Source organism: Pseudanabaena sp. FACHB-2040 (assembly GCF_014696715.1).
Classification (GTDB): Bacteria; Cyanobacteriota; Cyanobacteriia; order Phormidesmidales; family Phormidesmidaceae; genus JACVSF01.
Genome location: NZ_JACJQO010000013.1, coordinates 1 through 56,892, shown reverse-complemented (window position 1 = coordinate 56,892; position 56,892 = coordinate 1). Strand labels below are relative to the sequence as shown.

Below are 56,892 nucleotides of genomic sequence, written 5' to 3'. Positions count from 1 at the left end.
TGTCTCGGACCAGGAAGAGGAACTGACCCTGGAGCAGCAGGCCATTGATGAGTTGAAAGGCAGAATTGAGCAGGCCAACGAATTTGACCGCCTGCAGCTAGAAACAGAACTGGCGGATGAACAGGATCGCCACCGCATGCTCAACGAAACCTTGGTTGGTCAGCGACGCAACCTGCTAGAGCGGGAAGAGGTTTTGAGCCAGCACCAAGCTATCTTAAGGCGGCGGCAAGGTCTAGCGACAGACGAGTCGCCTGTTAACTCTGTAGACCTAGAACCTCTGCTAAACACCATTGATGAACAGCGACAGCACACGACTACGCTCATGCAATCGCTAGAAGCAGAGCTGAAACAGATCCAGGAGCGGATGAGCCAGCTCAAGCAGGAAATTGAGCAGCAGACCTCTGAACAACAGCAGCAGCGCTCTGAGATTCAGCAGTTTGAGTTTGACCTACAGCAGCAGCGGGATGAGGCTTCTACCTTGGCTGGGAGAGCCCAGCTCTACGAAGAGCTCCTTGGATCTACGCAAGAAAGTCTGAACCAGTTCAGACAATCCTTGGAAGAGATCGCTAACTCTGTGGCTCAGTTTCAAGAGGCTAGCGACTATCAGCTTCAGGCGATTACCGAAATGCGGCAGACGGTTCTCAGCGTGGCCGATAACCCTGCCCAGGCAATGGCTTCCTAATTGGATTTACCTACTATTATCTTCTGCTGGTTGCTAAATGGGATTACAGCAGAGCCTAGGTTACCAAAAACCGTTAAATTGCTAGCATTATGGGTTCCGTTGCCCACATAGGCGATTCATCTGCGGTAGAGTCAACTACCTATCACTATATGGATTTGATATCACCATGATCTGGGTGAATGAACAAATTGACCCTTCTGGGCTAATTTACTCCTGTATTGCCTGTCGTGACGAAGATCACGCTAAGGCCTGCCACGAATCTTTTGAGGCCAATCTGACGATTGAGCAAAAAGCAGCTGGTTGGATAGCCCAAATGCGAACAGTTGCCTCTTGGGAGGAAGTTCCGGTGAACGCGCTCAAGCTAGACTAAGGGTTCTAGCTATGCTTTGTGCCAACGCCATCGCCGATCTAACAGTGTCTGATTTAACACTCTGAGGGGTTCTGAGGTTTCTCCTGAGAATAGGACAAAATCCATTGATCCCCAGGTTTGCTGAGTTTGCTCAGCTAGATCTACCAGGAACGGATCACCTAAAAAGATCCGCCAGGGCAATCGCAGCGTAATCAGTGGTAAACCGTTGTGACCAGCATCTGGTAAAAAGCTCCATTCACATTGATCCAGCGTTGTTTGGAGCCCCCTGCTCAGAGACGCTCGGAAGTCTTGAAGCTGCTGACGCTTCTGGGAAAGTTCTTGCAAGAGATGACGATCTGCCGATGTCATGGACCTTTGCGGGTAGAAGGACTAGGTGATGGGTCCTATTCAAAGTGTAGTCTTGGTTATTGAAACCAGACCTGAAGATTTTCTATGAATACGCCGACAGAACCCTTCATTAAACTTGATCAGTTTCTTAAACTCATGCAGATTGCTCCTTCAGGCGGGCAGGCAAAACTGCTGATTCAGGATGGCTATATCCAGGTCAATGGCTTGGTTGAAACTCGACGTGGACGCAAGCTGTTTACGGGTGACAAGGTTACTTTTGAAGACATTCAGCTTGAGGTTAACCTATCTGACCTTACCAATTTGGCATAACGACAACAATCTGGTCGAACAATGCCCCACGCCCCCATTTGGAATCTGGACTTCTCTTGGAACGAACTCTAGCTATGGACTTGTTTAACTATAGGCAAGCCAAGGAACATTTGCAGGAACGTTAGAATTTAAACAAATATGTATTTGCTGAGGGCAGTCTTATGGCGTCAAAAGTTGAAATCTACACCTGGAGCCGATGTCCTTTCTGTATTCGGGCTAAGGGCTTATTAGATCGCAAGGGCGTAGATTACACGGAACACTGTATTGATGGGGATGAAGTGGCTCGCTCAGAAATGTCTGAGCGGGCAAACGGTCGTCGCAGCTTGCCGCAGGTCTTTATTAACGACCAGCATGTTGGTGGCTGTGATGATCTGCACGATCTCGAAGCTGCAGGGCGGCTAGATTCTATGCTGGCAGTCAGCTCAATCTAGATTTTTACGCCAAAGGGATGGACAAGTAAGTTGTCCATCCCTTTAAGTTCAGGCAGGTTTAAGAGACTTTGGCAGCTTCGGGACTGGCGACTTTGTCGGCCGAGTGATTGCCATTGCCGTTTTGATGACCGTTGCTTTTAGCGTTGCGGGGCTGGATCAAGCCATAGCCACCGTGGTTGCGTTCGTAGATAACGTTGATTTCTCCGCTATCGGAGTTAAGGAACATGTAGAAGTCGTGATCGACAAGTTCTAGCTGTTCTAAGGCTTCTTCTACCGTCATGGGAGGCATTGCGAAGTATTTGGATCGCACGACCTCTGAGGGCAGCTCGGGCTCTCGGCTCTCTAAAACAGCGGATACATCCGAGGCTGCGATTTGACGGATAAAAGCATCGTTGGGCTTGGCTGCAGGATGTTTTTTGTCCTGGCGCTTTTCTTTGTATTTGCGCAGCTGACGGCTAATTTTATCGGCGACTAAGTCAATACTGGCGTATAGGTTCTCGCTGCTTTCTTCAGCTCGCACGACAGCGCCATCGACATATAGGGTGACTTCAGCCGATTGCTTGGGACTTATCCGGGGATTGCGAGCGACGGACAGGTGCACATCGACTTCATTAGTCAGGTGTTTAAAGTGGCTGACTGCTTTGGAAATCTTTTGCTCCACATAGTCGTGAATGGCATCTGTGACCTCGATGTTTTTACCCTGGATAACGAGCTTCATACAGCGCCTCCTTCAAAATGTCGGCTTATGTTTTCACCCTAGCACCTTGTATTTTGTACGACAGTCTCCGTTAAGATCCTTTGCATCCGTTAGTAATTCTTGATTTCGAAAAGGCTGTTAAATAAGGATTTCAGTAGATTCTCAGTGGCTTTTAATAGGTCTTAGAAGAGGTTTGCAGTGATGGTCCGAAGAGAGATTTGCGATGTTCAGAGACCGATTCCGGGCGATCGCATCTGCACCCTCTACAACCTGGGCCTAGTTCCTTATGAAACGGCTTGGAGATGGCAGCAATCGCTGGTGCAACATAAGAAAGCAGGCCTGTCTTCGGATGTTTTAATGCTCCTAGAGCATCCACCGGTTTATACCTTAGGCCAGGGAGCAGACCCGAGTTTAATTAAATTTGACCCTGACCAGGAGGGACATTCGCTTTACCGGATTGAGCGGGGTGGAGAAGTCACATACCACTGCCCTGGACAGCTGGTAGGCTATCCGGTTCTGGACTTAAAGAGGTTTCAGCTCGACCTGCACTGGTATCTGAGGCAGCTTGAGGAGGTAGTGATTCAGACCTTGAGCCAATGGGGACTAGTTGGCACCCGAGTTGCGGGTTTGACGGGTGTGTGGATTGACGGCTATAAGGTGGCGGCGATTGGAATTAAGGTCAGCCGCTGGATTACGATGCACGGGTTTGCTCTAAACGTATGCTCTGACTTGGCTGGATTTCAGCGGATTGTGCCCTGCGGTATTGTTGATAAGCCGGTTGGCAGCCTTCATCAGTTTTGCCCAGGGATTGATGTTGAGCAGGTGCGCCCGGTTGTCGCGACAGCCTTTGCTCAGGTCTTCGGAGTGAGCCTGCAGGAGCCAATGGTAGATCTGGCTACCCTGTTAAGGTAAGCGGCGGCGCTGCAGTGCTCTGACTTGGCTGATGAAACGTCTAGCGGCCTGGTAACCCGGTACTTGGCCTCGGAAATAATACTAAAGCTATACAGCGCCACAGCAAAGCAGTCGCTACACTAAAAAAGCTGTCAAGATTTGTGAAAATTCGGCCTGTGATGGAGTACCGCTCGCCGGGGAGTTAAAGATCACTCATGGAACCATCTGGCATTCCTCAAGGAGGCTATGACACTTATGTGCAGGGCCTGCTGCAGTTTAGTAGGGCCTCGGAGCAGAAGCAGATTTCACGGCCGAGTAAGCCGACCCAGCCCTTGGTTGAGCAGAAGAGGCAAAAGGCTCAGGAGGGTGAGGAAGTCCTGACATTGCCACTGAGCTTTTCGCTGACCCATGCCGGTCCGCTATCGCCGTTGCGATCGCGCGACATTCAGGCATTGGTCGATATCTTTGCCCACGACCAGCTCACCGAAATCGAAGCAGATATCCATCAGTACTTACGCCGCCTCTACCCTGAACCCTGCTGGGACGACGAGCCTTACGAGTTTTTACAGGACTTTATTTAGAGCTTGGGTCGCTCAGTCCAGACAAGACTCCTTTAGAGGAGTCCTATCTGGACTGAATCAATCAGAACGGGATGTCATCGTAGTCAGGTTCTGCCTCGCCGCCCGATGTTGTGCTTGTACTAAAGCTGCCAGGGGCAGAAGTTGTGGACGCTCGAGAAGGCGCTGGAGCCGGGGCTGGGGTCTGAGCAGTTAGGGCCGGAGACGGTGGGCTAGGAGGCATAGACAGTTCTCCTAGGGCACTCAGGCGATGAATGCGCTGCACCGTCATTTCTGCCCGCTTCTCCTTAAACCCTTCGGGTCGATCGACGGTGTTCATGCCTAGCCGGCCTTCTAGCAGTACCCGATCACCCTCGTGGTAGTTTTCCTGAATTTCTTGAGCCAGGTTGCCCCAGCCAATCACCTTGAGCTGAGAGGGCGTATCTTCTGGTCGGGGACCGGGAAACTGCACCACAAACTCAGCTATGGGGGTCTGGTTGTCTGAGGTGTAGCGCAGTTGGGGGGATTGAATAATGTCCGCCATCAAAATGCAGCTATTCATGCCATAGCCTCCTTCATGCCCTGTTCCTTTTCGATAAACGTTTGTATTCGCGTTTGATACTCTCGCAGTTTTTCGTCCATCCAGGCGCGGTTTTCGCTGTTAACAAAGATGTGCACCAGCGGCTCTCCTGCATCGGGCAAGATCAGCACCCAATCACCGGGCGTGTCACCCAGCACCTTCACGCCATCGATCAGCTCTAGATTTTCCGGTGGATGGCTCTCGACCAGATACCGCATCAGCGCTCCTTTGACGATCCAGGGACAGCGCAGGGTCTGATGCCGGTGGGAAACCCGAGGCAGCTCTGACCAGAGTTGTCCGAGCGATCGCTCCTGAATTGTCAAGATTTCAATCAGCTTGGCGATGCAAAACATCGCGTCGAAGCCAGGATGGAGATGCGGAAAAATAAATCCCATATCACCGCTGCCCCCCAGCACCACATTGAAATTTGCCTGACAGGCTTCCATTAAAGCAGTTGGATTGGCCTTCGTGCGAATCACCTGTCCGCCATGACGTCGGGCAATGTGCTCAACGGCTCCGGTCGCGTGAATAGGCACAACAACAGTGCCCCGAGGCTGGGTGGTCAAAATCAGGTGGGTCATAAGCGCGGTGAGCGTTTCCCCCCGAATAGCCGTTCCGACTTCATCGACTAAAACCAGCTGTTCGCCATTGGCTGAAACCTGCGCCCCAAAGGTGGCCCGCAGCGCCTGCACGACCTGCCCCAATTGTCCTAGCATGATGTCCCGTTCAGCAGCAGCCGGGGCCGTCTGCCGCAGACTGGCATTGAGCACCACGGCATCACAGCCGAACTTAGTCAGCAGCTCAGGCAGCACTGCTCCAGAGACCGCATAGGCATAGTCAATGACGACTTTGGACTTACTGTGGCGCACGGCCCCGATATTGAGATGGTGCTCAAAGGCCGTGGCATAGGTATCGACCAGTCGCGTGGGGTAAGACACGGTACCAATTTCATTGATGGGAGAGCGGCGAAAATCTTCCTTAAAGTAAGCCCCTTCGATTTTCTTCTCCTTGCTCTTAGGAATATCAATGCCGTACTCGTCAAAAAACTCAACCAGAATGTGGTCGGGTCGATCGGGGTGGAGACGAACGTGGATGCCGCCTGATACTTTTAGGTTAGCCAAAACTGTGCGGGCTACCGGAATAGCAGTTGCTTCTAAGTTACGGACATTGACGCCAACTGACATCAGTCCAGCAATCAGAGATCGGGTGACCATGCGGGAGATGCTGCGCTGGTCGCGAGAAACTGTAACGTGGGCTCCGGGTTTTAGCGTAGAGCCATAAGCTGCCCCGAGCTTGACGGCAAATTCGGGGGTGATATCGACGTTGGCTAAGCCGGTAACTCCCCGCTGGCCAAACAGGTTGCGCTGGGCCGTGTTGCCCCATATCAAATTGATGTTGAGCGTGGCTCCTGACTCAACGTGTTTGTTGGGCCAAACGCGTACGCCAGGATTAATTTGGGCTTCTTCCCCAATGTTGGAAAGCGGCCCGACAACGGCTCCCTCCAAAATGTGGGAGCGTCTGTCTACCCGTACGCCTCGTGAGATGGTGCAGGCCCGCAGGTGGACCTCATCGCCAATGATGCTGCCATTCCAGAGAATGGGGCGCTTGAGATCGGCATCGCTGCCAATGGTGACGTTATCGCCAATCACGGTGCCGGGCTCTAGATTGGCCCGAGCTCCGATGCGGCAGTTGCTGCCGATTAAAACGGGAGGATGAAGGGTCGCAGTGGAGTCAATAAAGGTATTTTGCCCAATCCAAATGCCTGCAGACTTTTCGGAATACGGCAGATCCAGATGAACTTTGCCGTAGAGGGCATCGTACTGAGCCTCACGATAGGCCTCTAGATGACCCACGTCGCACCAGTAGCCCTCGGCAACATAGCCAAACATGGGTTCGCCCTTTTCCAGCAGTAGGGGAAAGAGATCCTTGGAAAAGTCAGATTCCTGGTTTTCGGGCAGGTAGTCTAGTACCTCAGGTTCCAGAATGTAGGTGCCGGTATTGACCGTATCGGAGAAGATCTCGCTGGTAGAAGGCTTTTCTAGAAAGCGGGTAATGCGATCTGCCCCGTCGGTGATGACAACGCCAAACTCGATCGGGTTTGGCACTCGAGTTAGCACCAGGGTAGCTTTGGATCCTTTTTCCCGGTGGAACCGCAGGGCTGCCTCCAGATCAAAGTCGGTAACCGCGTCTCCGCTGATGACGAAGAAGGTGTCGTCTAGCAGTTCGGCAATGTTTTTGACGCAGCCAGCGGTACCTAGGGGCTGATCTTCCTCGACCGCATAGGTCATTTGAACGCCGAAGTCCTGACCGTCCTGAAAATGGTCCCGCATGATGTCGGGCAGGTAGTGCAGGGTGGCAATGATTTCTGAAATGCCGTTGCGCTTGAGGAGATTGACAATGTGCTCTGCGATTGGCCGGTTTAAGATAGGAACCATGGGCTTGGGCAAATCACAGGTGAGTGGGCGTAGCCGAGTTCCTGAACCTCCGGCCATCAGAACCGCTCTCATAAATCCTCCTTCCTGCTGCTAGTTAGATGCAAATCCCTTGGCGGCCTCAGCCTTGTAAAGTCTTAGGATGCAGGAGTAAGGGGTAAACCCCTCTCCACAGTCCACGATCTTTGGCTTAGGCTGTCTTCACGACGTTTCAGGTCTTGATGTTTAGGATAGCGCCCGAATCCTGGCAAACGCCGTTCACTCTTCTACAGTCACTGCACCCCCTGCGACTTTAGAATTGAGGCTTGCTCTTTAACGCAGTGCTGCCGGGAGCCTAGGCAAAGCCAGCAGAGCTGAAGTGCAAAGGCTAGTATTTGAGAAGGTAGACTTTTGTGGGTTAATCAGGAGACCTGATATGGAACCTTTAGTTGCTCTGGTAGTGCTGACGCTTTACGGGGGTGGGGCGTGGAAGTTTTGGAAGGGCTTTCACCGCACCAACTTTAGCCAGGGGAAGCTGCAGCTGACTCTGCTCTGGCCGCTGTTTCTGATGGTGAATAGATCCTATCGGCAAAATTTCAATCGTGCGCTTAAGGGCTAGTCGGAGTTTGGGAGCAGCCTAAGGCTGACCCCTGCCCTATTGGCTTCTCTATAACTGACTTCTCTGTGTCCTTAGTTCCTATGGCTACCCCTTGAAAATCGGCAATTCTCCTTTACCAGAGCAAATCCAGACTGTAGCCCGACGCTACGACCGCGAGCTTTCGGGGGCAGCCTTTGATCTGCCGCCAGAAGTGGAAGAGATGCCGATTTTTCGGGAGTGGACTTCGGGCCAGCTGACCTCTCGCATTGCCGCTCCTTTTTGGGAGTTGGCTCGGCCTCGCCGGGGGCAGCGCTGCCTGGACATTGGCTGTGGGGTAAGTTTTTTGATTTATCCCTGGCGGGAATGGGAGGCGCTGTTTTACGGGCAGGAGATCAGTGAGATCGCACAAAAAGCCCTAATCTCCCGAGGGCCTCAGCTCAACTCAAAACTCTTCAAGAGCTGTCAGCTGGCCCCTGCCCACCAGCTAGAATACGAGGCTAACTTTTTTGATCTGGTAGTTGCGACCGGGGTGAGCTGCTACTATGCACCGGATTACTGGGAAACCGTGATGGCCCAGGTCAAGCGGGTGCTGAAGCCGGAGGGTGTTTTTGTCTTTGACGTGATTGACCCTGACCAGCCATCGGCAGAAAACTGGGCCATTTTAGAAACTTACTTGGGGGCTGAGGTACAGTTAGAGCCGCTGGAAACCTGGCCTCGCCTGATCAAAAGCAGCGGTGCGCGGATTGTGTCTCAAAAAGACTATGACCCGTTCCATCTCTATAAGGTGAAGTGGTGATGGGGTAACGGGGTGGGCGAATCTGCTCCTCGGGTTTGGTTGATTGGTGGCACTGGGGAAAGTGCTGAACTGGCCCGATCTTTGGTGGCGCTGCACCTTCCCTGCACGGTAACGGTAACGACCCCGTCAGCCCGCGGGCTCTACCCGGTGGCGGCGACCTTGCGAGTTTGGGTAGGCCAGCTGACGGCAGCGACCCTGCCAGCTTTTCTACAGCAGGAAAATGTTGCAGCAATTTTAGATGCGTCCCATCCGTTTGCAGTGGAGATTTCGGGGCTTGCGATCGCAACCGCCCAAACCCTGCAGCTGCCCTATCTCCGCTTTGAGCGCAGTGAGCTGCAGGCAGCGGCTGCCGCCCCTGAGGTCGCCTTTGACAGCCTAGACTCTCTGTTGAACAGCGCTTACTTAGAGGGGCAGCGGGTGCTGCTGACTCTGGGCTACCGCTGGCTACCCGCCTTTCAAGCGTGGCAAACCCGATCAACGCTGTTCGCCCGAATTTTGCCCTCTGTGCCTGCGCTCAATGGGGCACTGGCGGCGGGTTTTACCCCCGATCGCCTGATAGCTCTGCGTCCGCCGGTCAGCGAAGCTCTGGAACGGGCGCTGTGGCAGCAGTGGCAAATTACCTGTGTGGTGACCAAAGCCTCAGGTGCAGCGGGCGGAGAAGCGATCAAGCGCCAGGTTGCTCAAAGCCTCGGTGTGCCGCTGGTGGTTTTGCAGCGGCCCCCAATCAGCTACCCTCAGCAGACCCAGTCACTTGCGATCGCGCTAGAATTTTGCCGTCAACTGGGTGTAATTGCCCCTCTTGCTTCAGAACAAATCCGCTAAAATAACCGCAAGTCGCTCCCGGCTTCCCCGCCCACTGGGGCAAGAAAGCCTTGAGTGGAAACGTGGTGGTGGAGTTTTCTGGTTAAAAGCTGCTTTTTTAGAAAAAATGGGGAGAAATTTCAGCAAGCCAATGTTTCTCTATTGGTTCTTCCTTTAAGCTGTTTCCTTCGCAAGCGTGAGTTGAGCGTGAACCAAAGGTCGTTCAACGGCAGCTGTTGATATCTTCCTTGGGCCAGAGATAGGTTACTCCCAAGAGGCTTGTTACCGTGCGCCCTCCTAACTAGAATTAGCCCGAAACTTGCTGAAAAGTGAGGAGCCTCCTTCATTAATTTTTTAATTTTTGTTGAAGGTGATCCAAAAGCGTAGGGAGTGTTATGCTTAGTCTCCAAAATTGGTGCTTCTAAAAGCGTCTTAATAGCTTCTAGAAAGGCTAAATCGGTTACAAGCTACTCATAATTCAGTCGAGCCCTGCTTGAGTCCTCTGGAATCCTAACTTTATGACCGCTGTTCCCCTACCACCAGGGTCTTCACAATCCTTCGACAGCACTGGCAGTAATACTTTGCCAGAGTCAACTCCGGTGTTTGCCCTCAAGGAGTTAGTGGCAAGGCTGCAGCGAGAACAGTACAAAATTCAGGACTTGCTTAGTTCCCTGGGCTTTGCTCTGCGGAGCTTAAACAACCTCAACCAGTTTCTTGAGCTGATCCCGATGATTGCCAGCCGGGTAACTGATGCCACTGGTGGGGCGCTGGTGCTGTTTCGAGCCGATGGTCAGGTACGGCTGGAGCGACTGCACTGCCAAAGCGACGATCACTGCCAAGACGTTCGCTCGGCATTAGAGGCAGCTACTCGTCAGGTGACTGCCAGCTTTGCTCAACCTGCGGGGAATGCCTCACTCTCCCTGGGGCGAAACGCGATGATGGCGCTAGACCACCAGGTCAACCGTTACCTGGGCGAAGACTTTCAAATCTTTGGCACCGCCATCATCGTTCGCAACGTTGAGCGGGGGCGGCTGTATGTCTTTAGCCACGACCCAGACTATACCTGGACCGAGACCCGGCAAAAGCTGGTGCGGCTGGTGGCCGACCAAACCTCAGTTGCTATTGAAAATGATGAGCTGACCGTTGCCCTCCGCAAAAAAGAGCGGCTTGATCGTGAGCTAGAGATTGGGGCAGAAATTCAGCTGCAGTTGTTGCCTCGGCAATGCCCCATTATCGAAGGCATGGATTTGTCGGCTCGCTGCCTAACGGCGAACAAAGTCGGCGGTGACTATTACGACTTTATTCCGACCACTTATGATCAGCTCCGCTACCCCGACGCGCAACAGTCGTCCTTGTCTGCTTGGAGCCTTGCCATTGGGGATGTCATGGGCAAAGGGGTGCCAGCTGGCCTGATTATGACGATGCTGCGGGGCATGTTGCGGGCTGAGGTGCTAAACGGCCATTCGCCTGCCAGCATTTTGGAACATCTCAACTACGTCATGCACACGGATCTGGAAAACTCTAACCGGTTCGTGACTCTGTTTTATGCGGAGTATGACCCTAGGAGCCGCATTCTCTCCTATGGTAATGCGGCCCACAATCCACCTTTTCTCTGGCAGGCGTCTACCAACACCATCACGCGGCTAGATACGGTTGGCATGTTGCTGGGACTAGATATGAACACCCAGTACCGTGAGGCCCAGGTGCAGCTGCAGCCGGGAGACACCGTTGTATTTTATACCGATGGCTTTACTGAAGCAGCTAACCGCAAAGGTGAGCGCTTTGACGAGGACAATCTGATCAAGGCGCTGCAGTGGGCCTGCCGCAACTGCAACTCAGCAGACGCCATTTTGCAGTACCTCTTTGACCTGCTGCAGCGGTTTATTGGCGAAGAGAGCCGCAACGACGACGACATGACTTTGGTCGTTATGCGGGTTAAGCCAGAGATGCAGCTGCATCTGGCGAGCTAATTTTTCTGGGGAGTAGCGAATTATCTACCAGTCGTCAAGGGCTGGTGTATAGTTTTGGGGTGAAATCTTTGCAAAGGCTGTGGCACTATGGATTTTGCTGTAAGGGATTTGGCTGCTCAGTCCTTCAATAGTTGGGACGATGGCCTAGATAGCATCATGTTGCCCTGGACTGCTGAGCCTGAGTCGGGGTTCTCCTGGGCTCCCTCCTCGGCCTTTTCGCCCGTATCTACCCTGCTTTCTAACGGAGAACAGGCCCAGGCGATGGTTTTGGCCCAGCAGTTTGATCAAGATGTTCTGGGAGATATGGGGAATGCCTGGAATACCTTTATTCAGTCTGGTCAGGTTTGGGCGTTGGTGATTGGCGTGGTATTGGGCTACCTGATTCGAGGCATGACAACTTACTAAGCCATTTGAACTGCTCCCAGGATCTCACTGTCGCCTTTGTCTGCTGTGACAGGCTGGGAGCTATTTTCTGCTCAACTGCTTTTTGAACACTGGAGAAAACCGTTGGAAACGTCACCTACTCAAACCTGGAGCCAGCGGTTTGAGACTGCTCTGCATCCTGCGATCGCAATCTTCAATGCCAGCATCGGGTTTGACATTGAGCTGATTGAGTACGACCTGACCGGCTCCCAGGCCCATGCCAAAATGTTGGCCAAGAGCGGCATCATTAGCCCCGAGGAGGGCGAGCAGTTAGTCAACGGCCTAGAGCAGATTCGCCAGGAGTATCGTCAGGGCCAGTTTCAGCCGGGCATTGAAGATGAAGATGTCCACTTCGCTGTGGAGCGACGGCTGACCCAGCTGGTCGGCGATGTGGGCAAAAAGCTGCACACGGCTCGCTCCCGCAATGACCAGGTTGGCACCGATACTCGGCTCTACCTGCGAGCTCAAATCGAGGCTATTCAGCAGCAGCTCAAAGCCTTTCAAAGGGCCCTGCTGACCCTGGCAGAAGCCCATGTAGAAACCCTCATTCCTGGCTATACCCACCTGCAGCGAGCCCAACCCCTCAGCCTGGCCCACCACCTGCTGGCCTACGTCGAGATGAGCCAGCGCGACTGGGAAAGGCTGAGCGATGTCAGCCGTCGGGTCAACATTTCACCTTTGGGCTGTGGGGCGCTAGCCGGTACGACTTTTCCCATTGATCGGCACTACAGCGCTGATCTGCTGGGCTTTGAGCGCGTCTATAGCAACAGCTTGGATGGGGTGAGCGATCGCGACTTTGCTATTGAGTTTGCCTGTGCCGCCAGCCTGATTATGGTGCATCTGTCGCGGCTGTCGGAGGAAATCATTCTCTGGGCCTCGGAGGAGTTTGGCTTTGTCACCCTCAACGACAGCTGCTCCACTGGCTCTAGCATCATGCCCCAAAAGAAAAACCCTGATGTGCCGGAGTTGGTGCGAGGTAAGGCTGGGCGGGTTTTTGGCCATCTCCAGGCGCTGCTGGTCATCATGAAAGGGCTGCCGTTGGCCTACAACAAAGACCTGCAGGAAGATAAAGAAGCTCTCTTCGACAGCGTTAAAACGGTGAAGGGCTGCCTGGAGGCAATGACGATTTTGCTGCAGGAAGGCATTAATTTCCGGCCGAATCGGCTAATCCAGGCGGTCAACGAAGACTTTTCTAACGCCACCGACGTGGCCGACTACCTGGCAGCCAAGGGCGTTCCCTTCCGGGAGGCGTATAACCTAGTCGGCAAAGTGGTCAAAACATCTTTAGCGGCGGGCAAGCTGCTGCGTGAGCTGACCTTAGAGGAATGGCAGGAGATCCACCCCGCCTTTGAAGAGGATATCTACGAGGCGATTGCCCCTCGGCAGGTGGTGGCGGCCCGCAATAGCTTTGGTGGGACTGGTTTTGAACAGGTGCAGCGGGCTCTGCAGGTCGCTCGTAATCTCCTAGATGAGCAGTAACTCATGACTATTAGCCTCTGCATGATCGTTAGAGATGAGGCCGAGCGTTTGCCTGCCTGCCTAGCTAGCGCTAAAGATTTGATCAATCAGATCATTGTGCTCGACACTGGATCGACCGATCAAACTGTAGCGATCGCCCAGGCTCAGGGAGCTGAAGTTCACACCTTTGCTTGGAATCAAGACTTTGCAGCGGCTAGAAATGCTGCGCTGGAACAGGCAACGGGCGACTGGATCTTGGTGCTAGATGCCGATGAAACTCTGCAGCCAGACATCGTTCCAGTGCTCAAGGGCATTGATCAGGGGCAGGGTGTGGGAGAAATCGCGGCTGAGCACCTGCTGCTAGTGAACCTGCTGCGGTTGGAGGTGGGTGCGCAACAATCTCCTTACACGCTGGTTTCTCGCTTTTTTCGCAACCGCCCCGAACTGCGCTTTACCCGCCCCTACCACGAAACTGTGGACGACAGCGTTGTGGCTCTGCAGGCGCAAGAACCTAGCTGGCGAGTGGCGACGCTAGATGCGATCGCACTGCACCACCAGGGCTACCAGGCCGATGCGATCGCCCGCCAGAATAAGTTTGAGCGGGCCAGAACGATAATGGCCGCCTACCTAGCCGATCACCCCGAAGATGCCTATATCTGCAATAAACTCGGTGCTCTCTACGGCCAAGAGGGTGAGTGGGCTAAGGCGCTGCCGCTGCTAGAAAGGGGGCTAACGGCTGCTCATAGCGACCCACTGACTCGCTACGAACTCTACTATCACCGAGGCTTGGCCCATCGCCAACTGCAGCAGTTCGATCAGGCCAAACAGGACTATCACACCGCGCTGGCTCAGCCACTGCTGCCAAAGCTCAAGCTAGGGGCTGCTATTAATCTGGGGAGTCTCCTCAAGCAGCAGGGGCAGTTGCCCGAAGCCATTGCCCAGTTTGAGCAGGCGATCGCAATAGACCCAGACTGTGCGATCGCTCATTTCAATTTAGGCGTTGCCCACCGAGCCCAGGGCTACCTTGATCCTGCGATCGCAGCCTACCGTCGAGCGATTGAGCTGCAGCCCAACTACCCCGAGGCTTACCAGAATTTGGGGGTGGCCCTGTTTAAGCTGGGCAAGCTGCCTGAGTGCCTGCAAGCGTTTAGTATGGCGCTGCGGCTATACGAACAGTCAGATCCGCAAGCGGCTCAGGCCCTGCGGACAGGCATCAAAAAGCTCGGCATCGCCTGATACCGAGCTCTGCTGATTTGACTTGTTCACTTCCTAGGGCCACCTGCTAGGTGGCCTGCGGGGCTACTTCTGGTAGCGAGGATCGTTCCAGTCAAACTGCTGCCCGGAGGGTAGCGGCTTGGGTTTCCAGGAGATCTCGGCCCCGTAGGTGCCGGGCCTCCAGTGATGAGCGTGGCCCTGACCGGGCAAAGGGGGCTTGGCCTTGGGTGGCGGTTCGGGCGCTTTTTTGGGCAAATCTTTGGACAGCATTTGTTTTAGGCGGTTGACAATGCCCTCCCAGGTCAGCTCTGGCTGCTGCAGCATTTCGCGCAACACCTGCAGGGCGGCCTTGGCTTCTTCATCATTGCCGACCTTTAAAGGCTGAGATAGCCGTAACGGGTCAACCTGCACAGCTGCCAAAGCCTGTTGAACCGCGCCTTTGATCTGACTGCCCATCTCGTGCCTAGCCTTTTCACACTGATGCTGCCAGCCTTTTTCGCTAGAAGCATACAGCGCCGGCAAACGGTTGAGGGCGTAAGTTTCTACCTCTAGCCGTTTGACATACTTTTGCAGGCGAGGGGGGAGCCGGTGTAGCTGTCGCTCTACCTCCTCTGCAACCAACCATTCCATGACGTTGATATACGCCCGCTTTTGAAATTCAGGAACACTACTCATAACCACCCTCAATCAGAAAAGGACAAGCATTGATTTCAAGTGAATTTTCAAGTGAAGTCTTGGATGCTTGCTGGGAACACTTCAATGAAACTTCCGATGAATCTGATAAACTTTACGATGACCCTGAGTAAGTGCTTTTTACAGCTGACTAATATTCCAGTATGTCAGTAAAAAGAGGGTAGGGTAGCTGTTTTTTGCCCAGCACTACACAACTTTTAATAGAAATTGCCCTGATGATTCCTTCAGCAATTTCAATGCTGAACGCTAGCCTTGAGCAAACTCCAATCAGCAGGGCGCTATTTGACCAATGCTAGTTCTGGCAAGCTTTTTGACGCAATGGTAGTGGGGCTTGTTGCGAACCGCAATCCTCCCTAAAGCAGCTTCGGGCAGTGAGATTTAGCCCCACTGCCCAAAGTCGATCGCTTAGAATGTCACGGCAGCCTGACCTAGAGGGTCACTAGCTCCGCAGGCAGTCGCTTAAAGGCCAAGCGCTCGTTTTCCACGTCTACGAAAACCGTATCGCCCTCACCAAAGTCACCTCGAAGAATAGCCTTGGCCATCTGGGTTTCTAGCTCTCGCTGAATCGCTCGCTTGAGGGGACGGGCACCATACACAGGGTCGTAGCCCACCTCTGCTAAGAAATCGAGGGCCGCTTCACTCAGCCGCACCGCCATCTTGCGATCGGCTAGCCGCCGCTCTAGGCGAATTACCTGGAGCTTGACGATCTCGCGCAGTTCGCTCTTCTTCAGCGTGTGGAAGATGATCATTTCATCTACCCGGTTGAGAAACTCAGGCCGGAAGCTGGCTCGCAGCGCTTCGAGCACGCGCGATCGCATTTCGTCATACTGCTCATCGTCCCCAGAGACATCTAGGATGTACTGCGATCCGATGTTGCTAGTCATGATGATGATGGAGTTTTTGAAGTCCACCGTATGCCCTTGGGCATCCGTAACTCGGCCATCATCCAAGATTTGCAGCATGATGTTGAACACATCAGGGTGAGCCTTTTCGATCTCGTCGAAGAGAATCACCGCATAGGGCCGACGACGAATTGCTTCAGTTAGCTGACCGCCCTCGTCGTAGCCGACGTAGCCTGGAGGAGCCCCGATTAGACGCGAAACCGAGTGCTTCTCCATGTACTCAGACATATCGATGCGCACCATTGCCTCTTCGGTATCGAAGAGAAAGGCTGCCAGCGCTTTAGCTAGCTCGGTCTTACCAATGCCGGTAGGCCCTAAGAAAATAAAGCTAGCGGTGGGTCGGTTGGGGTCTGCTAGTCCAGCACGTGAGCGCTGAATAGCGTCGGCAACTGCCGTGACCGCTTCATCCTGGCCGATTACTCGGCGGTGCAGCTCGTCTTCCAGCAGCAGCAGCTTCTGCATTTCTGACTGCACCAGCTTGCTCACCGGAATGCCGGTCCACTTAGAGATGATCTCAGCAATGTCAGACTCAGTCACCTCTTCTCGCGTTAGTGACCGGCCTGAGGTTTGCAGCTCAGCCATTTTGGCCTCAGCCGCCTCTAGCTGGTGCTGTAGCTCAGTCAGGGTGCCATACTTTAGCTCGGCAGCCTTATTGAGGTCGTAGGCCCGTTCTGCCTGCTGAACTTCGACCTCAACTCGGTCAATTTCGCTCTTGACTGCCTTACGCTGCTCTAAGATGTCTTTCTCAGACTGCCAGAGGGCGTTGAGGCTGGCCTGTTCTTCTTTCAAATCGGCCAGCTCTCGGTCTAGCCGGTTGAGTCGTTCTTTAGAGGCCAGATCGCTTTCCTTTTGCAGCGACAGCCGCTCCATCTCTATCTGGAGAATTTTGCGATCAACTTCGTCGAGCTCTTCTGGTTTAGAAGTCACCTCCATCTTCAGCTTGGCGGCGGCTTCGTCTACCAGGTCAATGGCCTTGTCGGGCAAGAAGCGATCGCTAATATAGCGAGTCGATAAGGTCGCTGCTGCTACCAGCGCACCGTCAGAAATTTTGACGTTATGGTGAGTTTCGTAGCGATCTTTGAGGCCCCGCAGAATAGAAATGGTGTCTTCGACGCTGGGCTGGTCGATGTAAACCTGCTGGAAGCGTCGCTCTAGGGCCGCATCTTTCTCAATGTACTTGCGGTACTCATCTAGGGTGGTGGCTCCAATACAGCGCAGTTCTCCCCGCGCCAGCATGGGTTTGAGCAGGTTGCCCGCATCCATCGCACCCTGGGTAGCCCCAGCGCCGACGACTGTGTGAATCTCGTCGATAAACAGAATGATCAGCCCTTGGGACTCGGTGACTTCTTTGAGCACAGCCTTGAGCCGCTCCTCAAACTCGCCCCGATACTTAGCCCCAGCAATCAGTGCGCCCATGTCTAGGGCAATTAGCTTGCGCTCTTGCAACGATTCGGGCACATCGCCTTTAACGATCCGCTGGGCCAGTCCTTCGGCAATCGCTGTTTTACCAACGCCGGGTTCACCAATCAGCACCGGGTTGTTCTTGGTGCGGCGCGAGAGAATCTGAATGGTGCGGCGAATTTCATCGTCCCGGCCAATTACTGGGTCAAGCCTGCCTTCGCGAGCAAACTGAGTGAGGTCGCGCCCATATTTTTCCAGGGCTTCGTATTTGCCCTCGGGGTTCTGGTCTGTCACTTTCTGGTTTCCGCGAATTTGTTGAATCACCTGTCTGATCTTTGCTTCAGTAATGCCTAGATCCTGAAACAGCGTTTTGCCGAAGCGCTCGTCTTTAGCGTAGGCCAGGATCAGGTGCTCGATGGAGATAAAGTCGTCGCCATACTCTTTACGATAAGCCTCGGCCCGATCGGTGAGCGTATCGAAGGAGCGGCCCATATATAGCGAAGAACTGCCGCCCGAAACTTGGGGCTGCCCTTTAATAAAAGCTTCAGTGCGCTCCCTCAGCAGATCCAGGCTAACTTCTAGCTTGGTGAAGATGCTCGCCGCCAGCCCCTCTTGATCTAGCAGCGCTACCATGAGATGCTCGCTCTCAAGCTGCTGCTGCTTGGCCTGCTTGGCAATGTCTTGGGTCTGTGCGATCGCACTCCAAGCCTTTTCTGTAAATTGATTTTGGGTTGGTTGCATGAAGCTCTCTCCCCCTTAGGTGTTATCCATACTGACTACATCTTTTTGCATTGTACGGAGGTCATCCTCAAGGTAGGGATCGGTGTTCACCCTTATTCCCGAACGGGTTGCCGCCCGCAGGCTTTAGAACCTGAGGATCTAAGCGGATGAGTCTGAAGCCAGACAGTCTTTAAATCCCTGCTCGATAATAAAGACATGCCACCGGGGAGGACACAGCTTGAATCCGGTTGAAACACCTCTCAAAACCGATGCCTGGATTGCGGCTTCTTGGGATGCCTATGTTAAGGCTGTCAAAGACCCCGAACTTAATCGAGCAAAAGGGTACTACTACCAAGGGTTTATGAGGCTTGAGATGCTGCCTGTTGGGTCTGATCACTCCAGCGACCATGCTTTGATGCTCTTCGCTGTGAGTCTTTATGCAACCCTTAAAGGCATTGCTGTGACGGCAAAGGACAACTGCTCTTATCGCAAAGTGGGGATTCAGGAATGCCAGCCGGATATTTCCTACTACGTCGGTACAAAAGCGCTGGCGATTCCTCGCGGCACCAATATTGTTGACCTAAACAAGTATCCTGCCCCGGACGTGGTAATCGAAATTGCTAAGTCCTCTTTGCTAGATGATCAAGGCGCAAAACGCCTTCTCTACGAAGACCTGGGTGTGGGTGAATACTGGATTGTGGATGTGGAAAGAGGGAAGATCACGGCGTTTACTGTGGCAAACCAGGGCAGCTACCGCATTCGCGAATCTCAGCTCATTGTAGGCCTGCAAATGATAACGCTGGAGCAGGCCCTCAAGCAGAGCCAAGAAGCCGACCAAACCCAGGTTGGCAGTTGGCTCATGCAGCAGTTTAGTGCTTGAGCAATAGGCTGACTGGCAACTCTCTGTAGATAACTTGAGAAGTTGCCAAAATTTCTTGCCGCCAAATCTGTTGCCTGCACAGGCATAACTTCCGCCTCACTGGTTACTAGTGGTCTCCCAAGTCCGACCAGCAGCCTTGACAGGGTTCTGTGCAAGCGAGTTGTTGAGCGACTGGCGCTTACGCGGGTTTGTAGCGTTATTCATCAGCTTTAAGGTTTTCAGACAGTTTGGTGTGAGGTAAGGAGTGGGTAAAGACGGCGGCTTGAGTGCGATCGCGCAAGTTTAGCCGACTCAAAATACTGGAAACGTGATTTTTGACCGTCTTTTCGGCAATGCAAAGGATTTCGGCAATCTCTCGATTACTGGCTCCTGTAGCAATCAAGCTCAACACCTCGCGTTCTCTAGGGGTTAGATTTGCCAGTTCAAGCCGACGACTGTCAGCAGAATTTTTGGATGCAACAGAACGCTGCGAAAACACCTTTTTGAACAATCCGGGGCCAAGCTGGGTGTATCCCCTGTGGGCAGAGCGAATTGCATCGGCAAGTTCTTCTGAAGGCGTGTCCTTCAACAGATAGCCGCTCGCCCCAACATCCATGACTTTTTCGATATATTGTTCGTCATCAAAGGTGGTCAGAATAAGGACTTTTACCTGGGGAAAGCGATCGCAAATCAGTTGCGTTGCTGCCATCCCATCCATCACAGGCATCCGCACATCCATTAATACTAGATCTGGTTGAAGAATTGCTGCCTGCTCTACTGCTTGCTGACCATTTTCGGCTTCTCCCACGACTTTTAAATCTGCATAAGACTCTAACAACCGTCGTAAGCCCTGTCGAATAATCGTTTTATCTTCAGCCAGCAGTAGACGAATCATTGTTTTGCCCCCAGCAGCGGCAACAAGACTGTAATACAGCACCCTGGTTGAGTGATAAATCTAATTTCTCCCCCTAAACTTTCGGCGCGTTCTCGCATTCCCTGTAAGCCAAAGCCTGTTTTATTTTGCTGTAGATTAAATCCTTTTCCATTATCAGCAATTTTTAGATACAAGATTGGAGTTGCTGTATCTGCAGCTGACTGAATTTCCAGTTTAATATCAACCCGAGTTGCTTCGCTGTGCTTCTGAATGTTGGTCAGCGCCTCTTCTAAAATGCGATATGCGGAAACTTGATAGCGATCGGGAATGTGTATTGGCAAACGAATTTGTACTGTAGGCTGAATCCCGCTAATGTAGCTGAACTCGGCAATGAGATGGTCAACTGCCTCTTCAAATAACTTCCCTTGTAGTGGGTCTGAGCGCAGCATCAAGATTGCTTGCCGCAGCTCCCGCCGGGCCTCTGCACCAAGGCGTTTACTATCTTCTAGAAAGGCTTGAGCTTCTTGAGAATTGCTTTTAAGCGAGAGGGCAATATTTTCTAGAACGACGCTTTGTGCGGTGAGCAGATGCCCTAACGAGTCGTGAATTTCGCGGGCGATGCGGGTGCGTTCTTGTAGCGTTGCCTGATCTTCAATTTGCAAAGAATACTGATAAAGCTGCTCATGTGCTAGGGCAAGCTTGCGCCGTCCCTGACGCTCACTCACTAAAGAACTCACCACCAGCAGTACAAAAATTAGAATCAATCCGAATGAAAGCAGGGCATCTGACAGCAAATAAAGAATCGAGTTTTGCAAAAAGACAGAGGCCTGCTGCACCTGTTCAGAATTAAAACTGAGATTAAGTTGGACGCTACCATCGGGTTGAGTGACCATTCCCGGAATATTTGTATTCCAATCTTTAATCGCGACAAAGCGCAAAACTCCCCAGAGAATCAGGAATGGGGCAAGGGTGATTGGATAGATCAGCCACACTAATCCAGCGATCGTCCATCGTTCTCGCCGTTCATACATAACGCTGCTGCGGAGCAACACCACAATCAGTAAGGGCGACAGGGCATCGAGTCCCCAACCTTGTAAGTGGGCGATTGTTCCCAACAGAATGAACTGGACCAGCAGGTACACCCACTTTGCCATAGGTGTCGTCGGAAGCCGCAAGCCCAGAATGCCAAAGGCTGCTAAAAGTGCTGCGAACGCCAGCATTTCCTGGGGGTTTGCGGCGATTGAGCTAAACCATCTGCCATCGCTCCAAATTACGGGTCGTCCCCAGCCAGGAAACCCAAACAGCTTGAAAGCAGATAGGCCTAGCAAGATCCGTTCTAAAACCAGTAGCAGTCGAAACGGGTGAGGCTGCAGTTTTAGCCAACTCATACAGTTTCGTGCAACGACATTCTTCTTGTATCACAAGTCAAATTGCCAATGCCTGGGGCTGAAGTCCTGTTTTTACGGCATGTAGGTCTAAAGTCCCAAGACGAAATCAGGGCTTACGACTCATGTGTTTATCCCTGTCGGTTTGTAAGTTTGAGAAGTTCTGAAAGGAACAAGCTAAGTGACTGAAGGAGAAACAATGAAGCTTAACAAGTTGATGGCAATTTTAGCAGGCACGCTCGTTCTATCAAGTCTGGGAAGTGTAGGGTTTGCAGCGGTTAAAACCTTTAGTGATATGCAGCAATCCTTGATTTCGACTAGCAGCAAAGAGGAGTTCAAAATGGATGAATTGGTCCCAGCGGAAGAAGCGCAGCAGTGGCAAGAAGCAAAGCAACGGTACGCTGATGCTGGCATTACTCTCACACCGCAGCAGGAAACTATTATTCGACAGGCACACCGTCAATTTACAGTCGAGATGCGCCAAGTTTTTCAGAACAATCCGCTGATGACGATTGCACAACTGCTTGCTATATCTTCTTTGCCTGAAGCACAGAGAGAAGATATGGTAAGAGCGACGGAACTGGATGAGCGGTTAGGAACTCCTGTGCAAGCCTACCGAAACAGTGTTCTCGATGCTTTGACTCCGGAGCAGCGTCAGATTTGGGAGGAGCGCATTTGGCAGGGCGGTAGTCAGGCACAATCATCTGAGACTTCTCAGGTCACTTTTAATGCGCCCGATCCAGCTGAACATGCACAACAGTGGGAGGCTACAAAGCAGCGATTCAGAGATGCGGGCGTTCCCCTAACTCCCCAGCAAGAAGTGCAAATGCAGGCTGCCGATGCCAAACTGCAAGCCGACCTGAATCAGGAATTCCAGTCGAATCCCACCGGAACTTTTGCCCGATTTATGGCGGTTGCTATGCTGCCTGCTCTCATTACTGAGCGGTTTGCAGAAGGGCTTTTAGGTCAATCAGTCCTCGCTCATTGGGACACGATCGACCAGATTCTCACGCCTGAACAGCAGCAGGTTTGGCAACGCCCAATCAACCAAACGCAAACCGAGGCGCGAGAAGGTGACTAACGTGCTCTACGGCAGTTTGGAAGTGCTCGATCGCACCATCAAGCATCTGCATACCCTCCGCTACGCCGACCCCGACGACTGGAGCGACCCCATCCCTAGCGGCAAGGATAGCCAGTGGATGGGGTTTTGATCAAGCACCTGCTGATTGAGTAGGTCTTTGCGATCGCACCCTCCCCCAGAAACTCTGAAGCGGGGTGCGATCGCACCCCGCCCAGCCAAAACCAGCCCAAGCCAGTTGTGAAGGCTGGACACGCCCCTTAAAACACCTGTGCGAATCGCAGAAGATCCGCTTGCCCACCGGTTTCCAGGAAGGTGGGCATTGGAAAGTCCGATGACATTTGTGAGGAAGTCTTGCCAGGACAATGCCTACTCTACCGTAGCTAAACTGAAGGGAGCATGCCTATTCCTGTATAAAAAACAACTAACAAACGATAAGTGGCAGGCCTCAAATAATAAATGTAAGATCCGATTTGAGAGCTAGTTTGGGATGGATGATAGTCATGCGAGTACCCATTGACAAACTAATCGTCAGCCTTGGCGTTATCCTGGCAGTCGGAGCGCTACCAGCCCAGGCACAAGTTTCAGACCGTCAAGTTGCAGCACTGGTCGAGGCGCTTCGTCAAGCAGCGCCTCAAACGGGACGTGCAGATGATGGACTTTATAGTGACTGGCAGATTATGCCAGGAAATATCCCCCGCTGGTCAAGGTCATGTATCGGTCGAGAGCTTTCGCCGACTGAGTTTGAGGCGAGCCCAGACGCTGCCCGTTCGGTTGTGACCTGCGTGATGCGGGATGTGCTGCAAGATGAGTATGACGCTAGCGGTAACGATGAAATGCTAGCGGTGCGTCGATCTGCTGCCTGGTGGATGCGGGGTGACCCGTCTCAGTACAACAGTTCTGAGATTGCAGACTACGTTCAGCAGGTCGTGAATGCCTATGGGCAGCAGCAAGGAACAGCAGCAGCGGCGGCAGCGCCTCGATCCTCTCCGCCTGCGACACAACAACCGCCTCAGTCAGTAGAGTTTGATCGCTATATGGAGGCAGGATATGAGGCAACAGAGCAACGCGATTATGAAACCGCGCTGCTCTATTTTCAGCGGGCATTAGACGAACGTCCCAACAATTCCTATGCCCAGCAGGCCATTCAAAATGTTGAGCAGTATCGCACAGACACTTCTGAAGATGCCCCTGATAGTCAATCTCAACCTAATCCCTAGTAGCTTATGAAAAATTTGCTTGTTAGTTTGGCGGCGATCATTCCTGTTGTCAGTGCTTCTGGTGCGCTGGCTCAATCTACTCAAGCAAACTGGGTCGAGGTAACGCGCAATGCTGTGGGCGATCGTTTCATGGTAGAGCGTAACTCCATTGAACTTAGAGATGGCATTGTTTGGTATTGGGAGCATCGCGATTTTCCTGAACCAAACAATGCCTTTATCGGGGTTGAGCTGGAGCAACCGGTGTATAGTGCCCTCCTGTATCGCTCTGTTGATTGTGCTGGCGGTGTTTCTCGGCTCCGGCAAATTATTGTTCATGGCCAGGAGCGGCAAGTGATTCAGCGCATTAACTATGGGGATGCGGGTCAGTTGACGCAACCTCAAGCAGGCAGTAGCGCAGCAGCCGTCTTGCGCTTTGTCTGTGAACAGGCCCAGGCAACACCAACTGCACCCCAACGATGACCCTACGGGTACAGCCAAAATCGAGAGAACCTTGGCTCATGCTGCCTAACGGCAAAATGCAGCGGCGGTAGACAACTTTTGCAACCTCATAAGTGGCTCTCGTCCGTCCGCTACTGATTGAGTAGGTTTTTGCGATCGCACCATTCTCCCAGCAGCTTTAAGGGGGGTTGCGATCGCACCTCGTCCAAGCAAAACCAGCCTCCATAATTCAGGGTGCAGCCTTCGCGCTAGATCGGTTGTTTAGATGCTAAATAAACACGACGAGCTCTTATTGAGAGATCTCAAACTACAGCCAACCTGGCTCATGCTTGCGTATATTAGCTTGGGCATTTTCGCCGCTGGTTTGGGATTTTTAACCGAGAGTGGCCTGTTGTCTAAGGTGGCTTGCCTAGGCGGTGGTTTTTTGATTGCTCTGGGAGCAGAAAAGCTAGTGAGCCGTCGCATTAGAGCAGCAGCCCTTGCCCTAATCAGACAGCGCTCAACCTAAGACCGAGCTTTCCTATATTCTCCAGCAGGCTAATTTCCCTCATGTTAATCAGGAAAAGGATGCGCGCCTACTGTATACCCTGATCGCTACTCCTGCTAGACTTACGTCCCTTCGATGCAAAGCCCTTCCCAAAAACCCCGTACCAACCTTCTCAAGCGCATTCTCATCTTCACTACCTTGGGAGCCGGTCTTGCCGTAAGTTTCCCCTTTTTAGCTTTTGGCGCACTGCTAGCCCAAGACGGCTGGAGCGAGTGGCAGCGCTGTCGCGGCTACACCCAATTCAACGCTGAAGCCTGGCAAGAGACAACGCTCATCTCCGCTCCTCGCCATGTGCGGAGCTGCATGGTTGATGACCTGCTGGCACAAGGGCTGCTTACAGGCCAGAAACAGGCTGACGTAAAAGTACTTTTGGGAGAGCCCGAATCAGAAATCGGCTACTTTCCGGAATACGATTTGGTCTATCACTTAGGGCCTGAGCGCAGCTTCATCAGCATGGACTCTGAATGGCTGGTACTCAAGCTTGACTCGTCAGGTCAGGTGAGCGAAGCCAAGCTGGTGACGGACTAAGCGTACACGCTACTCAATCACCAAGCGAGACAGCCCTGTCCCTGGGTAGTAGTTAGCCAAAATCTGAGTGTAGTTGTAGCCTTGGGAAGCCAACTGCATGGCTCCTGTTTGGCTCATGCCCTGACCGCCGTGGGCCTCCTGTACAATTTGGTCAGAGGCAGCATAAAGAGACTCCACAATGCCGCCGTTGTAGCTGATGAACTCGCCTGAGGTTTCAGCAACCGCGATTTGGGTTGTGTTGGTCTCCTTGGCGATGCCCTTGTATGCCTGAAACCGCTCGGTATTGTCGAGGTCAAAGTGGCGACTAGCGGGGCGAACGTGGTGAGTCAAGGCATAGGAGCGGGCGGCAATGGCTTGCGCTTTGAGTGCTTCAATGGGCCAGTTAACAAACATTTCGGTGCCGACGACGCTGCTCAGGTAGTCATGCATCAGCACATAGTTGACCGCCAGTAGGTTGCCTCCATCGTTGAGCAGCAACACCCGACCCTTGAACCAGGTGTCGTTAATGTAGATGTAGCCGCCTTCTGCAGATTCTAGCCAGACTGCTGTTCCTAACTGGCAGTTGCCAAAGTCAATGCCCTGTCCGGTGGGTCGGGCTACGTAGCTGGTCTGAGCCGGAATGTTGCAGTAGTTTTGGCCATTGAGATCCATCAGGTAGCCTGCCGTGGAAACCCCGACACTGAGGCTGCTGGCGTTACGTGCGATCGCAACCCGCATCTCCAGATTGGTATCAATAGTTGAGCCTGGGTTGACCGCTGCCTGGGGAGCCGGAACTGGCGGAGCCGCTGCTGCCGCTATTGGCGTTGCCGCCGCTGCTGGCCGAGCCGCTGCTGCTGGAGCTGAGGCACTAGCAGCGCTTGGGGGAACGGCTGCTCCAGGGGCTGCTGGGTTAGCAGCGGCCTGAGGAGGAGTTGCGCCTGTAGGTAGGGGCAGCAGCACACGCTCAGCCCGATAAAGGCCCACGATCGACTGGCGCACTACGCCATTAGCCTGCCAAAGAGAGTCTTGAAAGGCGGCAGCTTTGCTGGCTCGTGCCAGGGGAGAGGCTGCAAACTGAGCCGCTAGCACCGTGGCAAAAACCAGGCCGCTGGCAGCTATGAGGTAGGGCAGAGAGAGAATAGATTTGCCGTCGCCCAGCTGCAGTTTGCTGAGAGGAATGCGTAGCGCCTCCACGGAAATCTGCCGCAATTTGGTGGGCTGCAGACGCACCTGCTTGAGTTGGGGAGGCTTCAACTGCTGAAGGGGTTTTACCATGCTTTTAACAAGACACCACAGATTGCAAGAGTTTTAGAGGGCAGTCCCTGCCTATTCCTCGTCCCATTTAAACTCAGTCAGCCCAATTTGGGCAGGATTTGGCTACTAAGATCGGGAATTTTCAGAAATTGTACGGGGGAATGAGGATTCCAAGAATATTTTTCTGCCAAAGTGAAGAGAATGATTTTGCTGTTATGAGAAACAGCATGCCTATGAAGACATAGGAGGAATGTTTTTATTGCTAATGGCCCCTGTAGGCATGATCGTCTTCAAAGATCACTAATTCCTGACAAAATCCTGAACAATTTGTGTTGAAGCGTACACAGAAATGGTTGTCAAGAAAACATAAAGTTCACCCGATGAAAATTCTTGTGATAAGTCTTGACGGGTTTTCAAGCTAATTAATAGCGTAAATGATAGGATTTTCCTAAGATATGGCCGAAGTTAACCCAAAAGTCGTCATGACCGATTCAGGTGTCCCCACATCTCCCGATAGTTTAGAATCGCTGCCGCGTGAGGTGCGTGTTGCCAATCTGCGAAACGCACTAGAAACGCTGCAGATCGCCGATGAAATTGCCAAGCAAGGATATCTGATCACTAGCTCTGAGCTAGCAGATCTTATGGACGTTAACGCCAGTGCAGTGACCAGTCGAGGAGAGTACTGGGCCTGGCGCAACTGGACTGTCTCCCGAGTGCGGCGGGAGGGCAATCAGATTCTTTGGCAGCTAGAGCGAATTGACTAGCGCCAATCTGTTAACAACTTTTCAACCCAGGGATGACTAGAAAGTGGCTGCTTTCTGTTTTTCCTAGTGCATCTATCCAAAATTCGTGGGTTCAAGTGGGGCATTTTTTTTGGCCTAGGGCTCCTTCTGTTTTTGGCCCTCAACGGCTGGCACTCCAGTTCAGCGCTCACGCCCAGTCAGGTTCCTCTGCCCCAAGATCCTTACCTGCAAGCTTACTTTAACCAAAGCCAGGCCAGCGTTTACACCGAGCCTTACCGCAAAGTCACCCGCTACGGGGACAACCTAGAGCAGGTGATCATCGACACTCTCAATCAGGCTCAATCTTCTATCGACGTAGCTGTTCATGAGCTAAACTTGCCGGGAGTTGCCCAAGTTTTGTGCGATCGCGCCCAAGCCGGGGTGCAGGTACGCCTCATCCTAGAGAACACCTACAGTCGCCCTTGGACAGGGCTGAGCCCTTCTCAAGTAGGCGAGCTAGATGAGTACCGTCAGGGCAAATATAGTGAGTTCATTTCGCTAGTCGATCAAAACCGGGACGGCAATTTGAGTGAGGCAGAGCGCCGTCAGCGCGACGCCCTCTATATTCTGCATCAGGCTCAGATACCGCTGATCGATGACACAGCAGACGGCTCTAGAGGCAGTGGCTTGATGCACCACAAGTTTGCAGTCATAGACAGCCGCATCGTTCTAACGGGGTCTACAAACTGGTCGATTAGCGACATTCACGGAGATTTTGCCTCCCCTGAAAGCCGAGGCAATCATAACGCGCTGCTGGTAATCAACAGTCCGGCGCTGGCAAGTCTCTATGCCGAGGAGTTCCAGGAAATGTGGGGCGATGGCGCAGCAAAACGTAAAGATAGCCGCTTTGGTAAACAGAAAACCTATCGGGCAGTGCGATCGCTCTCTCTACCAGGAACAACTCTACAGCTGCAGTTTTCACCCACCCCCAAACCCCAAACCTGGGCCCAAAGCGTCAACGGCCTGATCGCCAAAACGCTGCAGCAGGCCCAGAGAAAAGCTGATCTAGCGCTATTTGTGTTCTCAGAGCAGGCCCTGAGCAATACGCTGGCTCAAGCTGCCGGGCGGGGTGTCCAAGTCAGCACCCTAATCGATCCTGGATTTGCCTACAGGGATTACAGCGAAGGTCTAGATATGCTGGGAGTCCGTATGCCGAACCAGAAGTGTGGTTACGAGGCTAACAATCAGCCTTGGACAAAGCCCATCCTGTCGGCGGGCATTCCCCACCTAGCTGAAGGCGACAAGCTGCACCACAAATTTGCTCTGATTGACGACATGACCGTCATCATCGGCTCGCAAAACTGGAGTAAGGCCGCTAACGACACCAACGACGAGAACCTGCTGGTCATTCGCAACCCCACCGTAGCGGCCCATTTTCGCCGAGAATTTGATCGGCTCTACAGCACTGCTGACTTGGGTATGACCCCCCTGTTACAGGCCAGCCTTAACAAACGTCGTCGCGCCTGCGGGCTGTAGTGAGCACTATTCGTCTGCCGGAACTTTGTTTACAAAGCCAACTTGCATCAAGCTGCGTAAACTTCAGTAAAGGCCCCTCCCCGATCCCAGGGGGCTATGATACTTTAGAAATATCAAAGGACAACTGAATAAACATACAAGCCTAACTCAAACCCGCGGTAGACGAGAGGCTGGTGATAGTTTCGCAACAAATCTAAATTTGCCCTAACACGACCAATCTTTGAGAAAGCTCTAGTTAGAGTCATTTCCAATTCTAAATGTCGATATAGGCATCGGTTGTGCGGGTGTAGTCCCTTAACGTACTGAAATGTACTGATTGATTTGGTAGCTACGCTTTTTGATTCACTTGATTAGCTTCTTTAATTGGGTCGAAATTCGCTAGAACCATTGCTCGTTGTCTTTTGAATTGTCAACTTTAGGACAGAGGGTAGCCAGGGCGGCTACCCTCTTGTTGTTTAAGACAAACGAACGTTATGGCGGATTTCACTTCTAAAAGGCGCGAAGGTTCTCAGCCTGCTGGGGTGCAACAAAAAAGCGAGGTGGCCTCTGAAGAATGCGATCGCTGGCTGGCTTTGGTAGCGGGCAACTCTCGCCTTCACTGGGCTTGCTTTAAAGGGCGGCAGCTAATCTGCTCCTGGCATACCGCCCACCTGAATGCTGACCAGGTGAGAAATCTGCAGGCTCAGGGGCTACAGGCGGCAGGTTGGCAGGGTTTAGCTCCTACGATTGAGGTTGAGATACCGGTTGCGGCAAAACCGCTACCTCTATGGGCGGCTTCGGTTGTTAGAGAGCAGATCTCTCTATGGCAAACATATCCTGCTCTACAGGTCGTTCGCTTGGAGCAGGTTCCGCTGCAAAATCTTTACCCGGCTTTAGGTGTTGACCGAGCTTTGTCGTTGCTGGGGGCAGGGTTAATTTATGGCTGGCCGATGCTGGTGATTGATGCAGGCACTGCCTTGACCTTCACAGCAGGCACTGATCACTGCTTTGTAGGGGGCGCGATCTTGCCGGGGCTCTCCCTGCAGGCGCAAGCTTTGTCTAAGGGCACTGATGCCTTGCCTCAGATTGAGTGGGCGCAAGACACACTGCCCCAGCGTTGGGCAGCCAGCACAGCAGAAGCCATTCAGAGCGGCATTCTCTATACGCAGCTAGCGGGTATGCGAGACTACCTAGCAGATTGGTGGCAGCAATTTCCAGCAGGTAAGGCCGTGCTTACGGGGGGCAATGCCTCCCGCCTGCTCAGCGCCCTCAGGCAGACTACCCCTGCGATCGCTGAGCAGATAGGCTTTGACCCAAATCTTATGTTTCTAGGCCTAGCAGCCTGCCGCAGTTCTACAGACCACTGATGCGAGCTTTGTAAGCATTAGCATCGAGCCCGGCAGTAGCGGCTGGGTTTCTTTCGGCATTGAGCAGGTTTTGCAGACTGGTCACCCGGTTGCTGGGATCGGGGTGAGTGCTGAAGAATTCGGGGGGTCGGCCGCTCTGGTTGTTGAGCCTTTGCATGAAGGTGACAAAGCCAGACTGGTCGTACCCGGCCCGACCCATGTTGGCAAAGCCTCGACGATCTGCATCATACTCATCTGCCCGTTGGTTAGGCATCTGCAGCGCCAGCTGCACACCGATATTGACCAGCCTGTCGCGGTTGACGCCTATGGCTCCGGCAATGCCACTTGCGATCGCACGTTCCCGCATCTGATTAACGGCGTGGCGACCCGTGATATGCCCAATTTCGTGAGCCATGACGCCCGCCAACTCAGCTTCGTTGGCAGCAGTTCTGATTAGGCCAGTATTGACGTAGAGGAATCCGCCCATCGTGGCCGAGGCGTTGACACTGTTATCTTCTAGCACTTGGACTGTATAAGGCAGATTAGGGCGATCGCTAGTCGTCGCTAACCGCTGACCAATCTGGTTGACGTAATCCACAATGGCTGGATTGCGATTGTAAACGCGTACACCCTGGCGCTTAATCTGCTGGTCGATTTGGCGGCCCAGAGTGACTTCATTTTGGTCAGAGAGATTGGACAGCTGAATGTACTGAACCCCGTTAAAAATCAGGTCTAGAATGCCCGCATGAGAAGGTGTAGGCGTGGCTAGACTAATGCTGACAGCCATCAGCAGAGACATCAGGCCGTATAGCCAGCGGCGTTGATATTTCTGGATAGAGTTTGTGAGATGAGATAACATCATGGGACCGTGCGGTGAGGAAGGACGAAAGAGCAGGCAAAAGAATGTTTAGAGATGCAAGAGGGATGATAGCTGGTGCTGACTTATCAGCTCACAAATCCTCTAAAATCATCTAATTTTAGAGTTCCCGGAAGATTCCACGGGCTACTCCTATAGTTTAAGAGACAGCAACAGACGATCAAAAGTGCCTGCCTATGCTTCAATAGTAACGACTCGGCTCTCCTCAATCTGGAGGCCGATTGGCCACTTATTGTTCTGGGCAGGTTGGGCAGGTCAATATGAAGCTTTTAGATACAAAAGGGCGGCTATTCGGTAAGATCAGCCTCCTCGATTTAGGTGCAGCTCTAATTATCCTGGTGGCGCTAGTCGGCATTTTCTTCTATCCTGGCACCTCCGGTTCGGTTGCTCAGATGGGGGCCGTAACCAAACCAATCGAGGTGGATGTGATGGTTCGGGGGCTGACCGTTGCCGATCCACAAGGGCTGTTTAACACCCTGCAAAACTCAGAGACGACCAACGTTATTATTCGTAACCAGCCCTATGGCAAGGTCGGCATCAAGGAAGTTAAGCTGTTGCCCCGCAGTGTTGCCGTTCCCCAGCCCGACGGTACAGTGAAGTCTTACCCCGACCCTCGGCCCGAATTGGGGTACACCGTTGACATGCTGATGACCCTGACCGGAGATGCCCAGATCACCAGCGATGGTGCAGTTTTTGGTAACAGCAAGGTCAAGGTCGGTACTCAGATTGAGGTAGAAGGTGAGTTCTATAACTTCTTTACCAGTACCGTTGGCGTGCGCGTTCTAGAACCTGCCTCCTAGTCAGTAGGCCATCGCCTCAACTTGGGTCAGTAAGTGGGCCAGCGCCCGCAGCCGTTTTTTTAGAGAGACGCGCCTGGGCGCGTCTTTTTCAATGTTTTGGCTAACCCGCTACGGCAGCGTATTAGCCTATTAGTTGGCACTCTAATAACAGCTTGAAACGAATGAACTCAGTAGTGGCTCCCTCAGTCGATTGGACTCAACTAGCTCAGCAGGCTCTAGCAGGTGACCTGATCAGCCGGGAAGCGGCTCGCGCTGTATTACAGGCTCCCAACGCCCAGCTTTTAGACCAGCTGGCGGCAGCTTACCGGGTGCGGCGGCACTACTGGGGAAATCGAGTACGGCTACATTTTCTACTCAACGCCCAAAGCGGTCTGTGCCCAGAGGACTGCCACTACTGTTCCCAGTCGAAGATTTCTGGGGCTGAAATTGAGAAGTATCCCTTGATGGCCCAGGAGCAAATTTTGGCAGCCGCTGAGCGGGCTCATACGCTCCAGGCTGGCACCTTCTGCATGGTGATTTCAGGGCGATCTCCCTCAGAGCGTGTTTTTAACCAGGTGCTAGAGGCTGTGCAGACAGTGAAGTCTCGCTACCCTATGAAAATCTGCGCTTGTCTAGGGCTTTTAGATGCAGATCAGACTCGCCGACTGGCTGCTGCTGGGGTTGATCGGGTTAACCATAATCTCAATACGGCGGAGAACTACCACGAGTCTGTCTGCACAACCCACACTTTTCAAGATCGAGTAGACACAGTTCAAGCGGTTCAGGCCGCTGGCATCACCACTTGCTCCGGCGGCATTTTGGGCATGGGTGAGTCAGACGATGACGTGATTGATCTGGCCCTTTCCCTGCGGCAGATGAACGTGACCAGCGTGCCCCTAAACTTTTTGATTCCTATTCCCGGCACGCCTTTTTCAGAACAAAACACGCTCACTCCGCGTCAGTGTCTACGCATTTTGTGTCTGTTTCGCCTGCTGTTGCCCTCTCAAGAGATTCGCATTGCCGGGGGGCGGGAGGTTCACCTACGCCACTTGCAGCCTCTGGGCCTGTATGCGGCTAACTCTATTTTTGTCGGGGACTACCTGACCACGCCCGGTCAGGCAGCCCAAGCTGATTTTGAGATGATTCGAGACATGGGGTTTGTTCTCGAAGCGCCAGATGGCTCTCCGATTAGCGCTACATAAAGGCGCGATAGTTTTGGCTGAGGAAAAGGGCTCGCTCTGCATTGCGCCGCCTGACTAAGCCAGGGAGCTGCTGCCCGCCTGCATTGACCCAGCGGGGAAACTCATTGGCTGCACCACTGTAGTCTCCAGCGTTGAGCTTTCTCAAAAGCGTGGAGCTTCGCAAATTGCCCAACCCCACATTAAAAGAGAAAGACACTAGAGAGGAGAACTGGTTTTCGTTAACGGTTACTTTGACGGCATCAATCACGCCGCGCTCAAACAGCCCCAGATCTCGCTTTAGGATGTTTTCAGCCTCGGCTTGCGTGATCGTTAGGCCAGGGGTGACATTGGGGGCACCGGCTGCTGAGGTGTGACCGTAGCCAATCGTCCAGACGCCAACTGAGTCTTGATAGGCCTTTAGACGTACTCCTTCAAAGTGCTTAATAATTTCTACGCCAGCAGCATTGGTTTGGCGGGCCCCTGAGGCCGGTGGAGTAGTTGGTGGGACAGGGGGCGGGGTGGGCGGCAGGGGTGGCATTGGCTCAGGTTCGGGGGTTCCTGTGCCGATGGAAACGGTCATGGCTTTGGGGTAGTCATCGCGCATGAACCAGGAGCGCAGGCCAGAGATGTTGAGTACTTGTTCTTTTGGGTTTGCGTTTGAGGGATATTTTGAGATTCTTGAAATCCAATATCCACCCTGCATCAAGTAAATAGCTTTATCGGTTTCCTTAATCCAGGTCCCCATGCTTCATCTCCCTGAAGACGTTATATCCAGGAATTTACAGTACTTTTTCCGCTGGAGAACGTCTTTATGGATAAATTCTTGGAGAGTTGTCGTGTTTTCTAATCTTCTAAGGTGTGAGCTTAGGAGCTCCCCTGTCTGCTTTGAGGTGGAATTGCTGAGAGCTGACCATACGCGAAGCTCAGGGGAACTCTACAGCGGACCTCCTGTATTGGCCTAAACCAGGCAACGCTGTAATCGGATTGTCTAAAGCCGCCCAAATCTAAAAAAGGCAATAACTGCTCAGATTTGCCGTTGTTGCCCGTGATCGGCTGAGATTCTAAGAAAGGCAAGAGCCACCACTGGAAGTTCAAGGATTAAGATAGGTGAAGACGCAGGCACCCTGAGAATCCTATGCCTATTTCAACGGCTTTTGCCGCTCCCATCGCGGGCCTAGTGGCTCCAACCATTCGTCAGTTGCCCAATGGGCTCACCATTATTGCCGAGCAGATGCCAATTGAGGCAATCAACCTGAGCATTTGGTTGCGGGTTGGCTCAGCGATTGAATCAGACCCTATTAATGGCATGGCTCACTTTCTAGAGCACATGATTTTTAAGGGCACCCCAGCATTGCAAAGCGGTGAGTTTGAGCGGCTGATTGAGGGGCGAGGCGCTGTGACCAATGCGGCTACCAGCCAAGACTATACCCACTACTACATCACGGCGGCCCCTAAGGACTTTGCTGCCCTAGCCCCGCTGCAAATTCAGATGGTTCTAAATCCGCGTCTGGCTGATGAGGATTTTGAGCGGGAGCGACCCGTCATTCTGGAGGAAATTCGGCAGGCTGAGGACAACCCCCGCCGCCGCACTTTCTATCGATCTATGGAGATGGCCTTTGATCGGCTGCCTTACCGCCGCCCGGTCTTGGGGCCTGCAGCCGTCATTGAGCAGCTGCAGCCTCAGCAAATGCGAGATTTCCACCGCACTTGGTACCAGCCTCGCTCTATGACGGCTGTTGCGGTGGGTAATTTGCCTGTGGATACTTTAATTGAGGTGGTGGCAGAGGCGTTTGAACAGGCCCAACTGGAGCGCTATGGCCATGACTGGGCAGTCGCATCTGGTCTGTCTCTAAAGCAGTTTGAAACTTGGACTGCGCCTAAACCAGAAGCGCCCTTTGACTGCATTCGACGGGCAGATTATGCCGATAGCAGTCTGCAGCAGGCGCGTTTGATTATGAGCTGGCGGGTGCCTGGCCTGAGGGATTTAGAAGAAACTTACGCGCTGGATATCCTGGCATCAATTTTGGGTCAGGGCCGCACGTCGCGGTTGGTGCGCGACCTGCGGGAGGAGCGGGGCCTGGTTAGCAGCATTTCGGCCAGCAATATGACCTATGGGCAGCAGGGCGTGTTTAATGTGTCGGCCCAGGTGCCGGTGGAAAATTTGGAGGTGGTGGAGGATGCGATCGCACATCACATTGCTGCCATCTGCAATACCCCCATCACCGAATCCGAACTTAGCCGAGTTCGCACCCAGGTAGCCAACCGCTACGTCTTTGGGTCCGAAACCCCAAGCGATCGCGCTGGCCTGTATGGCTACTACCACACCCTCACCGGTGATGTCGGCTACGCTCTAGATTACCCCGCCAAAATCCAGGGCCTAGAAGCGACGCACATTCAGCTGGCAGCGCAGCAATACCTCATCCCAGACGCCTACGGCCTGGTGACCCTCCGTCCGGCTTAGACAGTTGCCTATGTGGACCTCAATTGCAGAGCAAATTAGTCAGGCAACCGGGCAGCCCTTCACCGTGCAAGCCCAGCATTCGATAGGTGGGGGGTGCATCAATCAGGCATACCGCATCACCGATGGGTCACAAAGCTACTTCGTTAAGCTTAATGCAGCAACCCAGATGGGCATGTTTGAAGCCGAAGCGCTGGGCCTCAAGGAAATTTACGACAGCCAAACTATTCAGGTGCCGCGCCCAATCTGTTGGGGAGTCGCTGAAAGTTCCGCTTTTATCGTGCTAGATTGGCTCGAGTTCGGCTATGGCAGCGAACAGGCCTGGCAGCGCATGGGCGAGAACCTGGCAGTTATGCACCGCGTCACCAGCCCCCAAGGTTTTGGTTGGGACCGCAACAACACCATTGGCGAAACACCCCAGCGCAACCCCTGGACTCAAGACTGGGTAGAATTCTACCGAGAACATCGGCTGCGCTACCAGTTTCAGTTAGCCCATCGACGCGGCGGCCATTTTCCCCGGCAGGAAGAACTGCTAACAGCAGTGCCGACCCTGCTTGCAGGACACACCCCCACTCCATCTCTTGTGCATGGCGATCTCTGGTCAGGCAACACCTCAGTCACAAAAGCAGGCGAACCCGTGATTCTCGATCCGGCAACTTACTACGGCGATCGCGAAGTAGACATCGCTATGAGTGAACTGTTCGGCAGCTTTCACCCCGCTTTCTATAGAGGCTACAACGCAGCCTATCCACTCGACGAAGGCTACCCTCAGCGCAAGATTCTCTACAACCTCTATCACATCCTCAACCACTTCAACCTCTTTGGCGGCGGCTACGCATCTCAAGCAAATCGGATGATTGATCAGTTGTTGAGCTAAGTTTGATATAGTAAGAAATTGAAATGCGGCGGCATAGCCAAGTGGTAAGGCAGAGGTCTGCAAAACCTCCACCCCCAGTTCGAATCTGGGTGCCGCCTTCATTAAAGCGCAAATTTTCAGCTGAGAACGTCCCTTTTATCAGGCGTTTTCGGTTTTGCCCTTTTTGGCATGTTGTTATTTGTAGCTGGTTTTGTTATTTGTAGCTGGTTATAGATAACTGAGGGCAGAATTTAGGCCAAATTTTAGGCAACGGTTTCAGTGGACTTCAACGAGCGCATCAACCGAGCCAATAGCAGGCTCAAGGCTGCTAAGATTCCCTGTCGCATCGCCTAGGTGGAGCGAGCCCTCTTGTGCGGGGCACTTTCCCACCTGTCCTGACAGTGTGAAAGATCGCCCCTCAGCAGTGCATCGCTTTGGGCCTGCCTGCTAATGCGCGAGGCCTGTTGTTGGCAGAGCAACAACCTGGAAAACTGACTACCGGCAGCCATTTAACAAGTTGTCACCTGCTGCGGAGTTGACGGTGGAGCCGCTGCTACAGGTGGCTCGGACAACACGCGCAACACGCGCAGCCGGTTGAGGGCCCGCAACGCATTTAGGCAACTGGGAGAGCAATGTCTTACCTACCAACAATCCGGTAACGCTGGTAAGCAATACGGCAGATGGCGCGTATGTGGCGCTGAGCGATCGCAAGTTCGCCGCCTAACAGCACTGTATTTGCAACCTTTCTCACTTAATAGATCACCTAAGATTGAGGCATACTCATTCCCCTAGTTGGGAGTACTTCGATGGTTACGTTGAAGCTTCGACAGTTGGAAGTTCCGCCAGGTCAATCCCTGCTGCTCAATGATGTGAGTTGGTCTACGCTTGAGGCGATTTTAGACGAGTTGGGAGAACGCCGGAGTAGCCGAATTGCTTATGACCGGGGCAGGTTAGAAGTTATGACACCGCTACCAGAGCATGAGTACTTTAAAGAAACCCTTAGCGATGCTGTTAAAGACATTGCTGAGGAACTAGATATTAACTATGAGAGCTACGGCTCTACAACCTGGCGGCGCGAAGTCAAACAAGCTGGGTTAGAACCTGATAACTGCTTCTATTTTCAGAACGAAGCGCTGGTTCGCGGCAAACTAAACTTTGACCTCAATCAAGACCCACCCCCCGATCTGGCCCTTGAAATTGACATCACCAGCAAATCCCTGGATCGCTTTCCTATCTATGCACGATTGGGGGTGCCCGAGCTGTGGTATTACGACAGCGGAGCACTGAAGATCTATCACCTGCAAAACACTGATTATGTGCTGGCTAAGCGCAGCCTTGTGTTTCCTTTGCTGGCAGTTCAGACATTGCCTCAATTGATTGAAAGCCATCGCAGCAGCGGTAGGCTAGCGGTAAGGCGAGCGATAAGACAATGGGTGCGAGAGCAACTAGAACAGCAGAAATGATCACCGAACCTGGCCGCTGGTAGACGGGAAAACATCGTTTTGTGTCGATGACCGCTGGGTACCGGCCCAAAAATAATGGCTCCTTTAAAAGCATGAAACCCAGCCATATGGCTGGGTTTTAGCTATCGGAGCGACAGGATTTGAACCTGCGACCCCTACTACCCCAAAGTAGTGCGCTACCAAGCTGCGCTACGCCCCGATATCGCGTCTCACGCGCCTACCTAGAATAGCATAGAGACGTGACAGATTTGATCAGATTAATTTGTTTTAGATCTTCGATCTGAATCTGGTTTTAGTAGCCGTAGGACCAGCGAGCACGGTAGCCCCGTGTATCAATATGAGTAAAAACTGAGGCGCTGGCTAGCCCACCTTTGTTGCCCCACCAAGCGTCTAGCTTGTCGAACACATCGTAGGGGTGGTATCCAGAGATGACAAAGTCTGCGGCATCTCCTGCTAAATGACGAGACTGACTAGCGCCCCCTACAGCCGCGTTCACAGCAGGGGGTCGGTACCAGGAGTTGATACTCATGGGGCGTCCACCAAATCTGTAGCGGATATCTTCCAGAGCTTTAGCTACTCGAATCATGCCATACACTACATCCTGGTTTTCAGGGATGCGAGTACCTCCATGGGTTGCTTCTCCCCAGGTAAAGTGCCCTCGCTCCCCGTAAGCTGTTGTCCAAATGATGGGGTTATTGGTGTAGTAGAGCCCATCAAAGCCAGGAAACCGCATAGCCTTACCGAGGTTAACGGGATTGGCAGGGTTAACAGGGTTTGTAGGGTTGACAGGGTTTGCAGGTTGAGAGCTACTCCCACTCCCGGCAGAATTTTGATCGTTCGGTCTGTTTCCAGGAATGTTGCCGCTGATTTGAATATCTGGGGCGTAGGCATACCAGGTGTTGCGGTTGCCAGGCCCGAGAAAAGCACCTTGCAGCGCGACTCTAACGTGGTTTTTCTCGATTGCGCCGTAGGAACTGAGCTCAAAAACTGTTCCGTTTTTAACAAAGATCTTGTCGGCGGCTGACAGTTCACTCGAAAGCGTTGGTTCGGCTTTGAACAGCGTATCGCTGACCACCTTCAGCTCCTGGCGATCGCCCTGAAGCTTAATGTCAGGGGTATAGGCGTACCAGCTATTGAGCCTATTGGGGCCTAGTGTGGCATTGGCTAGAGCGAGCCGGGTGTGGTTGCTGGCGGCAGGCAGATAAGAAGCGACTTCAAACTGAGTCCCATTTTTGACGAAGATTTTTTGGATATCTGTGAGTTCGCTCGATAGTTTAGGCTCCAGCTTGAAGAGCGTGTCGCTAACGACTTTAAGCGTAATTGGAGTTTTTAGCTCAAAATCGGGCCGAAAAATATACCAAGACGTTATCTTGGAGTCGCCTACGGCAGACTCCAAAAGTTCGATCTGCCAATGGTTGCTGCCCACATCAACATAGTACTCAATCTCAAACTCTGTTCCATTTTTGACGAATACTTTCTCAGTAGCAGAAAGCTCATTCGACAGCTTGGGCTTGAGTTTGAACAAGGTGTCGCTCTTAGCCTTGATTTTCATGGCTCACACTCTTAGAACAAATCATCGTAGGACTGCTCTAGCTTTTAGTATCCATAGGACCAGCGAGCACGATAGCCTCGGACGTCAATGTGGGTAAATACAGAAGAGCTGGCCAACCCACCTCGGGTTCCCCACCAACCATTTAGCTTGGCGTAGACGCTAGAGGGATGATACCCCTGAATATTGAAGTCAATAGCGTCTCCATTAAGATGGCGGGAAAACCGGGCTCCTCCTACTCGTCGGTTGGTTACCGGATCGCGATACCAGGAGTTGATGGAGATAGGTCGGTTGCCAAACATTTTCCGAATTTCTTCCATGTGTTGAGCCACGCGAATCATGCCGTAGACTATCGACTGGTCCACAGGAATACGGGTGCCTGCGTGGGTAGCTTCTCCCCAGGTAAAGCTACCGCCTGGCACAATTGAATTGTTTAGATAGTAGAGACCGGTGAAGCCTGGCAGGCGAATGGCTCTACCTGGATCTTTCGGATTGGCAGGCTGATTGTCTTTGGGCTTGTTCAGGGGCTCATTGCCCTCAACGGTGATATCTGAAGTATAGGCATACCAGGTAGTTAGGTTATTTGACCCTAAAAATGCCCCGTCTAAGGCGACCTTAACGTGGTTATTAGGGGCAGGCGCGTGAGATTGCAGCTCAAAGACACTGCCGGTTTTAACAAAGGCTTTTTCGTCTGCTGTAAGCTGACTAGACAGTTCTGGCCTAGCTTTAAACAGAGTGTCGCTGACCACCTTCAAGTCAACCTTGTCTCCGGTAACTTTCATGTCCGGGCTATAGACATACCAGGTGTTGCGATTGTTGGGTCCCAAAAATTGATTGGACAGCGCTACCCGAGTGTGATTACCTTCAGCTGGCAGATACGAAGACAGCTCAAACTGGGTGCCTCGTTTGACAAAAACTTTCTCAGCATCAGACAGTTCGCGGGAGTTAACAGGTTTGAGCTTGAAGAGGGTGTCGCTGACCACAGTGAGTTCTACCCCTGAGCCTTTGACTTCGATATCTGGCTTAAAGACAAACCAGTCTTTAGTCTGCTGGCTGTCCAGGGTTGCATTGGCCAGTTTGATCTTTAGATGATCGGCCCCAACTTCTACGTAAAACTGGACTTCTAGCTCTGTTCCTCGCTTGACAATGACTTTTTCTAGGTCGGTCAGTTCGTTTGAGGACTTGGGGCTAAGCTTAAACCAGGTATCGCTCTTAACAATTACTTTCATAGCAATGCATCCCTACACAACAGAGCAAATTATTAGCTGCAGAAGCAGCCCGCCTCTAAGCCTGCAGATGTCCAATATGATGTGCTCAAATGATACGGAATCTTTTGCCGCTAACTAGCTTCAGGGCAAAATCCTTAACTATTTATTCTGACATGGGGCTTGCTCAAGCTCAAAACAGGGTTAGTTGGGGAATTGCCTGTAGTAGCTCGGTCACAGCGTCTTCTGGCCAATTGCCTTCGCAGCGGCGGCCTGTCTGCACAATGATGTGGAGGCTAAAGTGATGGGGAAAGCCTTCTACTTCCAGCCAGATGTGCTCGGTTTCAGCTTCCATCGCAATGCGCTCTGATTCCATGAGCTCACTGCTGATCTGGCTCATCGCCTGAGATAGCTGCTGGGCCAAGGCGCAGAAGTCCTGAAACTCAGACCGGGTTAGCTCAATTGACCAATGTTCACCCGCGATTAGTCCTTGGTAAGTAGGGGTTGCTGCATTCCAGCCTAAACGCCAGCCGTTGCCCTCCTTAATGTAGCGACTCATGAAAGCGGCGGTCTAAGATTTTAGAGAGAGTTGAGCCTGCGATTTGCAAAGCTCTCTTCACTGGCAGGCTCAAGGTACTCAGTAAGGGGGCCTACCTTTCGACACAGCCCTCCTTACTGAAATACAGGGCCTATTCCCCGATGATTTCGGGTTGGGTCAGCTCATCGGACATTTCAATGATGGCCCGTAGGACTGGCTTCATTTTGGGATCGTCGTAGCTGTCAAATTCCTCAAAACGCCGTCTCTGAGCCCGATTAGCGACTTGGACAGTAATTCTGTAGCGGTTGGAGGCTGCCCGGATTAGCTCCTCGGTGCGGCGCATAACCTGAGTATTGTCGAAGGGCGAACGCTTGATCATCATGCCTTAGCTGAGTGAAACGAGTTGATCTAGTTTACCAAGCCAATTGGGTTAAGTGACAGTTGCTGCAAAACCTGAGAGGCACGTTAGCCCAAGAATGAGTTTAGGTCGCGGACTGAGTCAAGAAGCTAAATAGGCTGTTTTTAGAGAGGAAACAGGGATTTCGAGGAAGGAGGCTGTCCCTAGATTGGTGATGTCTTCACCCCGAAAATATAAAACGATGCGAACGAACCAATGCTTGGTAGACAGTTCCCCATTCTCTTTTTTGTTTTAGCATGGTCAGGCTAGATGGGTGAAGATAAACTGCTTACTCTAATTCATAAAGGCTTTATAAAACAATCAATATAATCTGGTTTTCCTTCATCAGATTTTTACACTTATGTTGGTAAATTAGTAACTAATATCAGATTTGCTCAAAGCTTCCAAAGCTAGTACTGTTGGAAGGTGCCCTTATGATTATTCCGATCCTTCGACAAAGATGCTTTGCGCTATTAAGGCGAAGCTTATTTAGTCGTATGAGTCCCCCATAAAGCATGCCCAAGCGCGTTTACTCAGTAAGGCAACTCAGAGGCCTGCTGGGTAAGGGCATTTGCAGCTGATACAAGATCTTAAGCTCACTGAGTAGTTGCATCGTGAGAACTGAATGCTCTCTAAAGAGGGCTCTCTAATGCTTTCGGCAGCAACTTCAGCGCAGTTCTAGGCTTATCTCTTAAGCTTTTTACCTGCTACAAACGTTGTAGTGTAGCCAGACAATTAGCTTTAACTTCAATTTCGTTCAGTTTAAAGGCTGGCTTTGTAAAGGCTCAGCTTAGCTATTGACAACGCTTGCTAGAGATTTTGTCTCTTTTTGCAAGTCATTTTTGTCGAAGGTTTGTCAAAGGGAATGCGGCTTTTACGTCTGTGGATGGAAGAAAGAACCATCCTTTAGAAGTGCTTCTTCTAGTCATTTTCAAGGGTAGCGTAGGTGATACCTAGACGTAGCCTTTGATGCACTAATTTTGAGCTAGTGCATCAAAGATTGCCGCCCCAAAATTAGTTTGATTGAGCCTGGCTTTATCGCAATCCTATTTAGATTAGGGAGAATAAAAGTGAGTGGGTTTTATATATCTAGTCAGAACTATGTAAGTCGTTTGATGCAGCAGGCCCAGAAGGTTCGCTACAAAATAGATGGTCTTCGCAAAATATTGGCTTTTCCTATCTACTCGCTCAACGATGTTCGAATTGCTCCAGGTACGGTGATTACCGGCCGTCTTGACATTGGCCGTGGAACGAGAATTAATACTCCTTCACTGTTTCAGGGAGATGTTCAGATTGGTAGGTACTGTGCGATCGCAGGTGGAATGTCAGTCTGGGAGTCAAATCATTACGTCGAACAGCTGGTTATGCAGAATCACCTAGCCCAGTTGATTCAGAGTCCTTACCCGGTGGTTGGGGCGACTAAGGGGCCCGTGGTTATTGGAGACGGTGTTTGGGTTGGTTATGGGGTTCATGTTTTAAGCGGAGTCCAGATTGGCGAAGGTGCTGTGATTGGAGCAGGTTCAGTCGTTACTAAATCTGTTCCTCCCTATGCCATTTTTGCAGGCAACCCGGCTAAGCTCATCCGCTACCGGATTCCTCAAGAACTGGTTCCTTCGGTGTGTGGCCTGAAGCTGTACGACCGGCCTTTATCCAGATTGAAGCAGGTTAGTGGACTGCTGACTGAGAAGTTTGACCGGACAACTCTGGCTCAAATGCAGAGGATGCTGGGGGAATCTAAAGAATTAGTCTGTAGATAAGTCTGGTTGTCTCAAAGCTTTCCTGTGATTTCCTCCAGCTCGATCTCAACATCTTCTTGGGATAAGGCCCCTATTTGGACAAGGGGTTTGAGGACTTGCCCTAATTGTGTCTAGTGCTAATGGTTGATGACAAAAAGGCTGAAATGTAAAGAATTGAAAACGGCAGCATAGAGTGATACCCTAAGCTCATCGTAATGATTCCTCGTATATAACCGTTTTCTCTATCTCCCAAGGGCCGGTTTAGCATGTTGGCAATCCAATATGAGCAGCGCACCTCAAGACTTCCTGCCAAGAGCCATCCCAAAAAGGTTGTGGTCTTGGGAGATAGCTTGGTATATGGTTTTGGAGACTTTGAAGGGGGTGGCTGGGTAGAGCGTATCCGGCGGCGCAGCATGGCTTTGGGAGAGGCAGGCCCGGTTTTTTACAACCTAGGCGTGCGAGGAGATGGGGTGAGGCAGGTGACTCAACGGCTGGAGCAGGAGTTTCGCCTGCGGGGCGAGTTGAGAAATCGGGTCCCTGATTTGATTATTCTGTCCGTTGGTGTGAACGATTCCGCTCGTGTGGGCAGGCCTACAGGGCGGCAACTGACTGACTATGAAGCGTTTCAGCATGACATAGAGAGCTTACTCAAGCAGGCTAAGCAACTGTGCCCTGTGCTGTTTGTAGGAATGACTCCGATTGATGAACGGCCCATGCCGTTTTCTGAGGTGCTCTATTACTCCCATACCGATCAGTGGCGCTACAAAGAGGCCACTCGGATAGCCTGTGAAGCGCTTGAGGTTCCTTATCTAGATGTTCTAAGCCACTGGCTGAAGCGGGGCGATGACTGGTGGCGGCCTCTACTCTCTGGTGATGGTTTGCATCCCAATGTAGCTGGATACTGCGCTTTGCTGAACGACATCTTGAGTTGGGAGGCGTTTCAAGGGGCTTTAGATAGCCCTGAATTGGCTCTCTAGATGCGCGTAAGCCCACTATTTGGCTGATCGAGCGCTGAGCAGAACCCAGAGAATCGCTAGGGCTGTGATGGTTAAAGCGCGGCGATTAAGTGCGATCGCAACCAACCTCATAACCACAGCCCCAACCGTCAATGTTTGAGGAGGCGAGGCTGTGGCTTTGGGAGAGGGCAGAGAATCAGGGGCGGAAGAGTTCATGCCAGTTAGGGAGTATCATCTACCTCTTCTACAGTAGTGTCTTCTTCAGTGCCAGTATCTCTAGTGCCAGTATCTCTAGTGCTAGGCTCTCTCCAGTCCTCACCAATGCGGATAGTAATGTCCGACTGCAGATCGCCGGTTGAGTCTGAAACGACACGTCCATTGCCTAAAACGGCAGCCAGGGTGCGGGCTCCGGCCAAGTCTCCTCGCTGAGCAATGACCTGGGTGCGAGACTCATTGTTGGGCCAGTTAGACACGACGTAGACGTTATAAAACCCTTGCTTGCGCAGGTAACGGGCAACCTTCGTGGCCATATCAGGCGAGTCGGAGGCGTTTTGCACAGCAATGCTCAATTCGGCAGGTACTAGAGAACCGTGCCCAGCCAAGGTGGCGACCGTCTCTACCTGGAAGAAGTTCTGCATAATTTGGGCTGTCGCATCCGAGTCTGCCAACCAGTAGCTAGCGTTGTACTCGCTGACTTCACTGAAGCGCCCCGGCAGCATGACCATATGCAGATCATCTGCCTGCATGCTGAGGGCAAAGTTGGCCAGCGCCAGCATTTCTTCCACTGAGAGATTGGTGTCGATGTAGCGCTGCAGTACCCGCACAATCTGAGGCAGCTTGGGAATTACCGCTGGACTGGTGAGCCGCTCCCGCAGGGCCTTGAGCAGTATCTGTTGACGCTGCACTCGACCAATATCTCCAGTTTGATCTTGGCGAAACCGGGCAAACTGTTCAGCTTGGCTGCCATCTAGAGTTTGCCAGCCGGGATAGAGATCGATATAGAGATCCTGAGTGCGATCCTCGTACTCCATACGCTTGGGCACGTAGACTTCTACTCCGCCCACGAGATCTACGATTTCTCTAAAAGCGCCAGTACTGACTCTGATATACCGATCCACCGCGATCGAGCCCAAGTTGGAGCTGAGGGTTTGAGCCACGAGTTCGGGGCCGCCTTCGACGTTGGCGTGGTTGATCTTGGCGGTGCCATAGCCAGGAATGCGAACCCGAGTATCGCGGGGAATAGAAAGCAGGCTGGTGGCATTGCTGTCAGGATCAATGCGAGCCAGAAGCAGGCTGTCGGTGCGGCCCGAAAAAATTTCCTCGGAATCTTTGGGCACGTCTGGTACCTCATCAATACCCATCAGCAGCAGGTTGACAGGGCGCGTGACACGGTACCGAAAGCCGCTCTGCCAGAGCTCGCCTAGGCCCAAGGCCTCCGCTTGATGAGGCGCGAGTTGCCTAGGCAGCGGCACTGATAAGGCCAATACTGCTCCCAGACAGGCTGAGGCAACAGCCGTTCCCCCAAACAGGCTGCCCCACAGCACGGTCTTACCAATCCGCTGAAAGGTAGAGGAAGAAGGGGGTATCGGGGGTGTATCCTCCGGAAAACTGTTTTCTGGAGAGGCTGGTGTCTGCACCAATGGGGTTTGAGGAGACATTGGTGGGTCATCTACAGGAGCCTCAACCGGATCGGGGACCTCTTGTGCTGTTGGGATATTTTCAGATGACAGGCTATGGTCTTCGGGGGGTTGGGCGTCAAGAGACTTGGGAGGCATTGTCACCTGCTGTTATCACTCCTCACGATGGGCGCTGGCCCTGTCTGTAAACACGGCTTTTTGGTTCCAAACACCGGAAGAACCAGCCTGAAACGTGTAAATCTTCGCAAACAGATGATTTGTTAATCAATATTAAGGCGATTATAGCCTGACACATCTCCCAAGGGGATAGGATGAGTCCGAAGGATTGTCGTGCAGGACAGAGGTATGGTCAAGATAATCCCCGTGATTCTGGCAGGTGGCAAGGGCGAACGGTTCTGGCCGGTCAGTCGGTTAAAGCGGCCGAAACAGTTTCTATGCCTAGACGGCAGCGGTCAAAGTCTGCTGCAATCTACGGCAACTCGGCTGTTGGCCCTGGCGGATGATTGGAATTCCTTATGGGTGATTACAGCGGCTCATTTGGCGGATGAGGTGCGGCAGCAGCTGCCCCACCTGCCCGAGGAAAACCTGCTGGTTGAGCCGCAGGGCCGCGATACGGCTCCTGCGGTTGCCTGGGCCACGCTGGAAGTGGCTAAAAAGCATGGTCAGGATGCCGTTGTTGGCTTTTTCCCGGCAGACCACTGGATTGCAGACCAGGATCGATTTTGCCAGACGCTGCGAGGAGCGGCAGATCTAGCGGTGAGTCAAGGTGCGATCGCAACCCTGGGCATTACCCCGACCTACCCAGCTACCGGCTACGGCTACATTGAGCAGGGCGACGATGCGGGCAGCTACGGTGGCTTAAACGCCTACCCCGTCAGCCGCTTTACCGAGAAACCTGACAAAGACACAGCCGAAGGCTTCATTGCCAGCGGTCGCTTTAGCTGGAACAGCGGCATGTTTATCTTTCCTGCCGAGGTCATGCTGCACGAGTTAAAGACCCACGCCCCAGAGCTGATTAACCCGATTCTAGAGCAAGGTGTAGATGCCTATGCGCACCTGCCCAAGCTCAGCATTGACTACGCTGTCATGGAAAAGACCGACCGCGCCTACGTCATGCCTGTTGCCTTTGGCTGGGATGATTTGGGTGACTGGAACGCGGTTGAGCGTCTGTTGAAGCAGCCCACCGACCAAAATGTGGAGCTGGCAACCCATGTGGGGCTAGATACGACAGGCAGCATCGTCTACGCCTCTGATCCCGACGAAATTGTGGTCACCATTGGCCTAGAAGATATTGTCGTTGTTCGTGATGGCAACGCCACCCTGATTGTGCGTAAAGACCGTACTCAGGACATCAAGCAAGCCGTTAAGCAGATTGGAGCGGAGGATCGCTTTAAGCATCTGCTGTAGCAGTCAGTCTAGTAGGGTTAAAACAACCCAACCTTGACCTTGACACTGCGAGCGGAGCGAAGCAATCCCACAGAGGAACTGAGGCGCGAGCAGAGAAACACCAAAGCCGGGGCTTAGCAACTTGCCAAGCTCCGGCTATAGGGTTGAGGGCACTTTTGCTTTGCGAATTTCCCTACAAATTAGGTGGGAGCAGAGGCCGTTGCTTTCTCAAACTTCAGCTTAGAGCGCCTGAAGATCTCTGGAATCTCTACCGGATAGTTGCCAGTGAAGCAGGCTGAGCAGAAGGTTTGAGGGTCTTGCTCAGTGGTTTCTAACATGCCTTCCCAGCTTAGGTAAGCCAGAGAGTCAACCTCAATCTGCTCAGAGATCTCTGCTAGCGTTTTGGTGGCAGCGATGAGCTGGTCTTGGCTATCGGTATCAATGCCGTAGAAGCAGGGATGGGTGACAGGAGGCGACGAGATTCGCATATGAACTTCAGTTGCACCCGCATCGCGTAGGGCCTTAACGATTTTGCGGCTGGTGGTGCCGCGCACAATCGAATCATCGACAATCAGGATACGCTTGCCTGCCAAGACGTCTTTAAGCGGGTTTAGCTTCATGCGAATGCCGACTTCCCGCATGGACTGAGTGGGCTGAATAAAGGTGCGGCCCACGTAGCGGTTTTTGATCAGCCCTTCAGCGTAGGGAATGCCTGACTCCTGCGAAAAGCCGATGGCGGCGGGTACACCAGAGTCTGGAACAGCCATGACCAGATCAACATCGGCGGGGGCTTCTTTAGCCAGACGGCGACCTAACCGCTGCCGGTAGCTGTAGAGGCTTTCGCCGTGAACAATGCTGTCGGGCCGAGAGAAATAGATCATTTCGAAGACACAGAGCTTGCGCTGGGCTTCGGCCCATTGCACTGAGACGATGCCGTCAGCTGTGATCCAAACCAGTTCACCGGGCTTAATATCGCGGATGAAGGTAGCACCAATGATATCTAAACCGCAGGTTTCAGAGGCCAGCACATAGTGGGCGGGGCCGTCGTGGGGGTTTTCCTCTTGGCCTACTACGCCCAGCACCAAAGGTCGAATGCCCTGGGGATCGCGGGCACCAATAATGCCTGAGGGGGTGCCAATTACCAGACTGAAAGCTCCATAGCAGCGTTTAAAGGCTGCGATCGCACTCTCTACCCAGCCGTGTCCTTCATCGACGGCCTCAGCCATAGCAAAGGCAATCATCTCAGAATCGGTAGTCGAAACTAGCTGATCCCGTTGGGTCAACCCTTCGCGCAGGTCGGCAGCATTGACCAGATTGCCGTTGTGGGCCAGCGCCAACGCGCCCAGCCGAGTTTCTACAACAGCCGGTTGGGCATTGCAGACTCGGCTTGACCCGGTGGTGGAGTAGCGGGTGTGGCCCACCGCAATTTGTCCTGGCAGTTCCTTCAAGGCATTGCCGGTAAAAGCTTGGGAAACCAGGCCCATGTTCTTATGGCAATGCACAGTTTGGTCGTCGAAGGTTGCTATCCCGGCGGATTCTTGGCCGCGGTGCTGCAGGGCATAGAGGCCGAAGTAGGCCAGGGTAGCTACGTCTTCGCCTGGGGCATAGACCCCAAACACGCCGCAGGCTTCTTCAGGTTTATCTGGTCGTTCAGTCAGAGGCAGGGTAGAGTCAGTGCCATTGGTAGAATGGCTGGACGCCGCAGGTTCAGACGGTAAAGACATCATCTCAGGAAGAAGGGTCGCAAAGAGTGCTGGGATCGGCAACTAAAAATCGTGTGCCGCGAAGCAGGCAAGATACCCGATGCACTGAACACACGATCCATCATACGAAGCAAATTTCAGGAGGGCTGGAAACAGCCAGAGACAGCAAGATGCTCTACTGTTTAACCAATTGTTAAGACTAGATGATCCTAGCACCTGAATGCCGGGATCACCTCAGGGGAAGATTCCACAATCTGGATTGGTCACTGCTTCTAGGCCGTCAGCCGCCTTTCGATAGCAGTTTCCCAAGTTTCCGCCATTGTGCTTAAAGAAGCTGCCAAAACCGGCTTGCTATCAAGTGTGCTCAAGGTCAGTGATGATTTTGGAGCTTGCACCCGGCCCAATCGCTGCCACGCCGTCTGCAGGTGTGTCTCCAGATAGTGCTCCCAAGCTTCAATGGCTTCAGGCTTAACCGAGACTAGAATGCGCGCCCCCCCTTCGCCAAATAGCAGGGCATCCCAGCGCCCAGCGTAGGTCGAGTCTACTGGTAGCGTAATTTCGGCTCCCAGTCCTCCACTAATGCAGGCTTCGGCTAGTGCGATCGCAACTCCACCCTCCGCTGCATCGTGGGCCGACTGCACCCAGCCTTGACCAATCCCGTAGCGGCAGGCTGCCTGAACTCGCTTCTCCAGATCCATATCCACAACTGGCGGATGCCCTGTCACCTGGCCCTGTACCGCCGCCAAATACTCTGATCCACCCAGCGTCACCAGGGAGCGGTCCTCTACAGCCGCCTGCTCCCCCTCTTCTAGCTTGACGCCCAGCAGATAAATCACGTCGTCTTCCTGCTGCCAACCTTGGCCGCAGGTCACCGCCAAATCTTCAATCAGCCCCACCATGCCCACGACTGGAGTGGGGTAAATTGGCTGCGGATTGCCTTGGCTGTCTAGCGTCTCGTTGTAGAGAGAGACGTTACCGCCGGTTACGGGCGTCTCAAAGGCACGGCAAGCGTCGGCCAACCCCCGACAGGCTTCGGCTAGCTGCCAGTAGCCAATCGGCTTTTCGGGGCTGCCAAAGTTCAGGTTGTCGGTAACTGCCAGGGGCTCTGCGCCCACACAGCTGAGGTTGCGGGCCGCTTCGGCTACTGCTGCCTTAGCCCCCTCGTAGGGATTGAGATAGACATAGCGAGAATTGCAGTCTACGGTCGCCGCTAGCCCCCGGTTTCTGTTTCCCTTGCTCCCCAGATCCCCTGGCTCCTCCTCAAGAGGCCGCAGCCGAATCACAGCGGCATCACCGCCCCCTGGCCACAGCACCGTATTATTTTGCACCTGATGGTCGTACTGCCGGTAAACCCAGCGCTTGGAGGCAATCGTGGGGCTGTCCAGCAACTTTAGCAGCACTTCATTCCAGGTTAGAGGGGTGCCCTTAACCGAGGTTCCCGACAGTGAGCAATGGGGCAGCTGATCCATTGTCCAGGCCCAAGCCTGCTGGGCATAGTCAGGCGGCTCAGCCAGCAGCTCGCGGTGATAAATCGGCGTGTCTTCAGCCAGGGCCAGGGCCGGAATTTCGGCGGCAGTTTCCCCTTTAAAGAGAATGCGAACAATCGGCTCTTCGATCACCGTTCCGGCAACCACAGCCTGCAGCCCCCAGCGCTCAAAGATCTCAATAAGCTCCTGCTCCCGACCTTTTTGCCCGACAAACAGCATGCGCTCTTGAGATTCGGAGAGCAGGTATTCATAGGGCACCATGCCAGTCTCCCGCACCGGAATCAGATCAAGGTCTAGCTCAATGCCGACTCCACCCTTAGCCGCCATTTCTGACGTGGAGCAGGTGATACCCGCCGCTCCCATATCCTGCGCTGCCACCACAGCCCCGGTCTTAAAGGCTTCCAGGCAAGCTTCTACCAAAGACTTCTCTAGAAAGGGATCGCCTACCTGCACTGCAGGCCGATCAGCCTCCGACTCATCGCTCAGCTCGGCACTGGCAAAACTAGCCCCGCCCATACCGTCTCGCCCAGTCGTAGAGCCTACGTACAGCACTGGGTTGCCAATACCAGAGGCCCCTGACTTCACGATATCCGGTGTCTCCATCAGGCCAATCGCCATCGCATTAACCAGCGGATTGCCGGTGTAGGCCGGGTCAAAGAACACCTCCCCGCCTACCGTCGGTACCCCAAAGCAGTTGCCGTAGTGGGCAATCCCCGAAACGACTCCGGTGAAGATGCGACGGGTGCGGGCATCGCCCAAATCGCCAAACCGCAGCGAGTTTAGAGCAGCAATGGGCCTAGCGCCCATGGTGAAAATGTCTCGCAAAATGCCGCCAACCCCTGTGGCTGCGCCCTGAAAAGGCTCTACTGCTGAAGGGTGGTTGTGAGATTCGATCTTAAAGGCAACCCGCAGGCCCTCTCCAGCATCTATGACCCCAGCATTTTCCCCTGGTCCCACTAAAATTCGCGGGCCTTCGGTAGGAAACTGCTTGAGCAGGGGGCGAGAATTTTTGTAGCAGCAGTGCTCCGACCACATCACGCCAAACATACCCAGCTCCGCCCGGTTGGGGTGGCGGCCCAGCCGGCGAACAATTTCTTCGTATTCCCCTGGCTTCAGGCCTTCTGAAGCGATTTCATCGGGGGAAAACGGAGCGGCAGAAGAAGCGGTCATAGGGTCGGCCTGTGCAGTGCGTCTAAAATTCTATCGCTGCAGCTACCCGATCTGACAGAGATTCAGTGGAGCTCAGCGAACTCAACCCAGCGTGTTGTGCGTCTTGAGGAATCGATCCAGGTCAGAGAAGGTGCCTGCGTGGGCAATGATCGGCATTTCATAGCCCTTCATGGCAACTGTGTAGCGCTTGAAGAACTGTTCACTGGCCCCTAGCCCTTCTAAGTACTGATAGGTCGTTTCACCCAAAGCGATATCGAGGCCCAACTGTTTTGTAGAAGTTTCGAAGCGGAAGGCCGCATTGACGGTGTCTCCCAGCGCTGTGTAGTCAGGGCGATCGCCGGTGCCAGCGTTGCCCACCATCGCAAAGCCGGTATTGAGACCCGCTCCAATCCGCAGGGGAAAGGGTAGGGGAAATTGCTCGTGCAGGGTGCTAGTCATCTTTGCCAGGGCACTCATTGCCTGAATGATTTGCACCATCTCCGCCGGGTCTACCCCTTTGGCCCCATGAATCCAAACGGCCATGACGGCATCGCCAATATATTTATCCACCCAGCTGCCGTACTGACCGATGATCTCTCCGGCCCGCCGAAACCAGGTGCCAATCGCCTCTGAGAGAACTTTCTCGTCGATCTGCCGGGTCATGATGGTGAAGTCGCGGATGTCGACCACCATGACCGAAATTAGGCGACGAATGTGCAGTGTAGCCGTGGCTGTAAAGTCTTGCGAATCTGCTCTGGCAATACTGGCGGAATTTGGCAGGGCCGGTTCGGGGGCAGGGCAATAAAACTGTAGCTCTGTCTGCCCAAAGGTCAGGGCGTCACCGTTTTGCAGCGTCACCGGCACGCTAACTCGACGGCCGTTGACAAAAGAGCCATTGCGGCTGCCCAAATCAATTAGGTAAAACTCGCCGTTCTCCATGCATTGCAGCATGGCGTGGTTGCGCGAAATCCAGCGATCGGGAAGGACAAAGTTGTTGTCATCACTGCGGCCAATAGTCCAGCAGTTGCTTCCGATCAACGATAAATGGCGACTGCCAGATTCAGTTTGAAGGACCAGGTAAGGGCCGGGTTTGAGAGTCACTAGACTACTCGCGATGACGGGCTGGAGGCTCAATTGTGTGGACGAGGTCTATGGGGTATCTCCCCACAGAAGCGAGGAACTACTAAAAAAATAGCTCAAAAATCCAGCTTTAGATGGCCTATGTGTTTTTTGCCTGACTCAAAAGGCAAATCCTATGCGGTTGGCAGCCCTACTTTTACCAACGCCTTCGACCTCAAGCCAAGGCCGCTGACAGAAAAAACAGCCCGTCTACCAGAAGCGTGCTCAGCACAGCTCCACCAAAGGCCCACCAGATGAGTTGTCTGGAGTAAAGCAGAGGAATGACGCCAGCGCTGATTAAAAAGAAGACCAGAAAGGCCGCGCGGTACCCAGCTACGGGGGTTCCTAGCAAGCCGGCAGCTTCTCTTAAGACCACGGGCACAAATTCTGGATCGACCGCCATCAGCTGACGCCAGGAAGGAAACAGGCCCATCCAATTGGTGTAGAGATCGGTTACTGCCGTTCCTAAAAGAGAGCCTAGGTAAAAGTAGCCACCCACTCGCCCCCAGCCTCGCCTCAGGCAAAGCACAACAATGGGCAGAGCTAGCGCTTCAACAGGCAGATGCACCATGGGTTCCCAGCGGAGCCAGCCCCAATAGAGCGACCCGGCTAGCCAAGTCCAAGTAAAGCCCACTAGAAGATCTCCCCAGACTCGGCCCCGCGGACGCTGCATTAGCCAAAGGCCCAGCCCTAACCAGGCTCCTGTCAAAGCCAGACTCAGCCAGGGAAAGACCCGTACCAGCGGAGCTTGGAAGAAAACAGGAAGCACAACCAGGCCAACAGCAGCGGCTAGAACCTGCACCTGGCGGCTGGTGAGGTCAAACCACCCTCGTAGAAGAGACCCTTTTAGGGGGGTCATAATATTATCGGGCGGACTAGATAAAGACAAAGCTTTTCTGAGAACGTGTTAACTATAGTTAACATAACATGCCCCCCTCCGGCATTTGAACCTCCCAGGAGGGGGAGAACTCCGTCAGGGAGGTCACTTGCTTCTTCACAGCGCTTCTACAGCGGCGTTAAGTCTACAAAAAGAATTTAGGTTTGGGCGGCTCTTTGCAGCATCAAGGTCTAAAATTCACTAGAACTGTTGGCGGCAGGGTCGTAAATTTGGGCGCAATTGCCGCTCGACCTTGCCCCTGCCGGGTTGCTGCTCCCTAAGCTTGAATCTGCTATGAATCAACTGATGACTGGCCCCTGGGCTCTTTTGCTACAAGTGGCTGAGCCGGCTGAGCTCAGCAAGCAAATGTCTGTGTTTCAAGCTGCCATGCTGGGCATTGTGCAGGGATTGACTGAGTTTTTGCCGATCAGCAGTACAGCTCACCTCAAGGTTGTTCCAGTAGCTCTGGGCTGGGGCGATCCGGGCGTGGCCTTTACGGCGGTGATTCAGCTGGGCAGTATAGCAGCGATTCTCTGGTACTTCTGGGACGATTTGACTCAGGTTACGGTGAAGATGGTGCAGGCTGCAAAGCGCTCTGATTATGCTTCACCAGACTTTCGGGTAGGCCTAGGCATTTTTCTGGGAACGCTGCCGATCGTAATTTGCGGGCTGCTGATTAAAGCTTTGGTGCCGGATTTCGACAACTCTCCTCTGCGCAACAGCTCTACTATTGCCCAGATGTCTATCATTATGGCGCTGTTGCTGGCGGGCGCTGAATGGTTGGGAAAACGCAAGCGCAATTTTAACGACTTAGATCTACGGGATGGCGTGGGTATGGGCTTTGCTCAGGCGCTGTCGCTGATTCCGGGGGTGTCTCGTTCGGGTTCAACGCTGACGGCAGGCCTGTTTCTGGGGCTAGAGCGGGCGGCTGCAGCTCGATTTTCGTTCCTGCTAGGAATTCCGGCGATTACCTTAGCTGGCCTAGTGGAATTGAAAAATATGTTTGATGCTGGCACTAGCTCTGTGGGTTGGCTGCCTCTGATAGTGGGGACTTTGGTGTCTGCGATCGCATCTTACATCTCTATCGACTGGCTGCTGCGTTTTCTCAAGCAGCGCTCTACCTGGGTTTTTGTGTGGTACCGGCTGGCCTTTGGCGTTGCAATTTTGGCTGCGATCGCAACCGGACGAATGCAGAACATCTAACATAGGCATTGGACCTTTGTTAGCGCCTTTGGGATGAGCACTCAATCCATTCGTCCCGCCCTGATTACCCGTGTGCTGCCTGACTCAATTGCTGAAGAAATTGGGTTTGAGCCGGGGGATCGGCTGGTTTCGATTAACGGGCAGCAACCCCGCGACCTGATCGACTATCGCTTTCTCAGTGCCGATGAGGAACTGGCTCTGGAGGTATTAGACGCCCAGGGCAAAACCCACCGCATTGAGATCGAAAAAGACATCGACGACGATCTGGGCCTAGAGTTTGACACGGCTCTGTTCGATGGGCTGATCCAGTGCAACAATCGCTGCCCTTTTTGCTTTATTGATCAGCAGCCTCCGGGCAAGCGCCAGACGCTTTACCTGAAGGACGATGACTACCGGCTGAGCTTTCTCTACGGCAGTTACCTGACGCTGACCAACCTGCTGCCCGCGGAGTGGGAGCGGATCGCTCAGCTGCGGCTTTCTCCGCTCTATGTTTCGGTGCACGCTACAGAACCGGCGGTGCGAGAACGGCTGCTGAAAAACTCGCGAGCGGGGCAGATTTTGTCCCAATTGGAGTGGTTTCAGCAGCAGCGGCTGCAGATCCATGCTCAGGTGGTAGTTTGTCCCGGTATTAACGATGACGAGCACCTAGAAACGACGCTGCGCGATCTGGCTCAGTTTCATGCGGGAGAAGTGCCAGCGGTGGCGTCGGCAGCGGTGGTGCCGGTGGGGCTAACTCGGTTTCGGCCTGAGGAGGATGAGCTGGTGCCGGTGACGCCCGCCAAAGCCCAGGAGGTGATCGCCCAGGTGCAGCAGCTCCAGGCGGAGTTTCAGGCGCAGCTCGGCAGCACCTTTGTCTGGCTGGCAGACGAGTGGTTTTTGATTGCGGGGGTTGATTTGCCCCCTGAGAGCCACTATGAAGACTATCCTCAGATCGGCAATGGCGTTGGCTCGATCCGGCAGTTTCTGCTGCAGCTTGAGGCGGCGGCTGAGGATCTGCCCGATCAGGTGACGCCACCTCGAACGCTCACTTGGGTAGTGGGCAATGCCGTTGAAAAAGCCTTTCAGCCAATCTTGCAGCGGTTGAACGCGGTTGAGGGGTTAACCGTGCGGCTGGCTGCGATCTCAAGCAACTACTGGGGCCAAGACATTTCAGTAACGGGCCTATTGACCGGACAAGATCTGCTGGGATCGCTCTCGGGTCAACCGCTGGGAGATGCCATACTGCTGCCGTCGGTCATGCTGAAACAGGGAGATTCGGGTCGCCCTGAGGATATGCTCTTTTTGGATGATTTGAGCTTGGCTGAGGTTAGCCAACGGCTGGGCTGTCCGATTTACCCCGTTGATGATGTAGACGCTCTAATTCTTGCCTGCCAAGACATTGAGCCCCTGGATTCGTCGCGGCAGCTGCAGCCAGCAGCAGGTTACTGGACACCGACTTAAGGCAGATAATGAAGCAATTGGTTGGGACTCTAGCTGAGTCCGTCGTCAAGGCTGCCCAGTTCCCGATATGCTAGGGGAGTTTGAAGTTTCGTCTTTCGCCGGTGACGTTCCTCCTTGCTTGTGCTTGCAGATAAGTATTGGTATTTATGCGAGACACCTTTCACCGTTATTTGATGACTCTGGGGCTGGGAACTGCGATCGCAGTGCTGCCTTACATGAGGCCTGCTTCAGCTGAGTCCGGTTCAGCCCCTGCTGCTGGCCCCCTACCTCCGCCCCAGGATTCTGCTCAGACTGGATTGCCCGGTTCTGAACCAGTTTCTCTAGAGCCAGTGAAACAGACGATTGAGCCAGAGGTGCTGTTGCCCCGCATTGATCTGCAGCAGGTGCCCAGAACTAGGGTTACCCCTGCCCTGGATCCTGCCGAAACCCCCCTTCCTTTAGAGGCAGATGCCGTAAACACGCCATCACAGCAGCCGGAAACCGAGCCTTTGGAAGCTGAGGGAGAACCGCTTGCCCCTACCGTAACGGGGCAGCCTACAACAATCCCACCGACCTCTTCAGCCCTCGACCCCGAGGCCAACCCACTGCTGCTGCCGACTCGACCTGGGGAAGTGAGCATCACAGAGGCTCAGGCCATCACCCTAGAGCAGGCTATTGAGCTGTCTGCCCGCAACAACCAAGAGCTGCAAATCGCCCTGCTCGAACTTGAGCGCAGCCAGGCCGCCCTGCGAGAAGCCCAAGCCGACCGCCTGCCCGGCGTCAACCTCTCTGCTTCGCTAACCGCTCAGGAGGGGCAGTCCTCCGACTTTTCTCCCACCACCGGGCAAATCACCAGCGGCAGCCAGATCAACACCACCCTCAGTAGCGGCGTCGAAGTCTCCTACGACCTCTATACCGG

General features: G+C 53.2%; 54 protein-coding genes and 2 tRNA genes (1 of these 56 only partly in view). 35 read left to right on the top strand and 21 right to left on the bottom strand.

Going from position 1 to position 56,892, the window contains the following annotated elements; translation table 11 throughout:
- From hmpF to grxC, 4 genes are all read left to right on the top strand, one after another.
- Window positions 1-682: the end of a pilus motility taxis protein HmpF gene (gene hmpF, locus H6G13_RS16020; protein WP_190484509.1), read on the top strand. 1,079 nt of this gene lie to the left of the window's left edge; only the last 682 of its 1,761 coding nucleotides appear in the window; the start codon falls outside the window, past its left edge; the stop codon is at window positions 680-682.
- A 166-nt stretch (window positions 683-848) separates the two neighbouring features.
- Window positions 849-1,052, top strand: coding sequence for a glycogen debranching protein (locus tag H6G13_RS16015; protein ID WP_190484507.1), 204 nt, complete (start codon window positions 849-851; stop codon window positions 1,050-1,052).
- Between the two features lie 432 nt (window positions 1,053-1,484).
- Window positions 1,485-1,709 (top strand): RNA-binding S4 domain-containing protein, encoded by a 225-nt coding sequence (locus H6G13_RS16010; RefSeq protein WP_190484505.1) that lies wholly within the window; start codon window positions 1,485-1,487, stop codon window positions 1,707-1,709.
- A 161-nt stretch (window positions 1,710-1,870) separates the two neighbouring features.
- Window positions 1,871-2,140 carry a glutaredoxin 3 gene (gene grxC / locus H6G13_RS16005; protein WP_190484503.1) on the top strand — a complete coding sequence of 90 codons (270 nt, stop codon included), beginning with the start codon at window positions 1,871-1,873 and terminating at the stop codon, window positions 2,138-2,140.
- A gap of 58 nt (window positions 2,141-2,198) precedes the next feature.
- Here the strand turns inward: grxC and raiA are convergent, their stop codons facing one another.
- On the bottom strand, window positions 2,199-2,858 hold the full coding sequence (gene raiA, locus H6G13_RS16000; RefSeq protein WP_190484501.1) for a ribosome-associated translation inhibitor RaiA: 660 nt from the start codon (window positions 2,856-2,858) through the stop codon (window positions 2,199-2,201).
- 180 nt (window positions 2,859-3,038) lie between these two features.
- Here raiA and lipB point away from each other — a divergent pair, with 180 nt between their 5' ends.
- Window positions 3,039-3,749, top strand: a complete 711-nt coding sequence (lipB, locus tag H6G13_RS15995; RefSeq protein ID WP_190484499.1) for a lipoyl(octanoyl) transferase LipB — start codon at window positions 3,039-3,041, stop codon at window positions 3,747-3,749.
- Between the two features lie 194 nt (window positions 3,750-3,943).
- Window positions 3,944-4,309 carry a hypothetical protein gene (locus tag H6G13_RS28330; RefSeq protein WP_199305944.1) on the top strand — a complete coding sequence of 122 codons (366 nt, stop codon included), beginning with the start codon at window positions 3,944-3,946 and terminating at the stop codon, window positions 4,307-4,309.
- Window positions 4,310-4,370: 61 nt separating this feature from the next.
- Here H6G13_RS28330 and H6G13_RS15985 read toward each other — a convergent pair whose 3' ends face one another.
- Together H6G13_RS15985 and H6G13_RS15980 are read right to left on the bottom strand one after the other, a co-directional pair.
- Complete coding sequence (locus H6G13_RS15985) at window positions 4,371-4,847, bottom strand: single-stranded DNA-binding protein (protein WP_190484497.1); 477 nt, start codon at window positions 4,845-4,847, stop codon at window positions 4,371-4,373.
- On the bottom strand, window positions 4,844-7,372 hold the full coding sequence (locus tag H6G13_RS15980; protein ID WP_190484495.1) for a mannose-1-phosphate guanyltransferase: 2,529 nt from the start codon (window positions 7,370-7,372) through the stop codon (window positions 4,844-4,846). The genes H6G13_RS15985 and H6G13_RS15980 overlap by 4 nt, the downstream gene beginning before the upstream one ends.
- A 340-nt stretch (window positions 7,373-7,712) precedes the next feature.
- Here H6G13_RS15980 and H6G13_RS15975 point away from each other — a divergent pair, with 340 nt between their 5' ends.
- From H6G13_RS15975 to H6G13_RS15945, 7 genes are all read left to right on the top strand, one after another.
- Window positions 7,713-7,895 carry a hypothetical protein gene (locus H6G13_RS15975; protein WP_190484493.1) on the top strand — a complete coding sequence of 61 codons (183 nt, stop codon included), beginning with the start codon at window positions 7,713-7,715 and terminating at the stop codon, window positions 7,893-7,895.
- 91 nt (window positions 7,896-7,986) lie between these two features.
- Complete coding sequence (locus H6G13_RS15970; RefSeq protein ID WP_242028359.1) at window positions 7,987-8,670, top strand: class I SAM-dependent methyltransferase; 684 nt, start codon at window positions 7,987-7,989, stop codon at window positions 8,668-8,670.
- 12 nt (window positions 8,671-8,682) lie between these two features.
- A complete protein-coding gene (locus H6G13_RS15965; RefSeq protein ID WP_190484491.1) occupies window positions 8,683-9,492 on the top strand; it encodes a cobalt-precorrin-6A reductase in 810 nt (269 codons plus the stop codon).
- Between the two features lie 497 nt (window positions 9,493-9,989).
- Window positions 9,990-11,441 (top strand): PP2C family protein-serine/threonine phosphatase, encoded by a 1,452-nt coding sequence (locus tag H6G13_RS15960; RefSeq protein WP_190484489.1) that lies wholly within the window; start codon window positions 9,990-9,992, stop codon window positions 11,439-11,441.
- An 87-nt stretch (window positions 11,442-11,528) separates the two neighbouring features.
- Window positions 11,529-11,846, top strand: coding sequence for a hypothetical protein (locus H6G13_RS15955; RefSeq protein WP_190484959.1), 318 nt, complete (start codon window positions 11,529-11,531; stop codon window positions 11,844-11,846).
- Between the two features lie 102 nt (window positions 11,847-11,948).
- Entirely contained in the window at window positions 11,949-13,343 is a 1,395-nt protein-coding gene (gene argH, locus H6G13_RS15950; protein ID WP_190484487.1) for an argininosuccinate lyase, read from the top strand.
- A 3-nt stretch (window positions 13,344-13,346) separates the two neighbouring features.
- On the top strand, window positions 13,347-14,558 hold the full coding sequence (locus H6G13_RS15945; RefSeq protein WP_190484485.1) for a tetratricopeptide repeat protein: 1,212 nt from the start codon (window positions 13,347-13,349) through the stop codon (window positions 14,556-14,558).
- Window positions 14,559-14,621: 63 nt separating this feature from the next.
- On the opposite strand, the gene H6G13_RS15940 is transcribed toward H6G13_RS15945, so the two are convergent.
- A complete protein-coding gene (locus H6G13_RS15940; RefSeq protein ID WP_190484484.1) occupies window positions 14,622-15,212 on the bottom strand; it encodes a late competence development ComFB family protein in 591 nt (196 codons plus the stop codon).
- A gap of 446 nt (window positions 15,213-15,658) precedes the next feature.
- A complete protein-coding gene (clpB, locus tag H6G13_RS15935) occupies window positions 15,659-18,274 on the bottom strand; it encodes an ATP-dependent chaperone ClpB (RefSeq protein ID WP_190484482.1) in 2,616 nt (871 codons plus the stop codon).
- Between the two features lie 217 nt (window positions 18,275-18,491).
- On the opposite strand from clpB, the gene H6G13_RS15930 reads away from it, so the two are divergent.
- On the top strand, window positions 18,492-19,133 hold the full coding sequence (locus H6G13_RS15930) for a Uma2 family endonuclease (RefSeq protein ID WP_190484481.1): 642 nt from the start codon (window positions 18,492-18,494) through the stop codon (window positions 19,131-19,133).
- 196 nt (window positions 19,134-19,329) lie between these two features.
- Here the strand turns inward: H6G13_RS15930 and H6G13_RS15925 are convergent, their stop codons facing one another.
- Together H6G13_RS15925 and H6G13_RS15920 are read right to left on the bottom strand one after the other, a co-directional pair.
- Window positions 19,330-20,007 (bottom strand): response regulator transcription factor, encoded by a 678-nt coding sequence (locus H6G13_RS15925; RefSeq protein WP_190484479.1) that lies wholly within the window; start codon window positions 20,005-20,007, stop codon window positions 19,330-19,332.
- Window positions 20,004-21,140: a sensor histidine kinase gene (locus tag H6G13_RS15920; RefSeq protein WP_190484477.1), complete on the bottom strand. Its 1,137-nt coding sequence runs from the start codon at window positions 21,138-21,140 to the stop codon at window positions 20,004-20,006. The genes H6G13_RS15925 and H6G13_RS15920 overlap by 4 nt, the downstream gene beginning before the upstream one ends.
- A gap of 571 nt (window positions 21,141-21,711) precedes the next feature.
- On the opposite strand from H6G13_RS15920, the gene H6G13_RS15915 reads away from it, so the two are divergent.
- From H6G13_RS15915 to H6G13_RS15890, 6 genes are all read left to right on the top strand, one after another.
- A complete protein-coding gene (locus H6G13_RS15915; RefSeq protein WP_190484475.1) occupies window positions 21,712-22,452 on the top strand; it encodes a hypothetical protein in 741 nt (246 codons plus the stop codon).
- On the top strand, window positions 22,445-22,582 hold the full coding sequence (locus tag H6G13_RS15910; protein WP_190484957.1) for a hypothetical protein: 138 nt from the start codon (window positions 22,445-22,447) through the stop codon (window positions 22,580-22,582). The genes H6G13_RS15915 and H6G13_RS15910 overlap by 8 nt, the downstream gene beginning before the upstream one ends.
- Before the next feature lie 370 nt (window positions 22,583-22,952).
- Entirely contained in the window at window positions 22,953-23,669 is a 717-nt protein-coding gene (locus H6G13_RS28325) for a hypothetical protein (RefSeq protein ID WP_199305943.1), read from the top strand.
- A 6-nt stretch (window positions 23,670-23,675) separates the two neighbouring features.
- Window positions 23,676-24,128, top strand: coding sequence for a surface-adhesin E family protein (locus H6G13_RS15900; protein ID WP_190484474.1), 453 nt, complete (start codon window positions 23,676-23,678; stop codon window positions 24,126-24,128).
- A gap of 304 nt (window positions 24,129-24,432) precedes the next feature.
- Entirely contained in the window at window positions 24,433-24,615 is a 183-nt protein-coding gene (locus tag H6G13_RS15895) for a hypothetical protein (RefSeq protein WP_190484471.1), read from the top strand.
- 114 nt (window positions 24,616-24,729) lie between these two features.
- Window positions 24,730-25,182, top strand: coding sequence for a hypothetical protein (locus H6G13_RS15890; protein WP_190484468.1), 453 nt, complete (start codon window positions 24,730-24,732; stop codon window positions 25,180-25,182).
- 9 nt (window positions 25,183-25,191) lie between these two features.
- On the opposite strand, the gene H6G13_RS15885 is transcribed toward H6G13_RS15890, so the two are convergent.
- A complete protein-coding gene (locus tag H6G13_RS15885) occupies window positions 25,192-26,436 on the bottom strand; it encodes a SpoIID/LytB domain-containing protein (RefSeq protein ID WP_190484466.1) in 1,245 nt (414 codons plus the stop codon).
- A gap of 434 nt (window positions 26,437-26,870) precedes the next feature.
- On the opposite strand from H6G13_RS15885, the gene H6G13_RS15880 reads away from it, so the two are divergent.
- The 3 genes from H6G13_RS15880 to H6G13_RS15870 all read left to right on the top strand — a co-directional run bounded on the left by H6G13_RS15880 (window position 26,871) and on the right by H6G13_RS15870 (window position 30,019).
- A complete protein-coding gene (locus H6G13_RS15880; RefSeq protein WP_277882521.1) occupies window positions 26,871-27,179 on the top strand; it encodes a hypothetical protein in 309 nt (102 codons plus the stop codon).
- 66 nt (window positions 27,180-27,245) lie between these two features.
- On the top strand, window positions 27,246-28,673 hold the full coding sequence (locus H6G13_RS15875; RefSeq protein WP_347277492.1) for a phospholipase D-like domain-containing protein: 1,428 nt from the start codon (window positions 27,246-27,248) through the stop codon (window positions 28,671-28,673).
- A gap of 473 nt (window positions 28,674-29,146) precedes the next feature.
- Window positions 29,147-30,019, top strand: coding sequence for a pantothenate kinase (locus H6G13_RS15870; RefSeq protein ID WP_190484463.1), 873 nt, complete (start codon window positions 29,147-29,149; stop codon window positions 30,017-30,019).
- On the opposite strand, the gene H6G13_RS15865 is transcribed toward H6G13_RS15870, so the two are convergent.
- The gene (locus H6G13_RS15865) at window positions 30,006-30,860 is read right to left on the bottom strand and encodes a M48 family metallopeptidase (protein WP_242028358.1); all 855 of its coding nucleotides are present in this window, start codon (window positions 30,858-30,860) and stop codon (window positions 30,006-30,008) included. The genes H6G13_RS15870 and H6G13_RS15865 overlap by 14 nt on opposite strands.
- A 275-nt stretch (window positions 30,861-31,135) precedes the next feature.
- Between H6G13_RS15865 and H6G13_RS15860 the strand changes: the two genes are divergently transcribed.
- Entirely contained in the window at window positions 31,136-31,675 is a 540-nt protein-coding gene (locus H6G13_RS15860) for a DUF4330 domain-containing protein (protein ID WP_190484460.1), read from the top strand.
- A 161-nt stretch (window positions 31,676-31,836) separates the two neighbouring features.
- The gene (gene bioB, locus H6G13_RS15855; RefSeq protein ID WP_190484457.1) at window positions 31,837-32,856 is read left to right on the top strand and encodes a biotin synthase BioB; all 1,020 of its coding nucleotides are present in this window, start codon (window positions 31,837-31,839) and stop codon (window positions 32,854-32,856) included.
- On the opposite strand, the gene H6G13_RS15850 is transcribed toward bioB, so the two are convergent.
- Window positions 32,849-33,580 carry a lysozyme gene (locus H6G13_RS15850; RefSeq protein ID WP_190484454.1) on the bottom strand — a complete coding sequence of 244 codons (732 nt, stop codon included), beginning with the start codon at window positions 33,578-33,580 and terminating at the stop codon, window positions 32,849-32,851. The two genes, bioB and H6G13_RS15850, sit on opposite strands and share 8 nt — an antisense overlap.
- A 390-nt stretch (window positions 33,581-33,970) precedes the next feature.
- Between H6G13_RS15850 and H6G13_RS15845 the strand changes: the two genes are divergently transcribed.
- The 4 genes from H6G13_RS15845 (at window position 33,971) to H6G13_RS15830 (ending at window position 37,612) form a co-directional block, all read left to right on the top strand.
- Window positions 33,971-35,296, top strand: coding sequence for a pitrilysin family protein (locus tag H6G13_RS15845; protein ID WP_190484450.1), 1,326 nt, complete (start codon window positions 33,971-33,973; stop codon window positions 35,294-35,296).
- Between the two features lie 10 nt (window positions 35,297-35,306).
- The gene (locus H6G13_RS15840; RefSeq protein ID WP_190484446.1) at window positions 35,307-36,170 is read left to right on the top strand and encodes a fructosamine kinase family protein; all 864 of its coding nucleotides are present in this window, start codon (window positions 35,307-35,309) and stop codon (window positions 36,168-36,170) included.
- Window positions 36,171-36,197: 27 nt separating this feature from the next.
- Window positions 36,198-36,268 (top strand) — tRNA-Cys (locus H6G13_RS15835).
- A gap of 687 nt (window positions 36,269-36,955) precedes the next feature.
- Window positions 36,956-37,612, top strand: a complete 657-nt coding sequence (locus H6G13_RS15830; RefSeq protein WP_190484444.1) for a Uma2 family endonuclease — start codon at window positions 36,956-36,958, stop codon at window positions 37,610-37,612.
- Between the two features lie 125 nt (window positions 37,613-37,737).
- On the opposite strand, the gene H6G13_RS15825 is transcribed toward H6G13_RS15830, so the two are convergent.
- The 5 genes from H6G13_RS15825 to H6G13_RS15805 form a co-directional block, all read right to left on the bottom strand.
- Window positions 37,738-37,811 (bottom strand) — tRNA-Pro (locus H6G13_RS15825).
- A 93-nt stretch (window positions 37,812-37,904) separates the two neighbouring features.
- Window positions 37,905-39,164 (bottom strand): D-Ala-D-Ala carboxypeptidase family metallohydrolase, encoded by a 1,260-nt coding sequence (locus tag H6G13_RS15820; protein WP_190484440.1) that lies wholly within the window; start codon window positions 39,162-39,164, stop codon window positions 37,905-37,907.
- Window positions 39,165-39,208: 44 nt separating this feature from the next.
- Window positions 39,209-40,390 (bottom strand): D-Ala-D-Ala carboxypeptidase family metallohydrolase, encoded by a 1,182-nt coding sequence (locus H6G13_RS15815; RefSeq protein WP_190484437.1) that lies wholly within the window; start codon window positions 40,388-40,390, stop codon window positions 39,209-39,211.
- A gap of 169 nt (window positions 40,391-40,559) precedes the next feature.
- Entirely contained in the window at window positions 40,560-40,925 is a 366-nt protein-coding gene (locus H6G13_RS15810) for a DUF1818 family protein (protein ID WP_190484434.1), read from the bottom strand.
- 130 nt (window positions 40,926-41,055) lie between these two features.
- Entirely contained in the window at window positions 41,056-41,283 is a 228-nt protein-coding gene (locus tag H6G13_RS15805) for a DNA-directed RNA polymerase subunit omega (protein WP_190484892.1), read from the bottom strand.
- Window positions 41,284-42,416: 1,133 nt separating this feature from the next.
- Here H6G13_RS15805 and H6G13_RS15800 point away from each other — a divergent pair.
- Window positions 42,417-43,058, top strand: a complete 642-nt coding sequence (locus H6G13_RS15800; RefSeq protein WP_190484431.1) for a CatB-related O-acetyltransferase — start codon at window positions 42,417-42,419, stop codon at window positions 43,056-43,058.
- Window positions 43,059-43,303: 245 nt separating this feature from the next.
- Window positions 43,304-44,014, top strand: coding sequence for a GDSL-type esterase/lipase family protein (locus H6G13_RS15795; RefSeq protein WP_190484428.1), 711 nt, complete (start codon window positions 43,304-43,306; stop codon window positions 44,012-44,014).
- Between the two features lie 15 nt (window positions 44,015-44,029).
- On the opposite strand, the gene H6G13_RS15790 is transcribed toward H6G13_RS15795, so the two are convergent.
- On the bottom strand, window positions 44,030-44,209 hold the full coding sequence (locus H6G13_RS15790; protein ID WP_190484425.1) for a hypothetical protein: 180 nt from the start codon (window positions 44,207-44,209) through the stop codon (window positions 44,030-44,032).
- Between the two features lie 5 nt (window positions 44,210-44,214).
- Window positions 44,215-45,768 carry an LCP family protein gene (locus tag H6G13_RS15785; RefSeq protein ID WP_242028357.1) on the bottom strand — a complete coding sequence of 518 codons (1,554 nt, stop codon included), beginning with the start codon at window positions 45,766-45,768 and terminating at the stop codon, window positions 44,215-44,217.
- A 207-nt stretch (window positions 45,769-45,975) separates the two neighbouring features.
- Between H6G13_RS15785 and H6G13_RS15780 the strand changes: the two genes are divergently transcribed.
- On the top strand, window positions 45,976-47,037 hold the full coding sequence (locus H6G13_RS15780) for a mannose-1-phosphate guanylyltransferase (protein WP_190484423.1): 1,062 nt from the start codon (window positions 45,976-45,978) through the stop codon (window positions 47,035-47,037).
- Window positions 47,038-47,216: 179 nt separating this feature from the next.
- Here the strand turns inward: H6G13_RS15780 and purF are convergent, their stop codons facing one another.
- From purF to H6G13_RS15760, 4 genes are all read right to left on the bottom strand, one after another.
- Complete coding sequence (gene purF, locus H6G13_RS15775) at window positions 47,217-48,743, bottom strand: amidophosphoribosyltransferase (RefSeq protein ID WP_199305942.1); 1,527 nt, start codon at window positions 48,741-48,743, stop codon at window positions 47,217-47,219.
- A 248-nt stretch (window positions 48,744-48,991) separates the two neighbouring features.
- The gene (gene purL / locus H6G13_RS15770) at window positions 48,992-51,376 is read right to left on the bottom strand and encodes a phosphoribosylformylglycinamidine synthase subunit PurL (protein WP_190484420.1); all 2,385 of its coding nucleotides are present in this window, start codon (window positions 51,374-51,376) and stop codon (window positions 48,992-48,994) included.
- A gap of 81 nt (window positions 51,377-51,457) precedes the next feature.
- A complete protein-coding gene (locus H6G13_RS15765) occupies window positions 51,458-52,456 on the bottom strand; it encodes an FHA domain-containing protein (protein ID WP_190484417.1) in 999 nt (332 codons plus the stop codon).
- A gap of 193 nt (window positions 52,457-52,649) precedes the next feature.
- Window positions 52,650-53,333, bottom strand: coding sequence for a DUF3120 domain-containing protein (locus tag H6G13_RS15760; protein WP_190484414.1), 684 nt, complete (start codon window positions 53,331-53,333; stop codon window positions 52,650-52,652).
- 324 nt (window positions 53,334-53,657) lie between these two features.
- On the opposite strand from H6G13_RS15760, the gene H6G13_RS15755 reads away from it, so the two are divergent.
- The 3 genes from H6G13_RS15755 to H6G13_RS15745 all read left to right on the top strand — a co-directional run.
- Entirely contained in the window at window positions 53,658-54,554 is an 897-nt protein-coding gene (locus H6G13_RS15755; RefSeq protein ID WP_199305953.1) for an undecaprenyl-diphosphate phosphatase, read from the top strand.
- A 33-nt stretch (window positions 54,555-54,587) separates the two neighbouring features.
- A complete protein-coding gene (locus H6G13_RS15750) occupies window positions 54,588-55,994 on the top strand; it encodes a TIGR03279 family radical SAM protein (RefSeq protein ID WP_190484412.1) in 1,407 nt (468 codons plus the stop codon).
- Between the two features lie 146 nt (window positions 55,995-56,140).
- Window positions 56,141-56,892 (top strand): TolC family protein (locus H6G13_RS15745; protein WP_190484409.1); only part of this gene is annotated, 752 nt, incomplete at its 3' end.

Bases quoted from the DNA above. Each gene is read 5' to 3' on its own strand.
- H6G13_RS15850 (WP_190484454.1), bottom strand. From the start codon at position 33,580: ATGGGGACCTGGATTAAGGAAACCGATAAAGCTATTTACTTGATGCAG.
- H6G13_RS15980 (WP_190484495.1), bottom strand. From the start codon at position 7,372: ATGAGAGCGGTTCTGATGGCCGGAGGTTCAGGAACTCGGCTACGCCCA.
- H6G13_RS15870 (WP_190484463.1), top strand. From the start codon at position 29,147: ATGGCGGATTTCACTTCTAAAAGGCGCGAAGGTTCTCAGCCTGCTGGG.
- purL (WP_190484420.1), bottom strand. From the start codon at position 51,376: ATGACCGCTTCTTCTGCCGCTCCGTTTTCCCCCGATGAAATCGCTTCA.
- H6G13_RS15895 (WP_190484471.1), top strand. From the start codon at position 24,433: ATGCTTGCGTATATTAGCTTGGGCATTTTCGCCGCTGGTTTGGGATTT.
- clpB (WP_190484482.1), bottom strand. From the start codon at position 18,274: ATGCAACCAACCCAAAATCAATTTACAGAAAAGGCTTGGAGTGCGATC.
- H6G13_RS15750 (WP_190484412.1), top strand. From the start codon at position 54,588: ATGAGCACTCAATCCATTCGTCCCGCCCTGATTACCCGTGTGCTGCCT.
- H6G13_RS15830 (WP_190484444.1), top strand. From the start codon at position 36,956: ATGGTTACGTTGAAGCTTCGACAGTTGGAAGTTCCGCCAGGTCAATCC.
- H6G13_RS15760 (WP_190484414.1), bottom strand. From the start codon at position 53,333: ATGACCCCCCTAAAAGGGTCTCTTCTACGAGGGTGGTTTGACCTCACC.
- H6G13_RS15810 (WP_190484434.1), bottom strand. From the start codon at position 40,925: ATGAGTCGCTACATTAAGGAGGGCAACGGCTGGCGTTTAGGCTGGAAT.
- raiA (WP_190484501.1), bottom strand. From the start codon at position 2,858: ATGAAGCTCGTTATCCAGGGTAAAAACATCGAGGTCACAGATGCCATT.
- lipB (WP_190484499.1), top strand. From the start codon at position 3,039: ATGGTCCGAAGAGAGATTTGCGATGTTCAGAGACCGATTCCGGGCGAT.
- H6G13_RS15795 (WP_190484428.1), top strand. From the start codon at position 43,304: ATGTTGGCAATCCAATATGAGCAGCGCACCTCAAGACTTCCTGCCAAG.
- H6G13_RS15945 (WP_190484485.1), top strand. From the start codon at position 13,347: ATGACTATTAGCCTCTGCATGATCGTTAGAGATGAGGCCGAGCGTTTG.
- grxC (WP_190484503.1), top strand. From the start codon at position 1,871: ATGGCGTCAAAAGTTGAAATCTACACCTGGAGCCGATGTCCTTTCTGT.
- H6G13_RS15860 (WP_190484460.1), top strand. From the start codon at position 31,136: ATGAAGCTTTTAGATACAAAAGGGCGGCTATTCGGTAAGATCAGCCTC.
- H6G13_RS15815 (WP_190484437.1), bottom strand. From the start codon at position 40,390: ATGAAAGTAATTGTTAAGAGCGATACCTGGTTTAAGCTTAGCCCCAAG.
- H6G13_RS15790 (WP_190484425.1), bottom strand. From the start codon at position 44,209: ATGAACTCTTCCGCCCCTGATTCTCTGCCCTCTCCCAAAGCCACAGCC.
- bioB (WP_190484457.1), top strand. From the start codon at position 31,837: ATGAACTCAGTAGTGGCTCCCTCAGTCGATTGGACTCAACTAGCTCAG.
- H6G13_RS15900 (WP_190484474.1), top strand. From the start codon at position 23,676: ATGAAAAATTTGCTTGTTAGTTTGGCGGCGATCATTCCTGTTGTCAGT.
- H6G13_RS15960 (WP_190484489.1), top strand. From the start codon at position 9,990: ATGACCGCTGTTCCCCTACCACCAGGGTCTTCACAATCCTTCGACAGC.
- H6G13_RS15985 (WP_190484497.1), bottom strand. From the start codon at position 4,847: ATGAATAGCTGCATTTTGATGGCGGACATTATTCAATCCCCCCAACTG.
- H6G13_RS15820 (WP_190484440.1), bottom strand. From the start codon at position 39,164: ATGAAAATCAAGGCTAAGAGCGACACCTTGTTCAAACTCAAGCCCAAG.
- H6G13_RS16010 (WP_190484505.1), top strand. From the start codon at position 1,485: ATGAATACGCCGACAGAACCCTTCATTAAACTTGATCAGTTTCTTAAA.
- H6G13_RS15845 (WP_190484450.1), top strand. From the start codon at position 33,971: ATGCCTATTTCAACGGCTTTTGCCGCTCCCATCGCGGGCCTAGTGGCT.
- H6G13_RS15780 (WP_190484423.1), top strand. From the start codon at position 45,976: ATGGTCAAGATAATCCCCGTGATTCTGGCAGGTGGCAAGGGCGAACGG.
- H6G13_RS28330 (WP_199305944.1), top strand. From the start codon at position 3,944: ATGGAACCATCTGGCATTCCTCAAGGAGGCTATGACACTTATGTGCAG.
- H6G13_RS28325 (WP_199305943.1), top strand. From the start codon at position 22,953: ATGCGAGTACCCATTGACAAACTAATCGTCAGCCTTGGCGTTATCCTG.
- H6G13_RS15840 (WP_190484446.1), top strand. From the start codon at position 35,307: ATGTGGACCTCAATTGCAGAGCAAATTAGTCAGGCAACCGGGCAGCCC.
- H6G13_RS15940 (WP_190484484.1), bottom strand. From the start codon at position 15,212: ATGAGTAGTGTTCCTGAATTTCAAAAGCGGGCGTATATCAACGTCATG.
- H6G13_RS16015 (WP_190484507.1), top strand. From the start codon at position 849: ATGATCTGGGTGAATGAACAAATTGACCCTTCTGGGCTAATTTACTCC.
- H6G13_RS15975 (WP_190484493.1), top strand. From the start codon at position 7,713: ATGGAACCTTTAGTTGCTCTGGTAGTGCTGACGCTTTACGGGGGTGGG.
- H6G13_RS15865 (WP_242028358.1), bottom strand. From the start codon at position 30,860: ATGATGTTATCTCATCTCACAAACTCTATCCAGAAATATCAACGCCGC.
- H6G13_RS15885 (WP_190484466.1), bottom strand. From the start codon at position 26,436: ATGGTAAAACCCCTTCAGCAGTTGAAGCCTCCCCAACTCAAGCAGGTG.
- H6G13_RS15880 (WP_277882521.1), top strand. From the start codon at position 26,871: ATGGCCGAAGTTAACCCAAAAGTCGTCATGACCGATTCAGGTGTCCCC.
- H6G13_RS15755 (WP_199305953.1), top strand. From the start codon at position 53,658: ATGACTGGCCCCTGGGCTCTTTTGCTACAAGTGGCTGAGCCGGCTGAG.
- purF (WP_199305942.1), bottom strand. From the start codon at position 48,743: ATGATGTCTTTACCGTCTGAACCTGCGGCGTCCAGCCATTCTACCAAT.
- H6G13_RS15955 (WP_190484959.1), top strand. From the start codon at position 11,529: ATGGATTTTGCTGTAAGGGATTTGGCTGCTCAGTCCTTCAATAGTTGG.
- H6G13_RS15920 (WP_190484477.1), bottom strand. From the start codon at position 21,140: ATGGCAAAGTGGGTGTACCTGCTGGTCCAGTTCATTCTGTTGGGAACA.
- H6G13_RS15925 (WP_190484479.1), bottom strand. From the start codon at position 20,007: ATGATTCGTCTACTGCTGGCTGAAGATAAAACGATTATTCGACAGGGC.
- H6G13_RS15805 (WP_190484892.1), bottom strand. From the start codon at position 41,283: ATGATCAAGCGTTCGCCCTTCGACAATACTCAGGTTATGCGCCGCACC.
- H6G13_RS15785 (WP_242028357.1), bottom strand. From the start codon at position 45,768: ATGCCTCCCAAGTCTCTTGACGCCCAACCCCCCGAAGACCATAGCCTG.
- H6G13_RS15800 (WP_190484431.1), top strand. From the start codon at position 42,417: ATGCAGCAGGCCCAGAAGGTTCGCTACAAAATAGATGGTCTTCGCAAA.
- H6G13_RS15915 (WP_190484475.1), top strand. From the start codon at position 21,712: ATGGATGAATTGGTCCCAGCGGAAGAAGCGCAGCAGTGGCAAGAAGCA.
- H6G13_RS15890 (WP_190484468.1), top strand. From the start codon at position 24,730: ATGCAAAGCCCTTCCCAAAAACCCCGTACCAACCTTCTCAAGCGCATT.